The sequence below is a fragment of the Albidovulum sediminis genome (assembly GCF_025380365.1).
GTDB lineage: Bacteria > Pseudomonadota > Alphaproteobacteria > Rhodobacterales > Rhodobacteraceae > Albidovulum > Albidovulum sediminis.
In genome coordinates, this window is record NZ_JAOCQF010000002.1 from 71,979 (window position 1) to 128,431 (window position 56,453).

51 protein-coding genes (2 of these 51 cut by a window edge) are annotated in these 56,453 nt (G+C 68.0%); 33 read left to right on the forward strand and 18 right to left on the reverse strand.

The window, feature by feature from the left end:
• Nucleotides 1–2,624 carry the 3' portion of a DUF4159 domain-containing protein gene (locus N5I32_RS12040; protein ID WP_261496124.1) on the forward strand. 130 nt of this gene lie to the left of the window's left edge, so 2,624 of the gene's 2,754 nt are visible here — the last part of the coding sequence; its start codon lies beyond the left edge, outside the window; its stop codon occupies nt 2,622–2,624.
• Nucleotides 2,621–4,702: a hypothetical protein gene (locus N5I32_RS12045; RefSeq protein ID WP_261496125.1), complete on the forward strand. Its 2,082-nt coding sequence runs from the start codon at nt 2,621–2,623 to the stop codon at nt 4,700–4,702. Before N5I32_RS12040 ends, N5I32_RS12045 begins: the two co-directional genes overlap by 4 nt.
• A gap of 10 nt (nt 4,703–4,712) precedes the next feature.
• On the opposite strand, the gene N5I32_RS12050 is transcribed toward N5I32_RS12045, so the two are convergent.
• Both N5I32_RS12050 and N5I32_RS12055 read right to left on the reverse strand, forming a co-directional pair.
• Nucleotides 4,713–5,072, reverse strand: a complete 360-nt coding sequence (locus N5I32_RS12050) for a hypothetical protein (RefSeq protein ID WP_261496126.1) — start codon at nt 5,070–5,072, stop codon at nt 4,713–4,715.
• Between the two features lie 36 nt (nt 5,073–5,108).
• The gene (locus tag N5I32_RS12055) at nt 5,109–5,810 is read right to left on the reverse strand and encodes a DUF599 domain-containing protein (protein WP_261496127.1); all 702 of its coding nucleotides are present in this window, start codon (nt 5,808–5,810) and stop codon (nt 5,109–5,111) included.
• A gap of 85 nt (nt 5,811–5,895) precedes the next feature.
• On the opposite strand from N5I32_RS12055, the gene N5I32_RS12060 reads away from it, so the two are divergent.
• From N5I32_RS12060 to N5I32_RS12080, 5 genes are all read left to right on the forward strand, one after another.
• Nucleotides 5,896–7,329, forward strand: a complete 1,434-nt coding sequence (locus N5I32_RS12060) for an FAD-linked oxidase C-terminal domain-containing protein (protein WP_261496128.1) — start codon at nt 5,896–5,898, stop codon at nt 7,327–7,329.
• A 70-nt stretch (nt 7,330–7,399) separates the two neighbouring features.
• On the forward strand, nt 7,400–8,515 hold the full coding sequence (locus tag N5I32_RS12065; protein WP_261496129.1) for an FAD-binding protein: 1,116 nt from the start codon (nt 7,400–7,402) through the stop codon (nt 8,513–8,515).
• A complete protein-coding gene (glcF, locus tag N5I32_RS12070; protein WP_261496130.1) occupies nt 8,515–9,798 on the forward strand; it encodes a glycolate oxidase subunit GlcF in 1,284 nt (427 codons plus the stop codon). The genes N5I32_RS12065 and glcF overlap by 1 nt, the downstream gene beginning before the upstream one ends.
• Nucleotides 9,799–9,875: 77 nt before the next feature.
• Nucleotides 9,876–10,661 (forward strand): trypsin-like serine peptidase, encoded by a 786-nt coding sequence (locus tag N5I32_RS12075; protein ID WP_261496131.1) that lies wholly within the window; start codon nt 9,876–9,878, stop codon nt 10,659–10,661.
• 128 nt (nt 10,662–10,789) lie between these two features.
• Complete coding sequence (locus tag N5I32_RS12080; RefSeq protein ID WP_261496132.1) at nt 10,790–11,254, forward strand: Hsp20 family protein; 465 nt, start codon at nt 10,790–10,792, stop codon at nt 11,252–11,254.
• A 150-nt stretch (nt 11,255–11,404) separates the two neighbouring features.
• Here the strand turns inward: N5I32_RS12080 and N5I32_RS12085 are convergent, their stop codons facing one another.
• From N5I32_RS12085 to N5I32_RS12095, 3 genes are all read right to left on the reverse strand, one after another.
• On the reverse strand, nt 11,405–13,489 hold the full coding sequence (locus N5I32_RS12085) for a vWA domain-containing protein (RefSeq protein WP_261496133.1): 2,085 nt from the start codon (nt 13,487–13,489) through the stop codon (nt 11,405–11,407).
• On the reverse strand, nt 13,486–14,025 hold the full coding sequence (locus N5I32_RS12090; RefSeq protein WP_261496673.1) for an RNA polymerase sigma factor: 540 nt from the start codon (nt 14,023–14,025) through the stop codon (nt 13,486–13,488). The genes N5I32_RS12085 and N5I32_RS12090 overlap by 4 nt, the downstream gene beginning before the upstream one ends.
• Nucleotides 14,026–14,138: 113 nt before the next feature.
• Entirely contained in the window at nt 14,139–14,465 is a 327-nt protein-coding gene (locus tag N5I32_RS12095; protein WP_261496134.1) for a hypothetical protein, read from the reverse strand.
• A gap of 68 nt (nt 14,466–14,533) precedes the next feature.
• Between N5I32_RS12095 and N5I32_RS12100 the strand changes: the two genes are divergently transcribed.
• Nucleotides 14,534–15,271, forward strand: a complete 738-nt coding sequence (locus tag N5I32_RS12100) for a helix-turn-helix transcriptional regulator (protein ID WP_261496135.1) — start codon at nt 14,534–14,536, stop codon at nt 15,269–15,271.
• Between the two features lie 69 nt (nt 15,272–15,340).
• Here N5I32_RS12100 and N5I32_RS12105 read toward each other — a convergent pair whose 3' ends face one another.
• Entirely contained in the window at nt 15,341–15,823 is a 483-nt protein-coding gene (locus N5I32_RS12105; RefSeq protein WP_261496136.1) for a peptidoglycan-binding domain-containing protein, read from the reverse strand.
• 206 nt (nt 15,824–16,029) lie between these two features.
• A complete protein-coding gene (locus tag N5I32_RS12110) occupies nt 16,030–17,508 on the reverse strand; it encodes an NAD-dependent succinate-semialdehyde dehydrogenase (RefSeq protein ID WP_261496137.1) in 1,479 nt (492 codons plus the stop codon).
• An 80-nt stretch (nt 17,509–17,588) separates the two neighbouring features.
• Here N5I32_RS12110 and N5I32_RS12115 point away from each other — a divergent pair, with 80 nt between their 5' ends.
• The gene (locus N5I32_RS12115) at nt 17,589–18,377 is read left to right on the forward strand and encodes a hormone-sensitive lipase (RefSeq protein WP_261496138.1); all 789 of its coding nucleotides are present in this window, start codon (nt 17,589–17,591) and stop codon (nt 18,375–18,377) included.
• Here the strand turns inward: N5I32_RS12115 and N5I32_RS12120 are convergent, their stop codons facing one another.
• The 7 genes from N5I32_RS12120 to N5I32_RS12150 all read right to left on the reverse strand — a co-directional run bounded on the left by N5I32_RS12120 (nt 18,378) and on the right by N5I32_RS12150 (nt 25,643).
• Complete coding sequence (locus tag N5I32_RS12120) at nt 18,378–18,932, reverse strand: hypothetical protein (RefSeq protein WP_261496139.1); 555 nt, start codon at nt 18,930–18,932, stop codon at nt 18,378–18,380.
• A 38-nt stretch (nt 18,933–18,970) separates the two neighbouring features.
• Nucleotides 18,971–19,984, reverse strand: coding sequence for a P1 family peptidase (locus tag N5I32_RS12125; RefSeq protein ID WP_261496140.1), 1,014 nt, complete (start codon nt 19,982–19,984; stop codon nt 18,971–18,973).
• Nucleotides 19,985–20,047: 63 nt separating this feature from the next.
• Nucleotides 20,048–20,788 (reverse strand): SDR family oxidoreductase, encoded by a 741-nt coding sequence (locus tag N5I32_RS12130; protein ID WP_261496141.1) that lies wholly within the window; start codon nt 20,786–20,788, stop codon nt 20,048–20,050.
• Between the two features lie 44 nt (nt 20,789–20,832).
• Nucleotides 20,833–22,281, reverse strand: coding sequence for an aldehyde dehydrogenase family protein (locus N5I32_RS12135; protein WP_261496142.1), 1,449 nt, complete (start codon nt 22,279–22,281; stop codon nt 20,833–20,835).
• The gene (locus tag N5I32_RS12140) at nt 22,271–23,890 is read right to left on the reverse strand and encodes an ABC transporter ATP-binding protein (RefSeq protein WP_261496143.1); all 1,620 of its coding nucleotides are present in this window, start codon (nt 23,888–23,890) and stop codon (nt 22,271–22,273) included. Before N5I32_RS12140 ends, N5I32_RS12135 begins: the two co-directional genes overlap by 11 nt.
• Nucleotides 23,887–24,699 (reverse strand): ABC transporter permease, encoded by an 813-nt coding sequence (locus tag N5I32_RS12145; RefSeq protein ID WP_261496144.1) that lies wholly within the window; start codon nt 24,697–24,699, stop codon nt 23,887–23,889. Before N5I32_RS12145 ends, N5I32_RS12140 begins: the two co-directional genes overlap by 4 nt.
• Nucleotides 24,696–25,643 carry an ABC transporter permease gene (locus N5I32_RS12150; RefSeq protein WP_261496145.1) on the reverse strand — a complete coding sequence of 316 codons (948 nt, stop codon included), beginning with the start codon at nt 25,641–25,643 and terminating at the stop codon, nt 24,696–24,698. The genes N5I32_RS12145 and N5I32_RS12150 overlap by 4 nt, the downstream gene beginning before the upstream one ends.
• Before the next feature lie 283 nt (nt 25,644–25,926).
• On the opposite strand from N5I32_RS12150, the gene N5I32_RS12155 reads away from it, so the two are divergent.
• The 3 genes from N5I32_RS12155 to N5I32_RS12165 all read left to right on the forward strand — a co-directional run bounded on the left by N5I32_RS12155 (nt 25,927) and on the right by N5I32_RS12165 (nt 30,291).
• Entirely contained in the window at nt 25,927–27,132 is a 1,206-nt protein-coding gene (locus N5I32_RS12155) for an aminopeptidase P family protein (RefSeq protein ID WP_261496146.1), read from the forward strand.
• Nucleotides 27,133–27,240: 108 nt separating this feature from the next.
• On the forward strand, nt 27,241–29,415 hold the full coding sequence (locus N5I32_RS12160) for an esterase-like activity of phytase family protein (RefSeq protein WP_439648194.1): 2,175 nt from the start codon (nt 27,241–27,243) through the stop codon (nt 29,413–29,415).
• 81 nt (nt 29,416–29,496) lie between these two features.
• Nucleotides 29,497–30,291, forward strand: coding sequence for a L,D-transpeptidase (locus N5I32_RS12165; protein WP_261496148.1), 795 nt, complete (start codon nt 29,497–29,499; stop codon nt 30,289–30,291).
• A gap of 6 nt (nt 30,292–30,297) precedes the next feature.
• Here N5I32_RS12165 and N5I32_RS12170 read toward each other — a convergent pair whose 3' ends face one another.
• Nucleotides 30,298–30,639 carry a cupin domain-containing protein gene (locus N5I32_RS12170; RefSeq protein ID WP_261496149.1) on the reverse strand — a complete coding sequence of 114 codons (342 nt, stop codon included), beginning with the start codon at nt 30,637–30,639 and terminating at the stop codon, nt 30,298–30,300.
• Between the two features lie 56 nt (nt 30,640–30,695).
• Nucleotides 30,696–32,165 carry an ABC transporter substrate-binding protein gene (locus tag N5I32_RS12175; RefSeq protein ID WP_261496150.1) on the reverse strand — a complete coding sequence of 490 codons (1,470 nt, stop codon included), beginning with the start codon at nt 32,163–32,165 and terminating at the stop codon, nt 30,696–30,698.
• 173 nt (nt 32,166–32,338) lie between these two features.
• Between N5I32_RS12175 and panB the strand changes: the two genes are divergently transcribed.
• Nucleotides 32,339–33,163, forward strand: coding sequence for a 3-methyl-2-oxobutanoate hydroxymethyltransferase (gene panB, locus N5I32_RS12180; RefSeq protein WP_261496151.1), 825 nt, complete (start codon nt 32,339–32,341; stop codon nt 33,161–33,163).
• On the forward strand, nt 33,160–33,999 hold the full coding sequence (panC, locus tag N5I32_RS12185; RefSeq protein WP_261496152.1) for a pantoate--beta-alanine ligase: 840 nt from the start codon (nt 33,160–33,162) through the stop codon (nt 33,997–33,999). The genes panB and panC overlap by 4 nt, the downstream gene beginning before the upstream one ends.
• Before the next feature lie 67 nt (nt 34,000–34,066).
• Here panC and N5I32_RS12190 read toward each other — a convergent pair whose 3' ends face one another.
• A complete protein-coding gene (locus N5I32_RS12190) occupies nt 34,067–35,365 on the reverse strand; it encodes an acetylornithine deacetylase/succinyl-diaminopimelate desuccinylase family protein (RefSeq protein ID WP_261496153.1) in 1,299 nt (432 codons plus the stop codon).
• 154 nt (nt 35,366–35,519) lie between these two features.
• Between N5I32_RS12190 and N5I32_RS12195 the strand changes: the two genes are divergently transcribed.
• From N5I32_RS12195 to N5I32_RS12265, 15 genes are all read left to right on the forward strand, one after another.
• Nucleotides 35,520–36,596, forward strand: a complete 1,077-nt coding sequence (locus N5I32_RS12195) for a coiled-coil domain-containing protein (RefSeq protein WP_261496154.1) — start codon at nt 35,520–35,522, stop codon at nt 36,594–36,596.
• On the forward strand, nt 36,597–37,724 hold the full coding sequence (locus N5I32_RS12200; protein WP_261496155.1) for a hypothetical protein: 1,128 nt from the start codon (nt 36,597–36,599) through the stop codon (nt 37,722–37,724). It abuts the gene before it with no gap.
• 77 nt (nt 37,725–37,801) lie between these two features.
• Nucleotides 37,802–39,742, forward strand: coding sequence for an AAA family ATPase (locus N5I32_RS12205; RefSeq protein WP_261496156.1), 1,941 nt, complete (start codon nt 37,802–37,804; stop codon nt 39,740–39,742).
• Nucleotides 39,742–40,359, forward strand: a complete 618-nt coding sequence (locus N5I32_RS12210) for a hypothetical protein (RefSeq protein WP_261496157.1) — start codon at nt 39,742–39,744, stop codon at nt 40,357–40,359. The genes N5I32_RS12205 and N5I32_RS12210 overlap by 1 nt, the downstream gene beginning before the upstream one ends.
• On the forward strand, nt 40,356–41,702 hold the full coding sequence (locus N5I32_RS12215; protein ID WP_261496158.1) for a DUF6638 family protein: 1,347 nt from the start codon (nt 40,356–40,358) through the stop codon (nt 41,700–41,702). The genes N5I32_RS12210 and N5I32_RS12215 overlap by 4 nt, the downstream gene beginning before the upstream one ends.
• Nucleotides 41,699–41,974 carry a hypothetical protein gene (locus N5I32_RS12220; protein ID WP_261496159.1) on the forward strand — a complete coding sequence of 92 codons (276 nt, stop codon included), beginning with the start codon at nt 41,699–41,701 and terminating at the stop codon, nt 41,972–41,974. Before N5I32_RS12215 ends, N5I32_RS12220 begins: the two co-directional genes overlap by 4 nt.
• A gap of 7 nt (nt 41,975–41,981) precedes the next feature.
• A complete protein-coding gene (locus tag N5I32_RS12225; RefSeq protein ID WP_261496160.1) occupies nt 41,982–42,656 on the forward strand; it encodes a DUF1523 family protein in 675 nt (224 codons plus the stop codon).
• Nucleotides 42,657–42,757: 101 nt separating this feature from the next.
• Nucleotides 42,758–43,732 carry a deoxyribose-phosphate aldolase gene (deoC, locus tag N5I32_RS12230; RefSeq protein ID WP_261496161.1) on the forward strand — a complete coding sequence of 325 codons (975 nt, stop codon included), beginning with the start codon at nt 42,758–42,760 and terminating at the stop codon, nt 43,730–43,732.
• A 49-nt stretch (nt 43,733–43,781) separates the two neighbouring features.
• Nucleotides 43,782–46,136 carry an aldehyde dehydrogenase family protein gene (locus N5I32_RS12235; protein WP_261496162.1) on the forward strand — a complete coding sequence of 785 codons (2,355 nt, stop codon included), beginning with the start codon at nt 43,782–43,784 and terminating at the stop codon, nt 46,134–46,136.
• Nucleotides 46,137–46,201: 65 nt separating this feature from the next.
• A complete protein-coding gene (locus tag N5I32_RS12240; protein WP_261496163.1) occupies nt 46,202–47,572 on the forward strand; it encodes a hypothetical protein in 1,371 nt (456 codons plus the stop codon).
• A 95-nt stretch (nt 47,573–47,667) separates the two neighbouring features.
• Nucleotides 47,668–48,963: an ABC transporter substrate-binding protein gene (locus N5I32_RS12245; RefSeq protein ID WP_439648195.1), complete on the forward strand. Its 1,296-nt coding sequence runs from the start codon at nt 47,668–47,670 to the stop codon at nt 48,961–48,963.
• Between the two features lie 61 nt (nt 48,964–49,024).
• Nucleotides 49,025–49,906, forward strand: coding sequence for a branched-chain amino acid ABC transporter permease (locus N5I32_RS12250; protein ID WP_261496164.1), 882 nt, complete (start codon nt 49,025–49,027; stop codon nt 49,904–49,906).
• The gene (locus N5I32_RS12255; RefSeq protein ID WP_261496165.1) at nt 49,903–50,847 is read left to right on the forward strand and encodes a branched-chain amino acid ABC transporter permease; all 945 of its coding nucleotides are present in this window, start codon (nt 49,903–49,905) and stop codon (nt 50,845–50,847) included. Before N5I32_RS12250 ends, N5I32_RS12255 begins: the two co-directional genes overlap by 4 nt.
• A complete protein-coding gene (locus N5I32_RS12260; protein WP_261496675.1) occupies nt 50,844–51,542 on the forward strand; it encodes an ABC transporter ATP-binding protein in 699 nt (232 codons plus the stop codon). The genes N5I32_RS12255 and N5I32_RS12260 overlap by 4 nt, the downstream gene beginning before the upstream one ends.
• Complete coding sequence (locus N5I32_RS12265) at nt 51,543–52,238, forward strand: ABC transporter ATP-binding protein (RefSeq protein ID WP_261496166.1); 696 nt, start codon at nt 51,543–51,545, stop codon at nt 52,236–52,238.
• Here the strand turns inward: N5I32_RS12265 and uraH are convergent, their stop codons facing one another.
• Complete coding sequence (gene uraH, locus N5I32_RS12270; RefSeq protein WP_261496167.1) at nt 52,239–52,598, reverse strand: hydroxyisourate hydrolase; 360 nt, start codon at nt 52,596–52,598, stop codon at nt 52,239–52,241.
• A 154-nt stretch (nt 52,599–52,752) separates the two neighbouring features.
• Here uraH and puuE point away from each other — a divergent pair, with 154 nt between their 5' ends.
• The 4 genes from puuE to N5I32_RS12290 all read left to right on the forward strand — a co-directional run.
• Complete coding sequence (gene puuE / locus N5I32_RS12275; protein WP_261496168.1) at nt 52,753–54,168, forward strand: allantoinase PuuE; 1,416 nt, start codon at nt 52,753–52,755, stop codon at nt 54,166–54,168.
• Entirely contained in the window at nt 54,165–55,031 is an 867-nt protein-coding gene (locus N5I32_RS12280; RefSeq protein WP_439648196.1) for a bifunctional allantoicase/(S)-ureidoglycine aminohydrolase, read from the forward strand. The genes puuE and N5I32_RS12280 overlap by 4 nt, the downstream gene beginning before the upstream one ends.
• Nucleotides 55,032–55,116: 85 nt before the next feature.
• On the forward strand, nt 55,117–55,596 hold the full coding sequence (locus tag N5I32_RS12285; protein WP_261496169.1) for an ureidoglycolate lyase: 480 nt from the start codon (nt 55,117–55,119) through the stop codon (nt 55,594–55,596).
• A gap of 115 nt (nt 55,597–55,711) precedes the next feature.
• Nucleotides 55,712–56,453: the start of a nucleobase:cation symporter-2 family protein gene (locus tag N5I32_RS12290; protein WP_261496170.1), read on the forward strand. 743 nt of this gene lie beyond the right edge of the window; 742 of the gene's 1,485 nt are visible here — the first part of the coding sequence; the start codon lies at nt 55,712–55,714; its stop codon lies beyond the right edge, outside the window.

The window sequence follows — 56,453 nt, forward strand, 5'->3', positions numbered from 1 at the left end:
CTCTTCTGCTCGGCCTCAGGGACGAGGACAACGAGACGGACCGGACGCCCTGGTGGCTTCTCCTGTTGCGGATGCTGGCGGTCGCGGCCCTCATCCTCGGATTCGCGGGGCCGGTGCTGAACCCCGAGATGCGAGAGCCTGGCTCGGGCCCGCTTCTGATCCTCGCCGACGGAAGCTGGGCCGAGGCGCGCGACTGGCCGCGCCGGCAGGAGCGGATTGCGGCGGCGCTGACCGAGGCAGCCCGCGCCGGACGCCCGGTGGCGCTGGCATCCGTAGCCGGCGGGACTGAAGAAATCTTGTTCCGGCCCGCGAACCTGCAGGCAGAGACCCTGCCGGGATTCGCCCCCGTCCCGTGGGAGCCGGATCGGGCCGCGCACGCAGCACTTGCCACTGCCCTGCCGGACGGCGGCTTCGACACGCTGTGGCTGTCGGATGGGCTGGCCCGCGAGGGGCGCGAGGATCTGCTGGCATCCCTCCGCACGCACGGGCGCGTCACCGTGTTCGAGACCGCGCGCGAGGTGTTCGGGCTGAAGCCTGCGGTCTACGGGGATGGCAAGGTGACGCTTGGCCTGCTGCGTGCCCATTCCGGTGGCGAAGCAACGGTCGAGGTCGTGGGCCTCGGCCTCGATCCGGCGGGGATCGAGCGGGAACTGGCCCGCCTGCCCGTGACCTTCGCGACCGGCGCGGCGGCGGCCGAGGCTGTCTTCGACTTGCCCGCTGAACTGCGCAACCGCATCGCGCGGTTCGAGATTCTGGGCCAGAAGACCGCCGGCGCGGTCGCCCTGACCGATGACGCCATCCGCCGGCGCGAGGTTGCCCTGGTCGAAGGCGGCGCCGCGCGCGAGGGGTTGGAGCTTCTCTCGCCCGGCCACTACCTGCGGCAGGCTCTGGCGCCAACCGCCGATGTCATCGACGGAACGCTCGAAGACATGATCCTCGCCGATCCCGATGTCATCATCCTGGCAGACGTGGCCCGGATCGCGGCGTCGGAGGCGCTGCTGGACTGGGTCGAAAAGGGCGGGCTTCTGGTGCGTTTTGCCGGGCCCCACATGGCGGCGCAGGATTGGGGCGAGGGCGACGACCCGCTGTTGCCGGTTCGCCTGCGCAGCGGCGGGCGCAGCGTCGGCGGGGCCTTGAGCTGGGGCGAGCCCAAGACGCTGGCCCCGTTCGAGGACAGCTCTCCGTTCGCCGGGCTTGCGGTGCCCGACGAAGTGCGCGTGACGACGCAGGTGATGGCGGAACCGGGGCCCGATCTCGTCGCCCATACGGTCGCGGCGCTGGCGGACGGCACGCCCCTGGTCACCCGCAAGGACCTGGGCGAAGGCAGCGTGGTGCTGTTCCACGTCACGGCAAATGCGGAATGGTCGGGCCTGCCGCTCTCGGGGCTCTTCGTGCAGATGCTCGAACGGTTGGCGGTGTCGACGCGCCAGACCGCGCCGGGGGCGGAGGAATTGCGCGGTACGGTCTGGACGGCCGAGCGTGTCCTTGACGCCTTCGGGACGCTTCAGGACGCCGGCGACCAGCCCGGTATCGCCGGCGAGCGGATGGCGGACGCCCAGCCGGGCGCGGACCTGCGGCCGGGTCTTTACGCGTCGGGCGAGCGGACGCTGGCGATCAACGCGGTATCGTCCGACCGCGCCTTCGCCCCCGCGATCTGGCCAGAGGGGGTGGCGGTCGAGGGCCTGACCGAGGCGCGCGAAAGGCCGTTGGCGGGCTGGCTGCTGGCGGCGGGGCTTGCGTTCCTGCTGGCCGATGTGCTGGCGGCGCTGGCGCTCTCGGGCCGCCTTTCGGGGGGGCGGGCCGGGCTGGCCGCTATCCTGCTGGCGACGGCGCTTCAGCCCGTGGCGCCGGCGCACGCCGAGATGACTGAGGACGACCTGATCCGCGCGGCCGGCAATGTCGTTCTGGCCTATGTCCGGTCGGGCGATGCCGAGGTGGACCGGGTTTCCGAGGCGGGCCTGCGCGGGTTGTCGGACGTGTTGTTCTACCGCACCGCGGTGGAGCCGAGCGCGCCGATGGGCGTGGATCTCGAATCCGACGAACTGTCGGTCTACACCCTGCTTTACTGGCCGGTCACGGCCGCGGCGCCCACGCCCTCGCCCTCAGCCTACATGCGGCTGAACCGGTATCTGAGGTCGGGCGGCATGATCCTGTTCGACACCCGCGACGCGGACATCGCGGGCTTCGGCAGCGCGACACCCGAGGGGCGCAGGCTCCAGTCGCTTGCCGCGCCGCTGGAGATCCCGCCGCTGGAACCGATCCCGCCCGACCATGTGCTGACGCGGGCGTTCTACCTGCTGCAGGATTTCCCCGGCCGCTTCTCCGGCCCGACCGTCTGGGTCGAGGCCGCGCCGCCCGATGCGGAACTGGCCGAGGGGATGCCGTTTCGCAACCTCAACGACGGCGTGACGCCGGTGATCATCGGCGGCAACGACTGGGCCGCGGCCTGGGCGGTCGACGATGCCGGCTGGCCGATGTTCCCGGTCGGGCGCGGCCTGAACGGCGAACGCCAGCGCGAGATTGCCTACCGGTTCGGCGTCAACGTGGTGATGCATGTGCTGACCGGCAACTACAAGTCCGACCAGGTGCATGTGCCGGCCCTTCTGGAAAGGCTCGGGCAATGACCGGGGCCAGCGTGATCTTCTCGCCGCTCCTGCCTTGGCCCGCAATCTGGGCCGCGGCGGCCCTGGCCCTTGCCTTCGCGGCGCTTGCGCTCTGGCGCGGGCTGGCGGGTTGGTGGCTTCGCGCGCTGGCGGCGGCTGCGCTGATCGCGGCGCTGACCCAGCCCGCGTTTCAGCGCGAGGACCGCAAGCCGCTGTCCGACATCGTCGTTCTGGTCGTCGACCGCAGCGCAAGCCAGGGCCTGCCGGGCCGGGCCGAACAGACCGAGGCCGCCGTCGCGCGGGTGAGGGCAGAGGTGGCCGCCCTGCCCAACACCGAATTGCGCGTGGTGGACCTGGGCGACGGCCCGGACGACACCGGCACGCGCGCCATGACCGCGCTGGCACAGGCACTGGCAGAGGAGCCGCGCGCGCGCGTCGCCGGGGCGATCCTGATCACCGACGGGCAGGTGCACGACATCGAGGCCGCGCCGGCACTGCCCGCGCCGCTCAACGTGCTGCTGACCGGCCGGGCCGGGGACTGGGACCGTCGCGTCGGTGTCCTGTCGGCCCCCGCGTTCGGCATCATCGGCGAGGAACTGGCGATCCGGTTGAAGATCGAGGACCAGGGCAACGTGCCCGCCGCCGAAGCGGACGGCCTTGTTCAGCTTCTGGTGACGGTGGATGGCGCGGAGCCGCAGGCGGTCCTTGTCCCGGTGAATACCGAGATAGAGTTGCCCCTGACGATCGATCATGGCGGGCGGAACGTGGTTCAGTTCGAGGTGGCGACGGCCGAAGGGGAACTGACCGACCGCAACAACATGGCGGTGGTCGAGATCAACGGCGTGCGCGACCGTCTCCGGGTGCTGCTGGTGTCTGGCGAACCGCATGCGGGCGAGCGGACCTGGCGCAACCTGCTGAAATCCGACAGCGCGGTGGACCTGGTCCATTTCACCATCCTGCGCCCGCCCGACAAGCAGGACGGGGTGCCGGTCAGCGAACTGTCGCTGATCGCCTTTCCGACGCGGGAACTTTTCGTCGAGAAGATCAACGAATTCGACCTGATCATCTTCGACCGCTATCGCCTGCGCGGCATCCTGCCAGCGTCCTATTTCGACAATATCCGCGACTACGTCCTCAATGGCGGGGCGGTCCTTGTTGCCGCCGGGCCAGACTTCGCGTCGGCCGAAAGCATCTACTATTCCAGCCTGGCGGAGATCCTGCCCGCCGCCCCGACCGGTCGTGTCATCGACGGCGGGTACAAGCCCGTGCTGTCCGACATTGGCCGCCGCCACCCGGTGACCGAGGGGCTTGAGGGCTTTGCCCCCGGCCCGGCCGGCGAAGACGGAAGCCCCGGCTGGGGGCGCTGGCTCCGGATCGTGGAACTCGAGGAGCCGGGCGGGCAGGTGGTGATGCAAGGGGCGGACGGACGCCCGCTTCTGGTGCTGGACCGCGTGGGCGAGGGTCGCATCGCGCTTGTCGCGTCGGATCAGGCCTGGCTCTGGAGCCGGGGCTTCGAGGGCGGGGGTCCGCAGCTTGAGCTTCTGCGCCGGTTGGCGCACTGGATGATGAAGGAACCCGAACTTGAGGAAGAGGCGCTTCTGGCCGAGGCGCGGGGGTCGGACCTGGCGATCACCCGCCGCTCGCTGGCCGAGGGCGCGCGCGAGGTGACGGTGACCAGCCCGGACGGCGCGACCACGGTGCTGCCGCTTGCGGAAACCGAACCCGGCCGGTTCACCACCACCTGGTCCGCGCCCGGCATGGGGCTTTACCGGCTGAGCGACGGCGACCTGACGCGCGTCGTGGTGCTTGGCCCCTCCGCCCCGCGGGAATTCGAGGAGACGATCGCAACCGACGCAAGGCTCGCCCCGGTCGTCGAGCCGGCGAACGGCGGCTTCCTGCGGCTGGAGGACGGTGCGCCCGATATCCGGCAGGTGCGCGCCGGACGCCCGGCCGCGGGGCGCGGCTGGATCGGCATTACCCCGCGCGAGGCATTCGTGACCCAGGACATCCGCATCCTGCCCCTGTTGCCCGCCTGGGCTCTTCTGCTGTTGACCGCGGGACTTGCGGTCGCCGCCTGGTTGCGCGAGGGGCGGCGTTAGGCGTCGCGCGCTAGTTCGTCAGGTCCAGGCGGAAGGGCCGGGGCGACCAGCCGTCGAGATTGCAGCGCGAACGGATCATCACATGGTCAAGCCCCGCGGGTATCGCCACAGCGTCCAGCGACCGGGTGAAAGGCTGTTCGTCCACATGCGGATGGACAAGCCCGCGTGAGGCGATGACGGTTCCATCGTCCGTCTCGACCTGCCAGGAATCGGCATAGTGGCCCCACCCGGTATCGGGGTGCGAGAGCGTCACGGAAATCGACCAGACCTCGCCCGACCGGACAGCCTGGGCCGCGACGACCGCGGGCGCATCGGCCAGGGCCGGGGACGCGGGCAGAAGGCAAAAGGCGATGATCCGGAAACGCGACATCCGACCATGGTGCCACGGTTCCGGTTCACGCGCTCATCACATCGGCGTGCCTCGCATCAAGGCCTGCCGCGAGTGCGAGGCGAATTCGCGCCGCCAGAGGACCGAGGCGGTCAGGAACGCGGCCCCGACCAGGGCCCAGGCGCCCAGAAGCCAGGCCAGCGCGCCAAGCGCGAAGTAGATCGACCGCATGCCCCGGTTGAAGTTCTTGGCGGCTGAGATGTTGACCTCGGCCGCCTGTTCGATCCTGAGCGCGGCATCGGGATGGCCGGCATCGTTCGGCACGGCCGCCATGATGATCGCGCAGTAGCCGAACAGGCGATGCGACCAGACGAACTTGAGAAAGCTGTTGGTCAGGAACAGGAGAACGAACAGGATCTTCACCTCCCACACAATCGCGGGTGCGCGGGTCAGGGTCAGATCCTGCGCAAGGCCCAGTAGGCGTTCGGTATTGCCAATCAGCGCCAGACCGCCACCGATGGCGATCATGCAGGCCGAGGCGAAGAAACTGGTGCCCTGGCGCAGGTTCGCCATGATCGCGGCATCGAACATGCGTGCATCGCGGGCGACGAACTGGCGCATCCATTCGCGCCGGAACCCCACCATAAGCACGGCGACCGACGGCCTCTGCGGGTTCGGGTTCTCGATGCGCCATCCGACCGCGAGCCAGATCGCAAGGAACAGGCCGACGGCGACGAAGTCGACGGTGCCGAAATGCGAGAGACTCGACTGCAGGTTCATGGGCTTGGAGAGTAGCTTGACCAGACTTCGCTTGCCAGACCGCAAAATTGGTAATATTACTTTACCGGATAAGCCGGAGTTTGCGATGCATCTGCCCCCGCCCGATCCCCGTGTCCTGTCGAAGAAGGCCCATGTCGTGGCGCGCCTGCGCGCGGTTCTGGCCGAAGACGCCGTGATCGACGACCCCGCCGAGACGCGGGCCTACGAATGCGACGGGCTTTCGGCCTATCGCTGCCCGCCGCTGGCTGTGGTGCTGCCGGGGACGACCGCGGAGGTCTCGGCCGCGCTCAGGATCTGCCACGAGGAGGGGGTTCCGGTCGTGCCGCGCGGGTCGGGCACCTCGCTGGCCGGGGGCGCGCTGCCGACCGCGGATTGCGTCGTCCTCGGCATCGCGCGGATGAACCGGGTGCTTGAGACCGACCTTGCGAACCGCTGCATCCGGGTCGAGGCCGGGCGGACCAACCTTTCGGTGACCGGCGCGGTCGAGGCGGAGGGCTTCTTCTACGCCCCCGACCCGTCAAGCCAGCTGGCCTGCGCCATCGCGGGCAACATCGCGATGAACTCTGGCGGGGCGCATTGCCTGAAATATGGGGTCACGACCAACAACCTTCTGGGCGTCACGCTGGTTCTCATGGACGGAACCGTGGTCGAGCTTGGCGGCGCCCACATGGACGCGGGCGGGCTGGACCTGCTGGGCGTCGTCTGCGGGTCCGAGGGGCAGCTTGGCGTGGTGACCGAGGCGACATTGCGCATCCTGCCGAAACCTGAAGGCGCGCGCCCGGTGCTGATCGCCTTTTCCTCGAACGAGGTGGCAGGCGCCTGCGTGGCCGACATCATCAAGGCGGGCGTGCTGCCGGTCGCGATTGAATTCATGGATCGCCCCTGCATCCGCGCCTGCGAGGATTTCGCCCACGCGGGCTATCCGGATTGCGAGGCGCTTCTGATCGTCGAGGTCGAGGGCAGCCCGTCGGAGATCGACGAGCAACTGGGCCTGATCCGCCAGATCGCGATGCGGCACGCGCCGCAGGAGTTTCGCGAAAGCGGGTCGGAGGCGGAAAGCGCGAAGATTTGGCTGGGGCGCAAGTCGGCCTTCGGGGCGATGGGGCAGATCAACGACTACATGTGCCTGGATGGAACGATCCCGGTTTCGGCCCTGCCGGAAGTGCTTCGCCGCATCGGCGAGATGAGCCGGGAGTTCGGGCTTGACGTCGCCAACGTCTTCCACGCGGGCGACGGCAACATGCATCCGCTGATCCTCTACGATGCGAACAAGCCGGGCGACCTCGACCGCTGCGAGGCCTTCGGTGCGGCCATCCTGAAGCTTTGCGTCGAGGTCGGCGGCTGCCTGACGGGGGAACATGGGGTGGGCATCGAGAAGCGCGACCTGATGGCGGTGCAGTTCGCGCCCGAGGACATGGAGGCGCAGATGCGGGTCAAGGATGTCTTCGATCCCGGCTGGCTGCTCAACCCCGCCAAGGTGTTTCCGCTGTCGGTCAGCGCCGGGCGGCGCGCGGCCTGAACGGGCGGGCGGCGAGGGTTTTCCACTCCCACGCCCCGAAGACTGTTTCCGCAACGAAGAAGGGTGCGACGTGAGGGTATCAGACGAGGCGGAACTGGCAGAAGCGGTGCGTGCCGCCCACGGGGCGCTTGTGGTGCGGGGCGGGGGCACGCGCGACGTCGGCCGTCCCGTGTCTGGCGACGTGATCGACGTCTCCGGTCTGGCGGGGATCAGGCTTTACGAGCCCGGCGCGCTGACGCTCGTGGCCGGGGCGGGCACGCCCCTGGCCGAGGTCGAGGCGACGCTGGCCGCCGAAGGGCAGCGGCTGGCGTTCGAGCCCGCCGACTGGCGCGGGCTTCTGGGCACCGCCGGCGCGCCGACGCTGGGCGGCATGGTGGCCGCGAACGTCTCCGGCCCGCGCCGGGTGCAGGCCGGCGCCTGCCGCGACGCGCTTCTGGGGGTGCGGTTCGTCGACGGGACCGGCGCCGTCGTCAAGAACGGCGGCCGGGTGATGAAGAATGTCACCGGCTATGACCTCTCGCGGCTGCTGGCGGGTTCCTGGGGGACGCTCGGCATCCTGACCGAGATCGGCCTGAAGGTCCTGCCCGCGCCGGAATCCGCGGCGACGCTGGTGATCGAGGGGCTCGACGACCGGCGGGCGTTGCAGGCGATGACGGCCGCGCTGCAATCCCCCTTCGACGTCAGCGGGGCGGCCCACGGTGCGATGGGAACGCTGATCCGGGTCGAGGGGTTTGCGCAGTCGGTGGCCTATCGCGCCGACCGGCTCGCGAAGGTGCTGGCACCCTTCGGAGCCGTCGGGGTGGAGCGCGATCCCGCGCGCATCGCGGCGCTCTGGGCGGCGGTGCGCGATCTGGCGCCGTTCCACGGCACGGCGGGCGATGTCTGGCGCTTTTCGGTCAAGCCTTCCGACGCGCCGGGGCTGGTCGATGACCTGCGCCGCAGGGGGCTGGTGGAGCAGGTGCTCTACGACTGGGGCGGGGGGCTTGTCTGGGTCGAGACAGCGCCGGGCGTGCACCTGCGCCCGGAAGGGCTGAGGGGGCACGCGACGCTGATGCGGGCCTCGGCGGAGACGCGGTCGCGGGTCGCGCCGTTCCAGCCGGAACCCGCCCCGGTGGCCGCGATCACCGCCGGGCTGCGGTCCCGGTTCGATCCCAGGGGCATTCTCAATCCGGGGCGGATGGGCTGATGCAGACGAATTTCACCGAAGACCAGCTGCGCGACCCCGGCATCCAGCGCGCGAACCAGATCCTCCGATCCTGCGTGCATTGCGGGTTCTGCACCGCGACCTGTCCCACCTACCAGGTGCTGGGCGACGAACTGGACAGCCCGCGGGGCCGCATCTACCTGATCAAGGACATGCTGGAGAGCGGGCGGCCCGCCGATGCGAAGACCGTCCGGCACATCGACCGTTGCCTGTCCTGCCTGGCCTGCATGACGACCTGCCCCTCGGGCGTGCACTACATGCACCTGATCGACCACGCCCGCGCGCATGTCGAGGCGACCTATCGCCGGCCCTGGCGCGATCGTGCGCTGCGCTGGGTGCTGGCCAAGGTGATCCCCAATCCGACGGTGTTCCGCCTGTCGCTTCTGGGGGCGAAGATGGCGCGGCCCTTCGCCCGGTTCCTGCCGGATGCGCGGCTGAGGGCGATGGTCGCGATGGCGCCGAAGGTGATCCCGCCGGTCAGCCGCAACGACGATCCGCAGGTCTTTGCGCCAGCGGGCGAACGGCGGATGCGCGTTGCGCTGATGACCGGTTGCGCGCAGAAGGCGCTCAACACCGACATCAACGACGCCACGATCCGGCTGCTTCGCCGTCTGGGCTGCGAGGTGGTGGTGGTGAAGGGGGCAGGGTGCTGCGGCGCGCTGACCCACCACATGGGCCGCACGGACGACAGCCACGCCTCGGCCGAGGCCAACATCCGCGCCTGGATGGAGGAGAAGCGTTCCGGCGGGCTGGATGCGATCGTGATCAACACCAGCGGTTGCGGCACGACGATCAAGGACTACGGCCACATGTTCCGCACCACCCCCCTTGCGGCTGAGGCGGCGGAGGTCGCGGGGCTTGCCTGCGACATCACCGAACTGCTGGTCCGGCTGGCGCCCGCTGCCGCGGCGCCGAAACCGCTGCGCGTGGCCTATCACGCGGCCTGTTCGCTCCAGCACGGGCAGAAGATAAAGACGGCGCCGAAGGATCTGCTCAAGGAGGCGGGTTTCGAGGTGGTGGAGCCGCAGGACGCGCATCTCTGTTGCGGTTCGGCGGGCACCTACAACCTGCTCCAGCCGGAGATTTCGGCGGAGTTGAAGCGGCGCAAGGTCGCGACGCTGGAGGCGAAGGCGCCCGAGGTGATCGCGGCGGGCAACATCGGCTGCATGATGCAGATCGGATCGGGCACGCGGGTGCCTGTCGTCCACACCGTCGAACTCATCGACTGGGCGACCGGGGGACCACGGCCGCGCGCGCTGGGCTGAGGGCTTGCGCTGAACTCATGCGGCCATAATCTTGCCCGAACTGCCGGCCAGTATGCGGGAAGGAACGGGATGGCTGCATGCGCCGCGTGATCTGGACATTGCTTCTGGTACTTCTGCCCCTGGCTGCGCGGGCGGAGGACGCAGCGCTGCGGGCGCTTACCACGCTCGATTCCGTGCGCGGCTGGGAGGCGGTCGGACGGATCGAGATCGGCCACGGGCGCGGCTTCTGCACCGGGACGCTGATCGAGCCCGACCTTGTCCTGACCGCGGCGCACTGCCTGTTCAGCCCCGACACGAAGGCGCTGATGCCGCCCGAGGCGTTCGAGTTCCGCGCGGGATGGCAGACGGGGCATGCCGCCGCGGTGAGGACGGCGCGACGGGTCATGCCGCATCCCGATTACAGGTTCGGGGCGGAAGACTGGGTGTCGCGGGTGTCGGCCGATGTCGCACTGATCGAGCTGGACCTGCCGATTCGGGCGCCCACGGCCAACCCTCTGCCCACGGGCACGAGCCCGCGGCGCGGCGACCGGGTCGCGGTCCTGTCCTACGCGCGCGAACGGGCCGAGACGCCTTCCTTCCAGTCGGAATGCCGGACCCGGGACCGCGCCGAGGGCGTGGTGATCCTGTCCTGCGCGGTCGATTTCGGCGCCTCGGGGTCACCCGTCCTCAGCCTGACGGAAGGTACGCCGCGCATCGTCTCGGTCCTGTCGGGAATGGCGAAGACCGAGGACGGCACCGTGGCGCTGGGCATGTATCTCGACCAGCGGCTTGCAGAGTTGCGCGCGGTCTTCGACCAGACCGGCACGAAGGGCCTGCCGGCGTTCACCAAGGGCACCGCAGGGGCGAAGTTCATCAGCCCCTGACGGGCATGCGGGGTCTTGAAAGGCCGATTTCCGTTCCCCAGATCAATCGGACCGGGGTGCCATGACGGGCTCCGGCAAGGTGCCTTTCCATGTCGGAAGGCTTCAACATCGCTCGATGGAGGATGAACATGCGTACCTATGACTTTGCCCCGCTCTACCGCGCGACCGTCGGCTTTGACCGCGTCGCGGACCTGATGGACCGGGTGCTGTCCACCGATGTGGGCCAGCAGACCTATCCCCCCTACAACATCGAAAAGACGGACGAGAACGCCTATCGCATCTCGATCGCCGTCGCCGGCTTCTCGGCGGACGAGCTGAATGTCGAGGTGAAGGACGGCGCGCTGACCGTTTCCGCCCGCAAGACCGAGGATGAGGCCGGGCGAAAGTACCTTTATCGCGGCATCGCCACGCGGGCGTTCGAACGGCGCTTTGCGCTTGCCGATCACGTGCGCGTCACCGGCGCGAGCCATGTCGACGGCATGCTGCACATCGACCTCGCGCGCGAGGTGCCCGAGGCGCTGAAACCCCGCCGGATCGAGATCGCCCGCGGCGATACGGTCGAGGCAAGGGCGGTCGAGACGGTTACGGCCTGACCGGCCGCCGACCGCCGAATGCGAAGACGGAAGGGCGCGCGCAGGCGCGCCCTTTCCTTTCCCAGGGGCGCAAGACAGGTGGCGCGCCCGCTGCCGTCGCAACGGGCGCTCCGCGGCCTCAGGCGGGAGTGATGCAGGCAAGGAAGACGTTCAGCGCGACAGGCTTTCGGCCAACCGCATGAGACGCACCGCCTCGGCGCGGTAGCCGAACGGGTCATCGCCCCTGGCGTCGTTTGCAAGCGCCACCACGTCGTCCCAGCCCCAGTTCCCCAGGTAGGTCGAGCCGGTCAGAAGCTGGCCCATGCCCGCGATCGCGGCGGCGAAACGGGCGTCGTCATCGGCCTCGCCGGCGATGGCCGATACCGGGGTCTCGACGAGGCGCGAGGTGCTCTCTCCCGGCGCCTTGTAGCGCAGCTTGAGCCAGGCCAGGTCGTCGGTCGGCTGTGGCAGCAGCGATCTTTGCCCGGTGCCGTAGCGCAGGGGATCGTTGAGTACGGCGGGCGAGCCGACCGGCGTCACCTCGTAAAGCGCGGTAACCTGATGGCCCGCCCCGATTTCCCCCGCGTCGACCCGGTCGTTGTTGAAATCCTCCCGCGCGAGGGCGCGCGTTTCGTACCCGATCAGGCGATATTCCGCGACCATCGCCGGGTTGAACTCGATCTGGATCTTGACGTCGTCGGCAATCGGAAAAAGCGCGCCGGACAGCTGGTCGACCAGCACCTTCTGCGCCTCCGACAGGGTGTCGATATAGGCCGCCGTGCCGTTGCCATTCTGGGCAAGCGCCTGCATCGTCGCGTCGTCGAGATTGCCGCGCCCGAAGCCGAGGATGGAAAGGTAGGCGCCGCTGTCGCGCTTGTTCGCGACGAAGGCCTTCAGATCTTCGGGATCGGCGATGCCGACATTGAAATCACCGTCCGTCGCCAGAAGGATGCGGGAGATGCGGCCGTCCCCTCCCATCTCCTCGGCCACCCGGTAGGCAAGTGCGAGCCCCTCGGCGCCTGCGGTCGAGCCACCTGCGTCTAGGCGGTCGAGGGCCGCGAGGATTGCCCCGTGGTCGGTTGCGGGGGTGGGGGGCAGGACCGTTCCGGCGGACCCGGCGTAGGTCACGAGCGCGATCCGATCCTCGGGGCGCAGTTCCGGGAGCATCAGGCGGAAGGACTGCTTCAGGAGCGGCAGCTTGTTGGCGTCCTGCATCGAGCCGGAGGTGTCGATCAGGAAGACGAGGTTCAGCGGCGGGCGGGCATCAAGCGCGGGTTGCGCGCCCTGAATACCGATCCGCAGAAGCTGCGTGTTTTCGTTCCAGGGTGTCCGGAAGAGGTTAACGGCGGCGCGGAAGGGGGCGGCCCCCGGCTTGGGCGCGGGGTAGTCGTAGGGGAAGTAATTCACCATCTCCTCGATGCGCACGGCATCGGCCGGGGGCAGCGTCCCGTTGGCAAGCGACGAACGGAGGATCGACCAGGAGGCGGTGTCGGAGTCGATGGAGAAGGTCGATACGGGATCTTCCGCGGCGATCTTCACCGCGCTCGCGGTGGCGTTCGCGAAGGCCTCGGTATTCGCCTCGGGCAGGGGGGCAAAGGCGTCGGGCGCGGGTTGCAGGATCGTCGACGGTGCGGGCGCCGGGGGTGTGCGCAAGGACTCCGTTCCCGTTGCCCGGAGTTTCTGGAGCGGGGCGGGCCCGGTCGCGGCCTCACCCAAGGGCGCGGCATCGGCAAGGGCCGCTGCGGATTCGGCCTCTTCCCGGGCGGCTGGGGCGAGGCGCGCCCGCTCCTGCGCGGCGACGCCGGGCTCGGGCCCGGTTGCGGCGCTGTCCTCTGCGGCCAGGGGCGCGGCGGGGGGCGCCGCGATCTCGGCGGGCGCCGTCGTGGTCAGTGCGGGGGCGGTCGGCGTGGCGGTGGTTCCGGCCGGAGTTTCGGACGCAGGCACGGCCACGCCACCCGGGCGCGGCAGTCCGTTCTTGAGTGCCGGGTAAACGGAAAGGGCGACGGCGATCACGGCGAAGGAGGCCGTCATAGCCAAGGCCGGGCGGGTTGTCAGCTTCTGGATCATCTCGCGTGCTCCTGTCAGAAAGCCCGCCCTGGCTGGGCGGTCCGACTTGGGACGCACGGTTTCAGCGGTTCCTTGGCTCCGGTCGAAACTTTCCATCGCCCTGGCAAGGGCTGCCGCCCTGGTCGCAGGATCGGGCGCCTGGGGAAGCGCCTCAAGGCCCGCGCGAAGCCGTTGCAGGTCATCGGTCATAGCATTCCCTCCGCCCGCGCAAGCTGCCGCAGGCGCTTCTTCACCTCGCTCATGCGCCAGGCGATGGTTCCTTCCGAGACGCCGAGCACCTCGGCGGCCTCCTTCTGGCTCAGGCCCTCGCCAAGTGTCAGTGCGACCGTGTCCCGCAGTTCCGGCGCCAGTTGTCGCATCGTGGCGGCAAGCCAGTCCTGCGCTTCCGCCTCTTCGGCCATTCCGGCGCGGCGGTTGATCTCCCAGTCGCCCCAGCCGTCGGTGGCCTTCGTCCGCGTGGCGGCCCGGCGCCGGCGGTCGTGGGCGGCGTTGACCGTGACCCGGTAGAGCCAGGTCGTGAACCGCGCCTCCTGCCGGTAGCTCCGCAGCTTGGCGGGAAGTGCGCAGCAGATGTCCTGCGCCAGATCCTCGGCCTCGGCGCGCAGGCCGGTCAGGCGGAAGGCCAGCCCGAATACCATGTCGTAATGCCGGGAGAGGAGGGCCGCGAAAGCCTCGCGGTCTCCGTTCGCGGCGGCAATCGCCAGGGCCTCGTCCGGGGTTTGCATGCGCATGACGGAACTATGACGCAGGCGCGCCGTCAATCCTTGGCATGGCCGCGCGATTTCTTCGGCCCCCGGCCGGGTCGCATCATGCGCGCTGGCCGGGGGCCTTGAACGTCCTACTCGGAAGGATATGCGGCAAGAAGGTGGTAGTGGCTGATCCCGCCGGTCGGGTCGCCGTCGCCCATCTCCATCACCCCGAAATAGGCTCGGCAGGCTTCGGAGGTCATCGCCGTCTGCATCACGGCCTCTGCCGCCGCCGCGTTGCGCCAGTGGACGAGGTCGAGATAGCTGCGGTCGTCAAGCCTCAGCAACTCGCGCCGCAGAAAGCCGCTCTGCCCATCCAGGAAGTCCCGCTGGAATACGGCGGACGCGGTAAGAAGGTCGGCCTCGCTCATCCCTTCGCGCAGCAGGATGCGGGCGGTTTCAACGATTGTTTCGGACATGTTTGCTCCTTTCGTCCCGATGCCGCAGGGATATGGAAATAGATGACATCTTGCGGCATATTTCAGGCATGTCCCGCGCCGGCACCCTGACCCGTCTCGAGCGTCTCGACCTTCTTGCCAGCCGGCTGAAGGCGCAGGAGCCTATGACGGTCGCCGCGATCGCTGAGGAGTTCGGCCTCAGCCGGCGGACGCTGTTCCGCGACCTCGCGATCCTGCGCGATCGCGGGCTGCCGATCGAGGCCGACCGGGGCCGCGGTGGCGGCATCCGGCTGCACCGGACCTGGGGAATCGGGCGCCTGACCCTGTCCTACCGGGAGGCGGTGGAGCTTCTGGTGAGCGTCGCCGTGGCGGAGCGGATGGAAGCGCCCTGGCTGATCGCCAACCTGGCACCCATCCGCCGGAAGCTTGCCGCGTCCTTTTCCCCGGCACTGCGCGACCGCATCGACGGGCTGGCGCAGCGGATCCGCGTTGGCGGCGCGGCCTCGCCCGCCGTCTTGCAGGGGTTTTCCAGACCCGAGGAGAAAAGCGCCGAGGCGCTCTGCCGTGCCTTTCTGGAAATGCGCCTGCTGGGCTTCGACTACACCGACACCGAAGGGTCCGAAAGCCGGCGGCGGGTCGAGCCGCATCACCTGATGCTCAACTATCCGGTTTGGTATCTGGTGGCCTGGGATACCGGCCGGGGTGCGGTCCGCAGTTTCCGGCTGGACCGCATGCGCCGCGCTCAGGTCAAGCCGGAGGAGTTTCGCGCCCGGCCTGCCGCGGTGTTCGCCGACGCCTTCGCGGGGATTGCCGCGGTCGCGTCATGAACCGCCGCGCGGTTCCTGCATGGTCGCGCGGGGCCGGCGTGCCTGCGCCGCACCGGCCCCGGCGACGGATCAGTAGAGCAGGCTGTCGTAGACTTCGAACGCGCCGTTCATCGAGGACAATTTCGCGGTGCCCAGCGTGGCGCCCGCATAACCGGAAACGGCCTGCTGCGTCTGCGGGCCGAAGCTGCCGTCGACCGCGCCGCGATAGTAGCCGTAGGCCCTGAGTTTCGACTGAATCTGGCGCCGCTCGGTTGCGGAGTAGCTGTTGAAGGCGCGCGCGGCCGAGGAGGAGTAGGAGGTCGTCGGCTGTGTCGGCTGGTAGTAGGTCGGCTGCTGATAGGTGGGCGCCTGATAGGTGGGGGTGCGATAGGCCTGCTGGGCCTGCGCCTCGCGGTTCTTCAGGTAGATCGACCCGAGCAGAAGGGCGGCCCCCGCGCCAAGCAGGAAGTTCTTCTCGTTCTTGCCAAGCGCGTGCACCGGCGTGGCGGAGGTGGCGGCGAGCGACAGGGCAGCGGTTGCGGCGATGGCGGCGGTGCGCAGGTTGAACTTCATGGCCTTTCCTTTCGTTGCGTTCGTGGCGCGCTTTCCCAGGTGGCTGCGCCGTGGATGTTCGATGCAGCCAACCTGTGCCCCGGCGCCATGAAAGGCAAAATCGGCGGAATGTTATCGGATTACGGCCGCCGTTCTAAAGCACAAAGCATTGATGCAAAAGGAAACGGGGGCCGTCTGGCCCCCGTTCGTCGCTGTCGTCGGATCGATCAGACCGACAGGCAGATGTACTTCATTTCCAGATAGTCCTCGACCCCGTGGTGGCTGCCTTCCCGGCCGAGGCCCGATTGCTTGACCCCGCCGAAGGGCGCGACCTCGGTCGAGATCAGGCCGGTGTTGACGCCGACCATGCCGTATTCCAGCGCTTCCTGGACGCGGGTGATCCGGCCGATGTCGCGGGCATAGAAGTAGGAGGCCAGCCCGAAGATCGTGTCGTTGGCCAGCCGGATCACCTCTTCCTCGGTCTCGAAGCGGAAAAGCGGGGCGAGGGGGCCGAAGGTTTCTTCGGTCGAAACCTTCATGTCCGGCGTGATGCCGGTGACCACGGTCGGTTCGAAGAACGTCCCGCCAAGGGCATGGCGCTTGCCACCCGTCACGATCCGTCCGCCGCCCGCCAGCGCGTCTGCGATATGCTCCTCGACCTTCTCGACCGCCTTTTCGTTGATCAGGGGGCCGGTGGTCACGCCATCCGCCAGGCCGTCGCCGACATTGAGCTTCTTCACCGCCGCCGCCAGTTTTTCGGCAAAGGCGTCATAGACGCCCGCCTGCACATAGATGCGGTTGGCGCAGACGCAGGTCTGGCCGTTGTTGCGGAACTTGGAGATCATCGCGCCCTCGACCGCCTTGTCGAGATCGGCGTCGTCGAAGACGATGAAGGGCGCGTTCCCGCCAAGCTCCATCGAGCATTTCATGACCTGGTCGGCCGCCTGCTTCAGCAGGATGCGCCCCACTTCGGTCGAGCCGGTGAAGGTCAGCTTGCGCACCGCGTGATTCTCGCAGAACTCCTTGCCAATGTCCGAGGACCGGCTGGAGGTGATGACCGAGAAGACACCGGCCGGCACGCCCGCGCGTTCGGCCAGAAGCGCCATGGCCAGCGCCGACAGCGGCGTTTCCGCGGCGGGCCGCGCAACGAAACCGCAGCCAACGGCAAGCGCCGGGGCGACCTTGCGCGCGATCATCGCGTTGGGGAAGTTCCACGGCGTGATCGAGGCGGCAACCCCGATCGGCTGCTTGATCACGGTGATGCGCTTGTCGCGCTGGTGGCCGGGGATCGTCTCGCCATAGACGCGCTTGGCCTCTTCGGCGAACCATTCGACGAAGGAGGCGCCATAGAGGATCTCGCCCTTGGCCTCGGCCAGCGGCTTGCCCATTTCCGCGGTCAGGATGGCGCCCAGGTCGTCGGCATTGGCAACCATCAGGTCGTACCACTTGCGCAGGACGGCCGCGCGTTCCTTGCCGGTGCGGGTCGCCCATTCGTGCCGCGCCGCATCGGCGGCGGCGATCGCGCGGGCGGTTTCGGCGCGCGACAGGTCCGGAACGGTGCAGATCACATCGCCGCGCGCCGGGTTGGTGACCGCGAAAGTCTTGCCGTCGTCCGCGTCAATCCATTGGCCGGCGACGAAGGCTTTGGTAACCAGAAGCGACGGGTCCTTGAGACGCGCGCGAAGATCGGTGGCGGAATCGAGCATGGCAGCCCCCTCATGTTGCATTTGATCAAATGCACCGGCATGGCGGTTCTGTCCAGCGGTGCAAAGAACGGGTGACGGCGATGAGATATGACGATGCGTTCGCAAATGCAAAATATATTATCAACGGTGCTCAGTTTCCTCATCGCTGGGCCGAGGCTGCGGCGGCCTTCCGCGCCGAACGGGGCGACCGGGCCCGGCTTGGCCTGCCCTACGGCAGCGCCGGGGACGAATGGTTCGACCTCTTCCTGCCCGACACGGAGCCGGTGGGGCTCCTGGTCTTCATCCACGGCGGCTATTGGCGCGCCTTCGGCCCGCGCGACTTTTCCCACCTGGCGGCCGGTGCGGTCGCCCTCGGCTGGGCCTGCGCCCTGCCGGCCTACACGCTCGCGCCAAGGGCTCGAATCAGCGACATCGCCCGCCAGATGACGCGCGCCCTGCCCGTGATGGCCGCCGCCGTCGCCGGTCCCGTGGTGCTGACCGGCCATTCGGCGGGCGGGCACCTGTCGGCGCGGCTGGGCAATGCCGATGTGGAGCTGCCCGGCGATCTGGGCAGCCGCATCCGCCGGATCGTCCCGATATCGCCGCTCTCGGTCCTGCGGCCGCTGATGGAAACGGCGATGAACGCGGACCTGCGGCTCGACCCGGCCGAGGCGCGCGCCGAAAGTCCCGCGTTCCTGCCGCGCCGGCCCGGCTTCGACGCCCACGTCTGGGTCGGCGGCGCGGAACGGCCCGCGTTCCTCGATCAGGCCCGCCGGCTGGGCAATGCCTGGGCCTGCCCGGTGACGATCGACGCGGGCCGCCACCATTTCGACGTGATCGAAGGGCTCGAGGCGCCCGATACGCCGCTCCTGCGGGCCCTTCTGGCGTGACTATCGCCCGAAGTCGGCCAGCGCCGCGAAGTCCATCGACTTTAGAAAGTCGAGCATCGTGGAAAGTTCCCCGCCCGAGGCCTGCACAAGGACACGGTTGCCGATCAGCGCGGTCAGTTCGCCGTTCTGGTTCATGAACTTCTCGCGCCCGACACGCTCGATCTTGGCTCCCATGACCGCGGCATTGGGGATCATTCCCGCCAGCGCCGTCACCATCGGGTTGTCCATCATCAGGCGCAGGGTGAATTCGTCCGTCCCGGTGTTGTAGGTCGCTTCCGCTCCGACGCCTCCACCCATCATCGCCAGCCCGGTGTTCATTTCCTCGTTGATGGTGCGGGTCCAGCCTTCCGGAGCTTCGGGAAGGAAGGCGCGAAGCGATTCGGTCTTCTGCGACAGGAGCAGTTGCTGCGCATACGCCAGCTCCTCAAGCGCGTATTGCACGTCGCCGCCCTGATAGGCCGAGATCGCGGAGTTCAGCGTGTCGACCACCTCGTCAGCGGCGGCCGGCACGGCGCAGAGCAGCGTCGTTGCGAATGCGGCTATCGGTTTCATCATCCTGGTCCTCCTGGTCCTCCTGGTTGTCGTGATTGTCGTCACCGGTCCTCCGCCCCGCCGGGCGCGCCGAACCGCTCCCGCCACGCGGGCAGAAGGTCGCCCGGGCGTGGCTCGGCCAGATAGATCGCCCGTGCGATGGCGCGGGACAGGCAGACGGCCGCCGCATGCCCCAGGCGGAAGGGGCCGACAACCGGATCGGACAGGGGGTGCAGCCCGGTCGCCGCGGCAAAGACCAGATCGCCGTCCAAGGGCGTGTGCGAGGGGACGATGGCGCGCGCCATGCCGTCATGCGCCGCCACCGCCATCCGCTGCGCCTCGGCCCGGGTCAGGCGGGCATCGGTCGCGACGATGGCGATGGTCGTCGCCGCCCCCGGTCGCTTGTCGGGCAGGGGTTCGTCGCCTGGATCGGACAGTCTGCCAGGGCCAAGACCGCCGAACTCCGCCTGCATTTCCCAGGGCGCCGCCCAGAACTCCGGCCCGTCGCCCACGGTGACCGAACCGAGCGCGTTGACCGCGACCAGCGCGCCCACGGTCGTCCCGTCGTCCAGAACGACGGAGGCCGATCCAAGACCTCCCTTCAGGCCCTTCACCGTCGCCCCGGTGCCCGCACCGGCGGTCCCCAGTGCGAAATCGTGCGCCGCCGCTCCCAGCGCGCGGACCCCGAGCGCCCGATAGGGATTGTCGCACCAGCCCTTGTCGCCCCCGTTCAAGAGGTCGAACAGGATTGCCGCGGGCACGATCGGAACCTTCTGTCCTCCCACGTCGAACCCCCGGCCCGCCGCGCGCAGGGCGTCCGCCACCCCCGACGCGGCATCGAGCCCCAGCGCCGAGCCGCCCGACAGGACCAGCGCATCGACCTCTTGCACCAGCCGGTCCGGCGCCAGCAGATCGGTCTCCCGCGTTCCCGGTGCCCCGCCCATGACATGGACCGCCGCAACGAACGGCCGCTCGCCCACCAGAACGGTCACGCCGGTCCGGACCGCATGGTCCTCGGCATTGCCGACCAAAAGCCCGGCGACATCCGTGATCAGGTTTGCAGGCCCGGGCCGCATCGCTTCCCCTTCTTCTTTTCCCAAGTATCCCGGGGGTCCGGGGGCAGCGCCCCCGGCCCGCTCTCAGATGCAGCGCCCGCCATCCACCTCAAGCGCCACACCCGTGATCATCGCGGCTTCGTCCGAACACAAGAACACCGCCGCATGGCCCATATCTTCGGGCGTCGAGAAGCGCCCGATCGGAATCGTGGACAGGAACTTCGCCCGCATCTCCGGCGTGTCCTCTCCCATGAAGCTCTTCAGGAGCGGTGTTTCCCCCGCCACCGGACAGATCGCGTTGACGCGGACGCCCTTCGGCGCCAGTTCCACCGCCATCGTTTTCGTCGCGGTGATCATCCACCCTTTCGAGGCGTTGTACCAGTTCAGCCGCGGCCGCGGGCTCAGCCCCGCCGTGGAGGCGACATTGAGGATGGCGCCCGACCCGCGCCGCGCCATCGCCGGGACGAAGGTGCGCGCGGTCAGGTAGACGGACTTGCAGTTGACGGCGAAGACGCGGTCGAAATCGGCCTCGCTCACCTCTTCCAGGGGGGCGGGCAGGTGGGTGACGCCAGCATTGTTGACCAGGATGTCAGGCGTACCGAATGTCGCGACCGCATCCTCGGCAAGGGCGGCGACGCTGCCTGAGTCTGCGACGTCGACGCAGTACGCGCGCCCGCCGATCTCCGCCGCCACCGCCTCCGCTGCCGCGAGATTGATGTCGGCGACAAGCACGCGCGCGCCCTCGGCGGCGAATCGGCGCGCGATGCCCGCGCCGAACCCCGATCCCGCGCCGGTCACGATCGCCATCTTTCCCTCAAGCCGCACGCTGGCCCTCCCTTGCTGTCCTGCCCTCCGCTCAGCCATGTCGCTCAACCATGTCGGGCGGCCACGGTCTTGAGCGTGGAGAACCCGTACAGCGCCTCGAAGCCCTTTTCGCGACCGTGGCCGGATTTTCCCCTGCCGCCGAACGGCAGTTCAACCCCGCCGCCCGCGCCGTAGTTGTTGAGGAAGACCTGCCCCGCGCGAAGCCGTTTCGCAAGCCGCATCTGCCGGGCGCCGTCCGCCGTCCAGACCGCGGCGACAAGGCCGTAGTCGGTGCCGTTGGCGATGGCCACCGCCTCGTCCTCGTCCTCGAAGGGCAGGACGACCTGCGCGGGTCCGAAGATCTCCTCCCGGGCAAGGCGGTGGTCGGGGGAAATGCCCTCGATCAGCAGGGGCGCGACGTAGTGGCCACCGGCCGGAAGATCGCCCGGCAGGGGCGCACGGGCGGCGATCCGCGCGGGATCGGCCAGCGCCAGGTAGCCCTCAACCACCGCCTTCTGCCGCGCCGAGATGAGCGGGCCGAGGTCGCGGTCCGCAAGCGCCGGCCCGACAGAAAGCGCGCGGTATCGTTCGGCCATGCGCGCAACCACTTCGGCGTAGCGCGGCCGTTCGACCAGGATGCGCGAGGCCGCCGAACAGGTCTGGCCCGCGTTCTGGATGCCCGCGTTCACGAGAAAGGGCAGCGCCTCGTCGAGATCGGCATCGGCAAAGACGATCTGCGGCGACTTCCCCCCGAGTTCGAGCGTCACCGGGACAATGTTGCGCGCGGCCGCCGCCTGCACCAGCGCGCCGGTGCCGACCGATCCGGTGAAGCTGAGGTGATGGACGCCGGGATGGGCGGCAAGGGCCGCGCCCGCCTCCTCGCCCAGGCCGGTGACGACATTGAGCGCGCCGGGTGGCAGGCCCGCCTCGACCGCGATCCGCGCGAAGGCGAGCGCGGTGAGCGAGGCTTCCTCCGCCGGCTTGAGGACGCAGGCATTGCCCATGGCAAGCGCCGCGCCGACCGAACGGCCGACGATCTGCATCGGATAGTTCCAGGGCACCACATGGCCGGTGACGCCGTGCGGCTCTCGCAGGGTGTAGACGGTGTAGCCGTCGAGATAGGGGATGGTGTCGCCCATCACCTTGTCCGCGGCCCCGCCGTAGAACTCCATGTAGCGGGCAAGTGACAGCGCGTCGGCGCGCGCCTGTTTCAGGGGCTTGCCGACGTCGGTAGCCTCGAGAATCGCGAGATCCTCGACGCGTTCGAGGATCCGTCGTCCGATGCGTGACAGCACGCGACCACGCTCGGCCGCCGGCATGCGGCCCCAGTCGCCCCCCCGCGCGGTTTCGGCGGCGGCGACGGCCGCGTCGATGTCGGCGGTGCTGCCGCGGGCGATGGCCCCGATCTCGGACCCCGTCGAGGGGTCCTCGACCGGCAGCGTCCCGGACGCCGGGCGCCATACCCCGCCGATCAGCATCTGTGACGGATCGAACCAGAGGTGGTCAGGGGGCATGGGCAGGCTCCTTCCAGTCGGCGGGAATCGTCGGCGTCGACGCGGCGAGACGTTGCGTGCAGGGGTGGGCGGGCCGGGCCAGGACCTGCCCGGTCGGCCCTTCCTCGACGATGCGGCCCGCCTGCATGACGAGAACGCGGTCGGTCACGGCACGCACGACCGACAGATCGTGGCTGATGAACAGATAGGCCATGCCGTGATCCTGCCGAAGCCGGGCCAGAAGGTCGAGCACCTGCGCGCGCACCCGCACGTCGAGCGCCGAGACCGCTTCGTCGAGGATGATGAGGTCGGGGCGGATGATCAGCGCACGCGCGATCGCGATCCGCTGGCGCTGGCCGCCGGAAAATTCGTGGATGAACCGGTGCCGGTCCGCAGGGTCCAGCCCGACCTCCTGCAGGGCGGCGGCGATGCGGGCGTCGGCGTCGCGCGGCCGGCCGGTCAGATGGAACGGCTCGCCCACCAGGCGGTCGACACGATGGCGCGGGTTGAAGCTTCCGTAGGGGTCCTGGAACACCACCTGCACCCGGGCGCGCAGGGTGGGCGACATGGTGCGCCCCGCGGTGACATCGGACCCGCCAAGGCGGATGGTGCCGCCCTGCAGCGGATCAAGCCCCAGGATGGCACGCGTCAGCGTCGACTTGCCGCAACCGGATTCGCCGACAAGGCCCACGCTTTCGCCCGGGGCAATGTCGAAGCTGACCCCGTTGACGGCGCGCAGGCGCGGGTGGGGGGCGAAGGGTGCGCTCCGGGGCAGCAGGTATTCGCGCACAGCGCCTCGCACCGAAAGGATCGGTTCGGCTGCGGCCGCCGTGCCGGCGGGCGCGGGCCGGACGGGCCGAACGGGCCGGTGGTCGGAGGCCGCAAGCAGGCTGCGGGTGTAGTCCTGCCGCGGCGCGCGGAACAGCGCCTCGGTCGCGCCGGTTTCCACGATCCGCCCCTTCTGCATCACCGCCAGCCGCCGCGCCTGCCCCGCGATCACGGCAAGGTCGTGGGTGATGAGCAGGAGCGCCAGTCCCTCCTCCCGGACAAGACCGGCGAGCAGGTCGAGGATCTGCGCCTGCGTCGTCACGTCGAGCGCGGTCGTCGGCTCATCGGCGATCAGGAGGCGGGGGCGCAGCGCGATGGCCATCGCGATCGCCACCCGCTGGCGTTGCCCGCCGGACAGTTCGTGCGGGTAGAGACCGGGCGAAAAGCGATCCGCAGGCAGGCCCACGCGGGCCAGCCTGTCGCGCGCCACCGCCTGCGCCTGCCCGCGCGGGGCCGCGCGATGGACCAGCAGGGTTTCGGCCACCTGGTCGCCGATCGTCTTCATCGGGTTGAGCGCCGTCATCGGCTCCTGGAAGATCATGCCGATGTCGCGCCCCCGGATCCGGGTCAGGTCGCGTTCGGACAGGGACAGAAGGTCGCGCCCGGCAAGGTTCACCTGTCCGCGGGGATGGGCGCCCACTGGCAGCAGACCCATGATCGCCAGCGCCGTCATCGACTTGCCAGACCCGCTTTCGCCGACCAGGCCGAAGACCTCGCCCGGCGCGATGTCGAACGAGATCCCGTCCAGAACGGGCGTCTGGCCAAGGGCAAGCGACAGGTCGCGAACGGCGAGCAGGGTCATGCGCGCGGCCTCAGGCGTGGGTCGAGAAGGTCGCGCAGCCCGTCGCCCAGAAGGTTGAGTCCGAAGACGGTAAACACGATGGCAAGCCCCGGAAAGAGCGCGACATGCGGCGCAAGCGTCACCATCGTCTGCGCCTCGGCCAGCATCCGGCCCCAGCTTGGCGTGGGCGGTTGCGCGCCAAGGCCGACGTAGGACAGCCCCGCCTCGGCCAGGATGCCGAGCGAGAACTGGATCGTCCCCTGCACGATCAGCAGGTTCGCGATGTTGGGCAGGACATGCTCGACCGAGATGCGCGCGGCCCCCTTTCCCGCGACCTCGGCCGCGCGGATGAAGTCGAGCGTCCAGAGGCCGAGCGCGCCACCCCGCGTCACCCGCGCGAAGACCGGGATGTTGAAGATGCCGATGGCGAGGATCGCGTTGACGGCCGAGGGGCCGAAGACCGCGGTGATCAGGATCGCGATGACGAGGGAGGGAAAGGCAAAGACGAGGTCGTTGCAGCGCATCACCACCTCGTCGACCCAGCCGCCCCGGCGCGCGGCGGCCAGAAGGCCGAGCGGCACGCCAAGGCCCATGCCGATGCCCACCGCGACAAGCGCCACCGCGATCGAGGTGCGCGCGCCCGCCATCAGCATCGACGCGATGTCGCGTCCGAAGTGATCAGTGCCCAGCCAGTGCGCGGCAGAGGGGGGCTTCAGCCTGTCGGCGATGGACAGGGCGGTGACGTCGTAGGGCGTCCAGACCAGCGACACCGCCGCCGCGAGAGCAGCCGCAAGGGCCAGGCCAAGGCCGAGGGAGAGCGATGGCCTCATGCGCGGCGCCTCAGCCGGGGGTCGATGGCGGCGTAGGCCAGATCGACGGCGAAGGTCACGACGATCACGGCGAAGACCAGGATCATCACGACCGATTCCACCACGATCAGGTCACGCTGGGTGATCGCCTGGAAGATCAGTCGGCCAAGGCCGGGCAGGTAGAAGACATTCTCGATGATGATGGCGCCGGCCAGCAGGAAGGAAAACTGCATACCGAGAATGGTCATCACCGGAATCATCGCGTTCCTGAGCGCGTGGCGCAGCATTGTCTGGCCCCGCGTCAGCCCCTTGGCGCGGGCGGTGCGGATGAAATCCTGCCCCTCGGTCTCGATCAGGGCGGACCGCAGCACGCGGGCAAGGATCGCGGCCTGCGGCAGCGCGAGAGCGATGGCCGGCAGGGTGAGCGCGGCAACGCCCGGCGCGATGCCCCCTTCCCATCCCGGAAAGCCGCCCGCCGGGAAGATCTGCCAGTGGAGCGCGAAGACGAGGACCAGCAGCATCGCGAACCAGAAGTTAGGCAGCGCGATCCCCAGTTGCGTCGCCCCCATCACGGTGGCATCCGCGATCCGGCCGCGCCGCGCGGCGGCCAGAAGTCCGGCGGGAAAGGCGACAAGGGCGGTCAGGGCAAGGGCGTAGGCCGCCAGCGGCAACGACACCGTGAGCCGCTGCGCGACAAGGTCCGACACCGGCACCTTGTAGGTGTAGGACAGGCCGAAATCGCCGCGCGCCATGCCCGCGATCCAGGAAAGGTAGCGTTCGGGCGGCGCGGCATCGAGGCCAAGCTGCGTGCGCAGCGCGGCGACGGTTTCCGCGCTCGCTTTCAGGCCCAGCATGTAGGAGGCGGGATCGCCGGGCACGATCTCGATCACGGCGAAGATCACGAGGCTGGCCGCGACAAGGCTCAGCACCAGGGATACCAGTCGTCCGAGAAGATAGCGGCGCATCGCGGATCCTTTCCGCCGCGAAGGCTAGGCGCAAGCGGCGCGCCGGTCCAGCGACCACATGCGCCGGAATCGACCTGCGACCCGGTCGCTTGCGGCAGGATATGTCGCTTTTCGACGCGCGAACCGGGCAGGGTGGCGTTATTGCAGCGGCAGGCCGTGGCGATGGCGTCGCCACAGGGGGCATCCCCGACGCTTGCGGAGAATTCCGCCCAAGTCCTGTACGCCGGGACCTTTCGAGGGTCCGCGCGTCAGTTTCGGACCCCTTCAAGTGAGGTCTGAACCGATGACGGAACGTCCGCAGCAATACCGTTTCCACCAGGGCGAGAAGATCCTGCCCTTTGCCGCCTCGGAATACGAGGCGCGCCTGGCCGGCCTGCGCCGCAGCATGGCCGAACTGGGCGTCGATGCCTGCGTGCTCACCTCCATGCACAACATTTCCTACTACTCCGGCTTCCTCTACTGCTCGTTCGGGAGGCCCTATGGCCTGGTGGTGACGGCGACGCAGGACGTGACCATCAGCGCGGGGATCGACGCGGCGCAGCCCTGGCGGCGCTGCCATGGCGACAACATCACCTATACCGACTGGCAGCGCGACAACTACTGGCGCGCGATCCTGTCGGTGACGGGGCCGGGCAAGGTCATCGGCTATGAGGCCGACCACCTGACGCTTCTGCAGTCCGACAAGCTGAAAGCCTTCCTGTCGCCGTCGAAGACGCTCGACATCGCGCCGGCGACGATGAAGCAGCGGATGATGAAGTCGCCCGCCGAAATCGCGCTGATCCGCGCCGGTGCCAACACCGCCGACGTCGGCGGCTATGCCATCCGCGAGGCGGTGGCGGTGGGCGCGCGCGAGATCGACGTGGCGATGGCCGGCCGCGACGCGATGGAGCGCGAGATTGCCCGGCGTTTCCCGGATGCCGAATACCGCGACACCTGGGTGTGGTTCCAGTCGGGGATCAACACCGACGGCGCCCACAACCCGGTCACCGCGCGCCGGCTGGAAGTGGGCGACATCCTGTCGCTCAACACCTTCCCGATGATCTCGGGCTACTACACCGCGCTGGAACGCACGATGTTCGTGCGCGAGGTCGACGCCGCGTCCCTGAAGATCTGGGAAGCCAACGTGGCCGCGCACGAATACGGCATGAGCCTTCTGAAGCCGGGCGTGTCCTGCGCCGAGGTCACCGCGAAGATCAACGACTTCTTCGAGGAGCGCCAATTGCTCCAGTACCGGACCTTCGGCTACGGCCATTCGTTCGGCGTGCTGTCGCACTACTACGGCCGCGAGGCGGGGCTGGAACTGCGCGAGGATATCGACACGGTCCTGGAACCGGGCATGGTCATCTCGATGGAGCCGATGCTGACGATCCCCGAAGGCCAGCCCGGCGCCGGCGGATACCGTGAGCACGACATCCTCCTCATCACCGAGGACGGGAACGAGGACATCACCCACTATCCCTACGGGCCGGGTTTCAACGTCATCGGCTGATCCCGCAAGTTGCAGCCTGAAGTCGTGGCAAAACCTTCGCAACGGGTTCACACGACTGTCGCACGAAAAGTCCATCCCCTGCACGATATCTGCAACCGGGGATGGACCATGCACACAACTTCACGCCTTTTCGTTTCCAGCCTTGCGCTTTGCGCGGCAATGCCTGCTGAGGCCGAGATGGCCTTCAATCGCATCGCGACCTTCGCGACGCCCCGCAACATGGCGGCGGGAGAGGACACCAGCCGCGCAAGTTCGGCCGAGATCATCACCGCGACCGAAGACGGGATGACACTTCTCTACACCGACAGCCCGCTGGGCGTGGTGGGGGCGGTCGACATCACCGACCCGCAGGCGCCGCGGCCGCTTGGCAACATCGCAATGGGGGGGGAGCCGACGACCGCCGTCGTCATCGGCGCCCGCGCCTTCGCCGCCGTCAACACCTCCGCCAGCTACGCCGAACCGTCGGGCAAGCTGGTGACCATCGACATCGCCGCGCAGACGGTCCTTTCGGAATGCGACCTTGGCGGCCAGCCCGATTCGGTCGCGCGCGCGAAGGACGGGTCCTTCCTTGCCATCGCCATCGAGAACGAGCGCGACGAAGACCTGAATGACGGCCAGATCCCGCAGATGCCCGCCGGCTTTGTGGTCAAGCTGCCGGTCAAGGACGGTATGGCCGATTGCGCGGCGATGCAGAGGATCGAGATGACCGGCTTGGCCGCGATCGCGCCTGAGGACCCGGAGCCGGAGTTCGTCGATATCAACGATGCGGGCGAGATCGTGGTCACGCTTCAGGAAAACAACCACATCGTCATCATCGGCGCGGATGGCACGGTCACGGGCCACTTTTCGGCAGGCGCCGTGACGCTCGAGGGCATCGACCTGACCGACGAACGCGGCGCGATCCGGTTCAGCGAAACGCAGGCCGACCGCAAGCGCGAACCGGACGGTATCAAGTGGTTGGGAACCGATCGCCTCGTCACCGCCAACGAGGGCGATTACGAAGGCGGTTCCCGCGGCTGGACCATCTTCAAACGCGACGGATCGGTCGTCTACGAGAGCGGGGCCGACTTCGAACATGCCGTCGCGCAGATCGGCCACTATCCCGACCGGCGATCCGACGCGAAGGGGATCGAGCCGGAATCGATCGAGGTCGCGACCTTTGGCGACAGGCCCATGGTCTTCGTCGCGGCCGAGCGTGCGTCGGTCGTCGGCGTTTACGATGTCACTGATCCCTCTGCTCCGGTGCTGACGCAGATCCTGCCCTCGGGCGTAAGCCCGGAAGGCATGGTCGCGATCCCCGCGCGCAACCTGCTTGCCTCGGCCAACGAGGTGGACCTGGTGGAAGATGGCGGCGTGCGGGCGCATGTGATGGTCTATGAGCTTCAGGATGCGCCGGCCGCCTATCCGATGATCACCTCGCAGGGCGCGGACGAGCTGATCGGCTGGGGTGCCCTGTCCGGACTTGTCGCCGATGCCGACAGGCCAGGGCTTCTTTACGCGGTCAACGACAGCTTCTTCGGCTATCAGCCGACGATCTTCACCATCGACGCGACGCAGAAACCGGCGCGGATCGTTGCCGCCCTGCCGGTGACCCGCGGCGGCATGCCGGCGCAGAAGCTCGACATGGAGGGGATCACGCTGGACGGAAAGGGCGGGTTCTGGGTCGCCTCAGAAGGCCGCTCGGATCAACTTGTTCCGCACGCGCTTTACAGCGTGAACGCCAGGGGCGAGGTCCGGAAGGAAATTGCCCTGCCGGCAGCACTTGCCGCCAGCGAAATCCGCTTCGGCTTCGAGGGGATCACCCGGGTCGGTGACATGCTGTGGATGGCGGTGCAGCGCGAATGGAAGGACGATGTCGCGGGCGAGGTGAAGCTCATCGCCTACAACACCGCCGAGGATGCCTGGACGGCCGTCCGCTATCCGCTGGACGCGAAGGGCGAGGGCTGGATCGGCCTGTCGGAGATCACCGCGCATGGCGACTGGTTCTACATCGTCGAACGCGACAACCAGATCGGCGGGACGGCAAAGGTCAAGCGGCTTTACCGCGTGCCGGCGGCGCAGATGATCGGCGCGCCGGTGGGGGGCGACCTGCCGCTGGTGCAGAAGGAACTGGTCCGCGATCTCCTGCCCGATCTTGCGGCGCTGAACGGCTATGCCGCCGAGAAGATCGAGGGCCTTGCCATCGACGCGGCGGGCGAGGGCTGGGTGGTCACCGACAATGACGGCGTCGATGACAGTTCTGGCGAAACCCTGTTCTGGTCGATCGGGAAACTCGCCGAATAGCACGAAACCCGGAAAGGCGCTTTCGCATCGGGGAAGAATCTTGCTAGGGATGCGCTGAACAGAAACTTGCGCGGACCGATTATGCCAGTTCTTGCCCCGATGCCCTCGCGGCGTTCCTTCCTTGCCCTGACCGGATCCGCGGCCCTTGCCGCCTGTGCGCCAAGGCCCGAGGACAACCCCGACGACCCGGTCAGCCGCTACGGCTTCACCCCGGTCGAAGGGTATGAGGCGATGGACGATGGCGGCTATCACCTGCCGCCGGTTCCGCCGCAGTACCTTGAATGGCCGAACCGCCGGCAGCTTGTCTTCTACGAGGGGGAGCGGGCGGCGGGCGACATCGAGATCGACCCCCATGCCAAGTTCCTCTACTACATCCTGCCGGACGGCACCGCTTGGCGTTACCCGATCGCGGTGGGGCGCGCCGGGCTTGCGCTTCGCGGCCGCACCACCATCCGGCAGAAGAAGGAATGGCCCGGCTGGACGCCGACGAAGAACATGCTGCGCACCCAGCCCGAGGTCTACGGCCCCTTCGCCCGCGGCGTGCCGGGCGGCATCGCCAGCCCGCTTGGCGCACGGGCGCTCTATCTCTACCGGGGCGGCAAGGACAGTTATTTCCGCATCCACGGGACCAACGACCTGGGTTCGATCGGCAATTCGGGCTCGGCCGGCTGCATCCGGCTTTTCAACCACGACATCATCGACCTAGCCGCCCGCGTCAGTATCCCGACCGAGGTCTATGTGCGCACCGAGGAAGATTCGCTGCGCCTGCTGGGGCCGGAAATGACCCCGCGCGGCGTCGAACTGCCGCCGAGGATCGTCTCTCCCGAGACGATCTATGGCGCGACGGAGGTTGCGGTCGAGGATCCTGGCGTCTGACCGGGGTCAGAGCCGGATGACGTATTCCTTGCGGATCGTCTCCATCACCTCCCAGGTGCCGGAAAATCCCGGGCGCAGGATGAAGCTGTCACCGGCCTGAAGCGGGTATTCGGTGCCGTCGTCCGAAGTGATCACGCAGCGCCCTTCGAGGATGTGGATGTATTCCCATTCCTCGTAGGAAATCCGCCACTTGCCGGGCGTGGCCTGCCAGATGCCGCAGTAAAGCCCGTCGCGGTCCTCGAGGTTCCAGGTGGTGAACTCCGGGTCACCCGCGATCACCTTGTCGGGCGCGGGGCGTTCGTGTTCGGGTTCGACCGCATCGGCGGTCAGGCGCAGGAAGTCTTTCATCATTTCTCCGTTCCGGGCGGGCCCGTGCTGACAGGCCCGCTTCTGGCGCATTGCGGTTACTCTGTCCAGCGGACCGCCGTCAGGTCGTTGGCCTGGGTCGGCGCGTTTTCCCAAAGGCCCTCAATCCGCGCGTCCGCGACCCCGGTCTTGGCCAACTGGAAAAGGAAGGCGTTGACGTAATCCTTCGCGATCATCTCCTGCGCCTGCTTCAGGATGGCGGAGCGTTCGGCCGGGTCGGTGGCAAGCGACAGCCCGTCCATCAGCGCGACGAACTCTGCCTTGCCGTACTGGAAATAGTAGTCCGGCCGGGCGTAGATGTTGATGTCCATGGGCTCGGTATGGCTGACGATGGTCAGGTCGAAATCCTTGCCCTTGAAGACCTGTTCCAGCCACTGCGCCCATTCGAGGTTGGTGATCTCGGTCCGGATGCCGACGGCGGCCAGTTGCGCGGCGATGATCTCGCCACCCCGGCGGGCATAGGTGGGGGGTGGCAGCGCCAGCCGCAGTTTCAGGTCGGATACGCCCGCCTCGGCCAAGAGCGCCTTCGACTTCTCCGGATCGAAGGCCGAAATGCCGGTCAGGTCGGTATAGTCGGGGTTGTGCGGCGCAAAGTGGGTGCCGATGGGCGTGCCGTAGCCGAACATGGCGCCGTCGATGATGTCCTGGCGGTTTATGGCGTGGGCGATGGCCTCCCGCACCAGGACGTTGTCGAGCGGGGGTTGCCGGTTGTTCATCGCCAGAATGGTTTCGCCCTCGGTCGAGCCGACGATGACCCGGAAGCGCGGGTCGGCGGCCAGTTGCGGCAAGGTTTCCGGCGCGGGGAAGTTCGGGAAGGCGTCCACGTCCCCCGCCATCATCGCGGCGAAGGCGGCGGTCGGGTCGGAAATGAAGCGGAAGGTGGCCTTCGAGAGCGCGGCGGGTTCACCCCAGTAATCGGCGTTGCGCTCGATCTCCACCCGGTCGCCCTGGGTCCAGCCGACAAACCGGAACGGCCCGGTTCCGACCGGGGCCGTCGCCGCGTCCGCGATGCTTTCTGGCGCGACGATCACCGCGTCACCCCATGCCATGTTGAAGGGAAAGTTTCCGTCGGGATTGGCAAGCGTGACCTTCACGGTCAGCGGGTCGACGACCTCCACCGTCTCGATCCCCGCGAAGAGCGCCTTCTGCGCGTTGGCGCTGTCCGCAGCCCGCGCGCGGTCGAGCGAGAACCTCACGTCCTCGGCGTCCATCGCGGTGCCGTCATGGAAGGTCACGCCCTCGTGCAGGTGAAAGACGTAGGTCTTCGCGCCGTCCTCGACACCCCAGCTTTTGGCAAGCGCGGGCAGGATCGCGCCGTCCGGGCCGAAGCGGGTCAGGCCCTCGAAGATGTTGGCATAGACGATCTCGTCGATGGCCGCCGCAGCGCCCGCGGTCGGATCGAGGTTCGGCGGTTCCAGCACCATGCCGAGGGTGATCGTGTCCTCTGCGGCGAAGGCCGTGGTCGCGATCAGCGCCAGGAGCGCGGCAAGACTCAGGCGGTTCAGCATCTCATGTCCCTCCCTCAGGCGGCGCGCGCGGGCAGGCGCCGCGCCAATGATTGTCGGGCAATGCGGCCGCGATCAAGTCCCGTGCGATGAAGCCCCGTCCGGGGCAAGGAAGGACTCGCCTGCATGCTGCGGCGCAGCTAAAGTGCTGCGGCAGGTGCTAGGGGAGGATGGCGATGAGCGCGACCGCAGACGACAGGCGCCCGGCGCCGCCAGACATCCGCGCGCGCAAGGGCGGCGTGCCGCTCGTGGCGCTGACGGCCTACACCACGCCGATGGCGCGGCTGGTGGACGCGCATTGCGACATCGCGCTGGTGGGCGACAGCGTCGGCATGGTGCTGCACGGGCTGCCCTCGACGCTGGGCGTGACGATGGAGATGATGATCCTGCACGGGCAGGCTGTCGCACGAGGCCTCACGCGCGCGCTTCTGGTCATCGACATGCCCTTCGGCAGCTACGAGGAGGACCCGGCGCAGGCGTTCCGCAATGCCGCGCGGCTGATGGCGGAGACGGGGGCCGCGGCGGTGAAGTTGGAAGGCGGCGCGCACATGGCCGGGACCGTTGCCTTCCTGACCGCGCGCGGCGTGCCGGTCATGGGCCATGTCGGGCTGACGCCACAGGCGGTCCACCAGCTTGGCGGCTACCGGGTGCAGGGGCGGGGCCAGGACGCCGACCGCGTGCGGCGCGACGCTGCTGCGGTCGCCGAGGCAGGCGCCTTCGCCGTCGTGCTCGAAAAGGTGCCCGATGCGCTCGCGCGCGAGATCACCGAGGGCCTGCCGGTGCCCACGATCGGGATCGGCGCCTCGGCCGCCTGCGATGGCCAGGTGCTGGTGGTCGACGACATGCTGGGCATGTTCACCGGGTTCCGCCCGAAATTCGTGCGCCGCTACGGTGAACTTGGCGCCGAGGCGGACCGGGCGATCGCTGCCTATGCGGCCGATGTCCGCGCCCGCCGGTTCCCGGCGCCGGAGCATGTCTTTGCCGCGGAGGCCGGCAAGTGACCGAGGTGATCCGGAGCGCGGCGGCGCTGCGCGAGAAGGTGACGACCTGGAAGCGGTCGGGCATGCTGGTCGGCGTGGTGCCGACGATGGGCGCGTTGCACGACGGGCATCTGAGCCTGGCGCGGGCCGCGCGGGGCCAGTCGGACCGGGTGATCGTGACCATCTTCGTCAACCCGATGCAGTTCAACAACCCCGAGGACCTGAAGAAATATCCCCGCGACGAGGCCCGCGACCTCGCCCTACTCAAGGCGGATGGCGTCGATGTCCTCTTCGCGCCGGGACCGGAGGAGGTCTATCCGCGGGGCTTTGCCTCCACCGTGTCGGTCACCGGCGTCTCCGCGCCGATGGAGGGCGCCTTTCGTCCCGGCCATTTCGATGGCGTGGCGACGGTGGTGACCAAGCTTTTCGGAATGACCCAGGCGGGCCGGGCCTTCTTCGGCGAAAAGGACTGGCAGCAGTTGCAGGTGGTCCGGCGGCTGGTCACCGACCTTAACATCCCGATCCGCGTGATCGGCTGCCCGACGATCCGGGAGGAGGACGGGCTGGCGATGTCGTCGCGCAACGTGCGGCTGACGGAGCAGGAGCGCAGCGTCGCGCCGGCGCTTCACCGCGCGATGCAGGCGGCGGCGGAGGCGATCCGCGCCGGGGCGCCGGTTGCCGCGGCGCTGGCGGAAGCGCGGGACGCGGTCCTGCGGGCGGGATTCGCGGAGATCGAGTACCTCGATTTCCGCGATGCCGAGACGCTGGAGCCGCTGGACCGGCCGGGGCCGCCGGCACGGCTGCTCGCGGCGGCGATGCTGGGCGCGGTTCGGCTGATCGACAATATCGCGGTCTGACACGGGGTCCGGGCCTGGGTGGGGGCGCTGCCCCCACACCCCCGGGATACTTGGAAAAAGAAGAAGATCAGGGGCCGAGAAGGTCGGCGAGCACGAGCGCCATGACCTTGGCGCTGTCGGCCATGTCGTCGATTCCCACCCATTCGTCGGGCTGGTGCGCGAGGTCGAGGATGCCGGGCCCGTAGGCGATGCAGTTCTTCAGCCGGCCGATGCGGTCGATGTGCTTCTGGTCATAGGTGCCCGGAGAGACGACATAGCCCGGCGCGCGCCCCAGAACCCGTTCGATCGCGGCGGCGGTGGAGCGGACCACGGGTGCGTCGCGGGCGGTCATCACCGGCTGCACCTCGAAGAGGTCGCGAATCTCGTAGTCGAAGGAGGGGCGCCGGGCCTTGATCCGGTCGAGCATCGCGGCGATCTCGTGCTTGACCTCCGCCAGATCCTCCTCGATCAGGAAGCGGCGGTCGATGGTGATGCGGCAGCGGTCGGGGACGCAGGGGGCGGGCAGGCCGGTATACCCGTCTTCCGGTTCCCGCGCGCCGCCGTGGATCGCGTTGATGTTGAGCGTCGACTGCCGGGCGCCTTCCGGGATCACCGGCATGGCGGTGCGCCGGGTGGCGAGCAACGGGAAGAGCACCGCCTCCATCTCGGCCAGGACCGCGCCCATGTGGCGCACCGCGCAATCTCCGAGGAAGGGCATGGAGCCATGGGCGATGCGGCCCTTCGTCTCGATCTCGGCCCACCAGACGCCGCGATGGCCAAGGCAGATGCGGTCCTTGTGCAGGGGTTCCGGGATGATGACGTGCTGGACGCGGGCGGGGTCGAAGCGGCCCTGCTGAGCCAGATAGGCGACACCGCCGAAGCCGCCCGATTCCTCGTCGGCCGTGGCCGATATCTCGATGGCGCCGCGGAAGTCCGGGCAGGCGGCGACGAAGGCCTCGGCGGCGATGATGGAGGCGGCGAGCCCGCCCTTCATGTCGCAGGCGCCGCGGCCGTAGATGCGGTCGCCCTCGACGGTGGCGGCGAACGGGTCGCGGGTCCAGCCGTGGCCGACCTCGACCACGTCGTGATGCGAGTTGAAGTGGACGCAGTCGCCCGCGCCAGATCCCTCGCGGCGGGCGACGAGGTTCCATCGCGGGTGGGCGTCGGAATCGCCGGGTGCGCCCTCGGCGCGGATCAGTTCGACCGAAAAGCCTGACCGCGCGAGGCGCGCGGCGAGGTAGTCGCAGATCTCGCGATAGTTGCGCCCCGGCGGGTTGAGCGTCGGGATGCGGATCAGGTCGCGCGCCAGGTCCACGAGTTCGTGGCGGCGGGCGGTGATTTCCCGGGCGATCCGGTCCTCCAGGGCGTCGGTGGGGGCGTCGGTCATCCCCGAACGCTAGCGCCGTGCCGGGGGCGCCGCAAGCCGGGCGCGATTTATGGCGTGACGGGGGGGACGGGTTCTGGAATATTCCCCCGGCAAAGGCCTTTTCCGCGGGCCGGTGCGGTGCATATTGTAATAGGGATTAACATCGGAGGAGCAGATGGCCGATTTCGACGCCCAGATCCGCGAAAGCCAGAAGCAGGTCCAGGATGCGCAGGCCCGGATCGCGGAGTTGACGACACGGATCGACAGCGCGCGGGCACGGCTGAAGACGGGCGACGACATCTCGATCGACATCGAGAATGCGACGCTTGACGACGTGCACAAGCATGCCGAGATCATGAACGCCAACATCGCCGAACTGATCATGGGACTTGACGATGTGACGGCCGGATTTTCCCGCGATTTCGACGAGATGCGCAACAAGACGGGCTGGGAAAGCTTCGTCGGCATGTTCTCCAAGGGCAAGTCCGAGGCGATGCGGCAGGAGCGGCTGCGCGGCGCTTCGATCGACGACAAGCTGCAGGACCTGATCGCCAAGTCCGACACGATCGTGCGGTTGCTTGAGGGGCAGCTGGCGGTCCTCAACGACCACAAGGGCCGGGTCGAGACGAACCTCACGGAGACGCTTTCGGACCGCGAGGTCACCGTGGCCGACCTGGAGCGGCTGCGCGCCGACATCCTGGCGATGGACCCGAAGATCATCGAGATCGAGAACCGGATCGCGGTCGAGCAGGACGCGGCGACGCGCACGAGGCTGGAAAGCGAGCTTGCCGAACTGAATACCCGCTACAACGCGATGGTGCAGGACGAGCAGGTAAAGCTCGCGAAGTCGCAGACGCTGGAACGCTATATCGAGAAGGGCAAGACCTGGGTCGACAGCCTGCAGAACCAGGCGGCGACGCAGATGGTGCTGATCAACAAGCTGCAGACCGACACCCGCCAGCGGGTCGTCCTATACGACGCGCTGACCAAGAGCCTCAAGACCGCGCAGCAGCAGGACGTGGCCCACCGCATCAACGAGATCGGGGTGAAGACCGACCAGGAGGCGCAGGCGGCCATGGCCGGGATCGGATCGGCCACCAACCAGCGCATGGCCGAGATGATGGAGGCGCACGAGGACCAGATGGTCTTTGCCCGAAAGGTGCTGGCCGAGAAGGCGAAAGCCGACGAACGTTTTGCACGGCGGTTCCAGGCCATTGTCGAGAAGCACGACAAGAACCTTTATGGTGGGTAAGTGCCCGACCTTGACCTGACCACGGACCACAAGGCGCTCGACGACGATCTGGCCGCGCGACGCTACTTCGCGAAGTTCGAGCGCATCACCGGCCTGCTGGCCGGTGTCGCGGAGGCGATGGAGAAAGACCGTGCGTTGTCGGCGCTGGAAAGCGATGCGACCCAGGCGCATGTCCGGGCGATCGCGGCGACGTTCCGGGCGCTCAGCCTGAAGTACCTCGTGTCGGGCCGGATCGAGGGGATCGGCCAGCGGCACCTGACGATCGACCTGCATGAAAGCGGCTTCCCGATCTTTCAGGAGATCGTGACCATGGCCAATGACGCGGCGCAGGCGGCCAAGCACTTGGCGGGCATGCCCGATGCGGCGCGCCTGAAGGACGAGATGGTGCGCCAGATCGTGGGCGAGCGGGTGGTGCCGACGCGGCTGCAATACGCGATGTCGCAGCGGCTTTACTACGAGGCGCTGGTGCGGGGCGGGCTTTTCTTCGCGCAGATGCATCCGGAGGCGCAGTTCATCGCCGAGGCGCCGGGCGGGCGGCGGCGGTTCCTGATTCATTGGGGTGTCTACGACAGCCAGTTGAACGTGCCCGTCCTCTACCTGCTCGACGCCGAGGATTCGGGCAGGAAGGCGCTGCCGCTCGACGAGGGGCGCTGGCCCGAGGTGCAGGCACACCTGCTGGCGCAGTCCGTCGGCGGGCTCAAGCTCCTGACGATTGCTAAGGGGTTCGACGCGGATTTCGCGGACCTGCACCCCAAACGGCTGCGCCGGATCCATCTTGGGCCGATGTATTCCTCGGCCTTCACCTTGCAGACCGGCCCGATCCGCGAGGTGCTGGAGGAGGCGCGGTCGCCCACGGGCGAGGACTGGGCGCTGGCCTGGACCGTCGAGGAACTGGAAAGCGAGCGGGTCGAGGTCGAGAAGGGCTGGTTCTCGTCGAGCGAGCGGCAGATCTTCCGCCTCGACCCCTTGGCCGGGCTTGGTCCCGATACGGGCGCCACGCGGATCACCCGGTCGATGATCCTGCCGCAGCGGCCGTTCCAGGTTCTGGCCGAGAAGGATCCCGAGGGATTCCGCGCGGTCCGCAAGTTCGTCGTCGGCAGGGAAGGCCGGGTGCTGGTCTATGGCTGAAGCGTGCCGGGGGGCTTTCTGCCCCCCGGACCCCCCGAGGATACTTGGGAAAAGAAGAAAGGGTTCGAGGGTTATCGATGACGGCGCCGCTGAACGAGATGGAACTGAAGGAAGCCGAGATCCGGGCGCATTATGCGTCTGCGACCGAGATGCTGATGGGCATAGACCACGCGCCGCGCATCGGCACGCCCCGGCTTTCGCTCCCCGCCGCGGAGAAGTCGCCCGAGGTCGCCTCCATGCAGCGCCGCTTCCGTTCCACCACACCGGGGCTGGTGACGCGGTCGACGGCGCGGACCGAAGGGATTCGGCTGCTGGACCGGATCGCGGATACCGACGGAGACGATCCGCTGACCTCGGCCACGCAGGCGGCGGTGGCGCACGGGCTGCGGCGGGCGCTGGCCATCGCGCTGGCGGTCGGCGAGCATTTCGCCGGCCAGACCGCGCTGGTCGAGTTGAAGAAGGCCAACCTCGAGAACCGCTTGCCGCGGGAACGCGCGACCGAGTTTTCCGAACTGCTCTCGGCCGAGGCGCTGGCCGTGCTCTACACCTTCGGCAATGCGCTCGCCTATCTCCTGGCTGCGCAGGCGAGCGAGCAGGCGGTGGAGGTGGGTGCGGTCGAGGAGGTGCTGACCGACAACGCGCCGCTTGCCCTCCACGGCGCGCTCTGGGAACTGGACCAGAAGATCGGGCTGCACGCAACGACCGAGGCGCTTCTGGTCGCCACGGTGCTGGGTTTTGCCGAGCAGCTGATGGCGAAGGTGCGCGCCCGGGCGGAGGGCGCGCCGCGGCTGGCCACCTTCACCGGCGCCAACTATCGCGTCAAGGCCGACGATTTCCCGATCTCGGGGTTTGAGCCGGCCCGCAAGGCGCGCGGGTCGACGCTTGTGATGACCTTCAGAAAACCGAACGAGGTCGTCGGCAACCACATCGCCAAGTATCAGGCGATGCGGCTCGCGAAGATGCTGATGGCCTACGACTTCGAGAAGCGGCTGAACCCCTTCGCCGAGATGGGCGGCTTCATCTTCACCTTCATGGGCGACGGCAAGCCGGGGACCGGCAAGACGACGCTGATCCAGATGATGGCAGGGCTTCTGAACGACTACTGCCAGGTGGCGAAGTATCCGTTCCGCTACCAGAACCTGTCGATCGACAATGTGGATTCGTATCAGGGCAAGTCGGGGCAGAACGCGAAGGCTTTCATCACCAACGTGATGGACCCCGCGGTCATCGGATTCGGCACCATTGACGACATCGACCAGGTGGCGGGCAAGCGCGGCGACCGCCAGTCGAGCGCGGGCCAGCAGGAGATCACGGCGGTGCTGATGGAGGCCTTTGCAGGCGCCAATACGGTCGTGCGGGGCAACTGCACCTTCGGCATGTTCTCCAACTACCCCGAGAACGTGGACGACGCGCTGCGGCAGCGGGCCGGGGCGCGGTTTCTGGTCGACGGGCCGCAGACGCGGGAGGATTACATCGACATCCTGGCGCTGCTCCTGGGCAAGAACCACGCGATCCCGCTGGGGAACCACGAGCTTTACGCCGCGCAGGAGATCAAGCGGGCGGTGGCGGAGAGCTTCGAGAAACATGCGCGCCCGGCCGAGGACGGGCTGGTGCAGGTGTTCGAGGCGGTCCGGGCGCGGATCGGCGAACTGGACACGATCGCCAAGCTGGGCGCCTACCTCAAGGCGATCCAGGAGGCGGACGAGCGTTTCACCGGCCGCGCGATCAAGAACATCACCGACGCGGTGAAGGTCCGCGCGATGGACTTCGAACTGCCCGACGAATGGATGGAGCAGCCGGAGCTGTTCCTGTTCAAGGGCTATGACGAGAAGCGCGCGATGATCACCGAACTGCGCCGGCCGATCACCGTCGAGATGGTGGTGCAGGAGATCAACCGCTACGCCGACAGCGAGTTCCGCTATGCCGACAAGTCTGACGAGGTGGCCATCGAGGGGGCCGTCAGGGACATGCGGCGGATGGAGGAGGCCAAGCGGCGGTATCTGGAGGGGAAGGGGTGATGGGCCCGGAGTCTTGGAGTGCGCTGGCGAACTGGGTGATGGCTGGCGCAGCGGTCTTGGCGGCGTGCGCCGCACGGTCAGGTTTGAACTCGTGGAAGAACCAAAACATTTGGACTGCTGACGCCGAGTTAGCTCGTCGTATCTTGATCGCGCTGTATCGGTTTCGTGACTCACTCTATGCAGTAAGACATCCTGCTATGTTTGCTGGTGAAATGCGCTTGGATGCCGAACAGGAATCAAAGCTTTCGGAAGTGGAGCAGCGTCAGGAAAGTGTGAGAAGTGCCTATTCAAGGCGGTGGTCGCGCCATCAGGAGCAAGCAATCGAGCTATCATCCCTGATGATCGAAGCGGATGCGGTGTGGGGTGAAGAACTTTCCAAAAAAGTATCTGAACTGAGGAAGCTTGAGCGCGAACTCTGGGCCTACATCAATCTTTACCTCGATGCGCACTACAGCAGAGACACCGAGCTGGCTCGCGAGTATCGCAAGATCCTCAAAGGGGAGCGGAATATCCTCTACGACATGTTGAAAGAGGACGACGTGTTTCGGATGGATTTCGTGAAGGCGCTAGCGCCAGTGGAGCGCTACCTGCGAGGCAAGTTGGGGCGAGGCAGATGAACCGCCTCATCACCCGCGGCCTGATGTTCGGCAACCTGATCCCGGTGGACAGCCCCGCCCTTGTCGAACGCTACAACCGGGCGCTGAAGGCGCTGACGGGGAAGACCACCGCGCTGGCCGACTTCCACATCGACCTGTCGGGGTATTCGCCGGAAATCGGCGACGAGCTGGGCGATGACCTCTACCTCAACCGGAACGGCTGCAACCGGCAGTTCATCCTGCTGACCACCGACCAGAAGACCGCGCCGCTCCTGAACGCGAAGTTCTCCACCTCGCGCGGGATCCTCACCCGCTTCATCGAGGAGAACGAGGCGGAGCTGTTCACGCTGACCGCGCGGGACGCGGTGGCCGGCGAACTGGAAAACACCGTCTTCGACCTGACCGAGCCGAAGCGGCTGTTCGACATCCGCCGCGTCACGGTCGTCGCCGACACCACCGGCAACCATATCGCCGAGGGGCGCAGGCTTTCCCAGCTTGTCGAACGGTTCCGGACCGAGGAGGACGGCTGGTGGGACGATGTGCTGATCGCCGAGATGATCGGCCTGGCGGCAAAGACCGGCGATGTGACGAAGAATCCGGTGGCGCTGAAATCCACGGTGTTCGAGCAGGGCAATTTCTGGACTGCGCATTTCGGCGGCGTCTACCTGTTCCGGGACATGGAGCATCCAGCCGCCATCTCGGTCGGCCCGAAGGAGAAGCTGGGGCCCCTGCCGGTCAAGCATGTCTTCGACCTCGAGGATCGCAACCAGGTCGCCCAGTTCCTTGAGCTGAACAACCTGGTGGAGCCCATCGTGAACGCGCGCGGCCTCGACGCCGGGGCGGTGCTGCGCCAGAAGATGGACTTCATCCTGGTCGATGCCGCCGCCCGGCTTGGCCTCGACACCGGCGCGGGCACAAGGCGCGACCTGCGCCAGATTGCCGGCACGTTGGGCAACCGCCTGCCGGAGGAGTTCGAGGGGCTTGCCGCCCTTCTGCGCTGGGTCGAGACCGGGGGCCGGTGGCCGCGCATCACCTCGGCCCATCCGGCGTATTTCTACACGCTCCGGTCCCGGCCCCATAAAGACCGCGACCTTGTGAACATGCTCCTGTCGGAGCTTTCGCCACTGGACGTTCGCCAGCTTTTCATCTGCCACAAGGAACTGTTCTACGACATCTACCGGGCCTGGCCGGACGCGAAGAAGGACTTCGTCGCCGACTTCCTGGCGCGCGAATACCAGATGGACAAGAACGGCACCCGCCGCGCGCTGTTCGGGGACGAACCGCCGATGACGCCCGGACCCTGGGATCGTGATATCGTCGGGACCGTGGGCCCGTGGGGCGCGGTCAGGAGGGAGCGAAGATGATCGGTTTTGTCCGCCTCGCCATATTCGGCTTCATCGGCATGACCATCGCCTATCTCCTCCTGTCGGTCTATTCCCGCTCGGTCGAGCGCGAGCGGCTGGAGAAGGAATGGGACGGCGACCCCGCGAACGGGGATGACCCGGACGCGCGCGATGCCTATATCGAGACGGGCCTGGCCGACTATCGCCGGAGCCTGCGCCGGAAGCTGATCTGGCTTGTCTACGTCATCCCGACCCTTGTCGTGCTGACGCTGCTTTACCTGAACGATACGTGAGGCGACGATGAGATACGCGAAATGGACCATCCTCACTTTGCTGGCGCTGACCGTCTTCGGCTTTTTCCACTACACGCTGCCACAGCACGACATCGTGCGGATCGTGAACACGTATCAGGAACGGCAGGACCTGGACGACTGGACGCGGATCTTCTGGGCCAGCCCGGACGATCAGGCCACCGGCCTGATCAATCGCGACGTGCAGTTCATCCAGGCTGTGGACGCGGACGGCAAGCCGCATGTCTACCGCAATGAGGATACGGGCTGGTCCTGGCCGCCCTATTTCAAGTTCGACACCGCCAACCTCCAGACCCAGGCCGAGGATCTGAAATCCACCGCCGAGGCGCCGAAATGGGTTTCCGTCACCCACTACGGCTGGCGCATCGTCTATCTCTCGACCTTCCCGAACGCGATTTCTGTCAGGCCGGTGGAAGGGCCGGACGCCACCATCATTCCCTGGGTCAACATCGTTATCCTGACATTCCTTGCGGTTATCCTGTTCATGCTCCGCCGCATGTGGCTCCAGTTCCGCGAACGCATGATCGACCCGATGGTCGAGGACGCGGAGGAAGCCTGGGACAGCGTCGATGCCCGCGCCGATCAGGCGGCGGCGAAGGCCCGCGGGCTCTGGGGCCGGTTCCGGGCTTGGCTCGACACCTGGAAGGGGAGACCGCGGCGTTAAAATCCTGACCGTGTGGTCAAATTCCTTCGTTGCGAAGGGGCGCGACATTCGCTAGCGTCCCGCGGTATGATCGCCGTGACAACGCAGCCAGAGGTGCGCCCATGACGGCCGAACGGGCCCAGCCCCTGTCGCACAACCAGCGCAATCCGGGCGTTCCCCTGACGCTCGACTGGTTCGACCACATCGCGGTGAACACTCCGGCCGCCGAACGCCGTGCGGCGACGTTGACGACGCGACGGACGGTGAAGAAGGAATGGCAGGCGGCCTGGCTCGTGAATGCAATCCGCTGCATGGACCTGACCACGCTCGCGGGCGACGATACACCGGACCGGGTGCGCCGGCTGTGCGCAAAGGCGCGCCAGCCCGTGGCCGATCACATCATGGCGGGCCTTGGCCTTGACCGGCTGACGACGGGTGCGGTCTGCGTCTATCCCACGATGGTCTCCCCCGCGGTCAAGGCGCTGGCGGGCAGCGGCATTCCAGTCGCCTCGGTCGCGACCGGCTTTCCGGCGGGGCTGATGCCCCTGAACCTGCGCCTGGCAGAGATCCTCTATGCCGTCGATCAGGGGGCGGAGGAAATCGACATCGTCATCACCCGCGCCCATGTCCTCGACGCCAACTGGTCAGCACTCTACGACGAGATCGCCGCCATGCGTGAGGCCTGCGGGCCCGCCCACCTGAAGGCGATCCTCGCCACGGGCGACCTGAAGACGCTGCGCAATGTCTACAAGGCGTCGATGGTCGCCATGCAGGCCGGCGCGGACTTCATCAAGACCTCGACCGGGAAGGAGGGCGTGAACGCCACGCTGCCCGTTTCGCTCGTCATGGCGCGGGCGCTGCGCGACTACGGCGCGCGCACGGGCTTTCGCGTGGGGTTCAAGCCCGCGGGAGGCATGAAGACGGCGAAGGACGCCCTCGCCTGGCAGATATTGATGAAAGAGGAACTGGGCAACGACTGGCTGCGCCCCGATCTCTTCCGTCTCGGCGCGTCCTCGATGCTTGCCGATATCGAACGCCAACTGGAACATCACCTGACCGGGCGCTACGCGGCCTCGTCCCGCCATGCGCTGGCATGAGCGGGGTGGAACCGACCTTCAGACCCGGAACAACAGACAGAGCGAGCCGATGCCCAGCGTGACGGAAATTCTTGAGAGCATGGACTACGGACCGGCCCCGGAAGCCACGGGCGAGGTGACGAAGTGGCTATCCACACGCGGAAGCTTCGGCCACTTCATCGGCGGCCGCTTCACCGCGCCGGGGCAGACCTTCGATGTCAGGAACCCCGCCACCGGCGATCTGCTGGCGAAGGTGACGCAAGGCACGGCCGCCGATGTCGCCGCCGCGGTCAAGGCTGCCCGTTCCGCCCTGTCCCGCTGGTCCAGGCTTTCGGGGCATGAGCGCGCGCGGCATCTCTATGCGCTGGCCCGCCACATCCAGAAGCGCGAGCGCTTCCTTGCGGTGCTGGAAACGCTCGACAACGGCAAGCCGATCCGCGAGACGCGCGACATCGACGTGCCGCTGGCTGCGCGCCATTTCTACCACCACGCCGGCTGGGCCGAGGTGCTGGCAGACGAGTTTCCCGGCCGCGGCCCGGTGGGGGTCTGCGGGCAGATCATCCCGTGGAACTTCCCGCTCCTGATGCTGGCCTGGAAGATCGCGCCCGCGCTGGCGGCGGGCAACACCGTCGTCCTGAAACCCGCCGAATACACCCCCCTGACCGCGCTCGCCTTCGCAGAGATTTGCGCCGAGGTCGGGCTGCCGAAAGGGGTCGTCAACATCGTCACCGGCGACGGAGCGACCGGGGCGGCGCTGGTCGCGGCCGAGGTTGACAAGATCGCCTTCACCGGCTCCACCGAGGTCGGGCGGGCGATCCGCAGGGCCACGGCGGGCACGGGCAGGAAGCTGACGCTGGAACTTGGCGGCAAGTCGCCCTTCGTCGTCTTCGCCGATGCCGATATCGACGCCGCGGTCGAGGGCGTGGTGGACGCGATCTGGTTCAACCAGGGCCAGGTCTGCTGCGCCGGGTCGCGCATCCTGGTGCAGGAGGGGATCGCGCGCGACTTCACCGAACGGCTGGCTGTGCGGATGGGCAAGCTGCGCGTGGGTGATCCGCTCGACAAGTCGACCGACATGGGCGCGATCGTCGACCCGGTCCAGCTTGCCCGCATCCGCGATCTGGTCGCGCAGGGCGAGGCGGAAGGCGCGGTGCTGCATCAGGCGCCCTGCCGGTTGCCGGACAGGGGCAGTTTCTATGCGCCGGGATTCCTGACCAACGTGGCGCCGGCCAACATCCTCTCCGAGGTCGAGATCTTCGGCCCGGTCGCCACGCTGACCACATTCCGCACCCCGGACGAGGCGGTGGAACTGGCCAACAACACCCGATACGGCCTTGCCGCCTCGATCTGGTCGGAGAACATCAACCTGGCTCTCGACGTGGCCTCGAAGGTCAAGGCGGGGGTGGTCTGGATCAACGCCACCAACGTCTTTGATGCGGGCGCCGGCTTCGGCGGCTACCGCGAAAGCGGCTTCGGCCGCGAGGGCGGGCGCGAGGGGATGGGCGAATACCTTACAGAGGTTCCGGTGAAGGCGAAGGCGGAACCGGCCCCGGTCGCCCCCGACGCGGCACCCGTGCCGGAGGCCCCGGCCGGGGCGGACCCGATCGACCGGACGGCAAAGCTCTACATCGGCGGCGCGCAGAAGCGCCCGGACGGCGGCCATTCCTACGCCGTGCGCGGCAAAGGCGGGGTCATCGGGCTTGCCGGACTTGGCAACCGCAAGGATATCCGCAACGCGGTCGAGGCCGCGCACAAGGCCTCCGGCTGGGGCAAGGCCACCGGCCACAACCGCGCGCAGGTGCTTTACTACCTGGCCGAAAACCTGTCCGCGCGGGACGCGGAATTCGCCCGGCGCCTTGCCTCCGCGCGGGTTCCGAAACCGCAGGAGGAGGTCGCGACGGCTATCCGCCGCGCCTTCTGGTATGCGGCACAGGCCGACAAGTTCGACGGCGCGGTGCATGCGACGAAGTCGGCCCATGTGACGCTCGCCATGCCCGAACCCTTCGGGGTTATGGGCCTGGCCTGCCCGACTGACGCGCCGCTTCTGGGGTTCCTCAGCCTCGTGCTTCCGGCCATCGCCATGGGCAACCGCGTGGTCGCGATCCCCTCGCAGAACATGCCGCTCGCCGCCACCGATCTTTACCAGGTGTTCGACACCTCGGACTTGCCCGGCGGCGTCGTCAACATCGTGACCGGGCCGCGCGACGAGCTTGCAAAGACGCTCGCCGGCCACGACGACGTGGCGGCGATGTGGTACTGCGGCAGCGCTGCCGGCGCGGCCATGGTCGAGGCGGAATGCGCGGGCAACCTCAAGGCGACCTGGATCGTCAGGAACCGCGACTGGCTTTCGGCCGAGGGGCAGGGGCGTGGTTTTCTGGATCACGCCACGCAGATCAAGAACATCTGGGTGCCCTACGGCGAATGAGCGCCCGTTGCCTGCCGGTCCCGTTTCGGCCACTCTCGCGCCGAATGGGGGTGCCGATGCATCGCATGGCCGTCACGATCCTTTCCGCGCTGCTCCTGCCTGGGGCGGCTTTTGCCCACGCGACGCAGCGGGCGGTGCTGCACACGCTGCCAACAACGCCCTATCTTGTTGCCGCTGGTGCTGCGGTCGCGCTGTCCGCGCTGATCGTGACCTTCGCTGCCCGCGTGCCGGCGCCGCGGTCCGTCCGGCTGATCTCGCGCCCCGTGGTGCCGCGCGACCTTGGCAGCTGGTTTTCTGCGCTCCTTCTCGGCCTGCTGGTCTGCGTGGGCTTCTTCGGCAACCGCGACCCCTTTGGCAACCTGCTGACGCTCACCGTCTGGATCGTCCTTTGGGTCGCCCTCACGCTGGCGGTTGCGGTCTTCGGCAACCTCTGGCGCGGCCTCGATCCCTGGACGGGGCCGGTGCGCGCGGCGCGGCGCGCGCTGGGGCGCAGGGGAGGTATCGGCCTGTCGCGGCTTGGCCACTGGTCCGCGGTCGCGGGATACATGGGGTTCGCCTGGTTCGAGATCGTCTCGCTCGCCCCCGCAGATCCCGCCGTGCTGGCGCGCGCCGTCCTTCTCTACTGGGTCACGATCTTCGTGCTTGCCGTGGCCGAGGGGGAGGACTGGCTGGAGAAGGGCGAGTTCCTGACGGTCTACTTCGGCTTCGTTGCGAAGATCGCGCCGCTCTGGGCCGAGCGTGACAACGGCCGGCTGACCTTTCGCCTCGGCTGGCCGGGCGCGCAGATCGTCGGCATGGCGCCATTGACCCTTTCGCAGGCCGCCTTTGTCACCGCGGTCCTCGCCTCGGTCAGCTTCGACGGGCTGCATGAGACGTTCTGGTGGCTGGCGCTGATCGGGATCAACCCGCTCGACGTGCCGGGGCGGTCCGCGGTGATAGGGGTGAACACGCTGGGCCTTCTGGCCACCTGGGCGGTCATGTCGGGACTGATCGCCGCCGCGATCCGCGCGGAACTGGCGCTGTCCGGCCGGGTCGCGCTGTCCTTCGGCCGCGCGGCCGGGCCCACCGTGCTGTCCTTCCTGCCGATCGCCACGGGATACCACGTCGCGCATTACCTTGTCGCGTTGCTCTCATCCGGCCAGTATGTGCTGGTAGCCCTGAACGACCCTTTCCACCGCGACTGGGCGCTGCTCGGGTTGCCCGAGCACTGGGTCGGCTTCGGGTTCCTCGTGCGCGAGGACTCCGTCCGTCTGATCTGGCAGGCGCACTGGGCGATCATCCTGTCGGCGCATCTGCTGGCCGTGCTGCTGGCCGCCCACATCGCGCGCGCCGCCGGATTGCAGACGCGGCGCATCGCGCAGCTTCCTGTCGCCGCACTCATGGTGCTTTACACGGTGTTCGGCCTCTGGCTCCTGTCCACCCCGGCCGCGGGCTGAAAAAACCCTTGGACTTTTCATTTGCATACGCACAATCTGAACCGAAGGCGCGGGCGCGGAAAGCCGCGCGCCAGACCCAGCAGCGGAGATGACACATGACATCCAGACTGATCGGAAAATCCCAGAGCCGTCGTTCTGTCCTGACGGGCATGGCGGCAGGTGCGGGCGCGCTCGCGCTGCCCTCGTTCTTCCCCGGCTACACGCATGCGCAAAGCAGCGAGCCTATCCGGCTGGGCTTCCAGCTTCACCGTACCGGCATCGGCGCCTCCTATGGCCGCTGGTACGAACGCACCGCCACCGCGGCGCTCAAGGTGCTGAACGAGGCCGGCGGCATCAACGGCCGCCCGGTCGAGATCATTTTCGAGGATGACGGCACCGACCCCGCCCGCGGGGCCGAGGTCTTTGGCAAGCTGGCCACGCAGTCGAACTGCGATCTGGTCTTCGGCGCGCTCTTTTCCCACGTCGTGATCGGCACGGCGCCGCGCGCGGCGGAACTGAAGGTGCCCTATCTCGTGTGTTCCGAGGGGCATCACGTCGCCTCGGGCATGCTGAACCGCTGGACGCTGCAACCCGGCATCACCGATGTGAAAAGCCAGGTGCAGGGCATGGCGCCCTGGGTCGCGGGCAACCTTGGCAAGAAGGTCACGATGATCTTCCCCGACTTCGCTTTCGGCCACGACCACCGCGACTACTTCACCGCCGCCATCGCCGCGCAGGGGGGCGAGGTGATCGCCCAGATCGCGATTCCCCCGACCGAAACCTCGTTCACCCGCTACTTCCCGCAGATCCCGGCCGAGACCGAGGTGATCTATCACGTCATGGTGGGCCCCGCCGTCCTGACCTTCGTCAAGGAACTGGGCGAATTCTACGGCTCGGGCGCGCGGCCGCAGCTTTTCGGCTTCATCGATTCGCTCGAAGCGGTCGACATCGCCTCTCCCGGCCTCGAGTTCCTGGAAGGGTCGCATTTCTGGGAAGGCCACCCGCGTGTCAAGCAGGCCGACGCCTCGGAGCACGAGGTGTTCTACCGCGCCGCGGTGGGGGTTGACGACAACGGCGCCTCGGTCACCGACCCGGCGGACGTGGCGACCTATGCCCACATGTTTTCCACCTGGGAAACGCTTTTCGTCATCAAGGCGGGGATGGAGGCGGCCGGCTATCAGGGCCCGGCAGACCGTCAGAAGCTGGTCGAGGCGATCGAGGCGATGACCGAGTTCGCCGAAAGCCGCGAACATCCGCAGGGGGCCAAGACCTTCAACGGCAAGACCCACCAGGCCTTCGGGTTGCAGTCGATCACGCAGGTTCAGGGTGGCAAGCTGATCCGCGTGCACCAGACCTCGCTCGAGGACGGGTACTATCCGGACGAGGTCGACTATACCTCGCAGTCCTTCTGACCGCTGTCGAACCGGGCGGGGGCGTGCCGCGCCCCTGCCGCACTGACGTCAGAGGATCTGCGTGAGCTTCGGACCCTTCCTGCTTCTGGCCCTGATGGAGGGCATGGTGACCTCGGCGGTGCTCGCGCTTGCCGCGGTCGGGCTCAGCCTCGTCTTCGGCATCATGCGCGTGGTCAACGTCGCGCATGGCGAGTTTTTCATGCTGGGCGCGGTTTCGGCCTGGTTCGTTTCGCAATGGGTGCCGGGTCCGCCTGCCGTGGCCTTCGTCGCGGCGCTGATCCTGTGCCCGCTGTTCGTCGCCGCCATCGCGGCGCTGGCGGACATGGTGGTGCTGAAGCGCCTGAACTACCAGCCCGAGGCGACGATCGTCGCCACCATCGGCCTTCTCTATATCCTTCAGCAGGCGGCGTTGTCGTTCTACGGTCCCGATGCGCGCCCGGTGCCGGCGCCCTTCAACTTCCGCGTCCAGCTGCCATGGTTCGGCTATTCCGGCTACAAGATCGCGGTCGTCGCGGCCTCGGCCCTGGTGCTTCTGGGGGTCTGGCGGCTTCTGGCGAAAAGCCGCGTCGGCCTGATCATGCGGGCGACGCAGTATGACCGCGAGACCGCCCGCGCCTTTGGCATCAACGTGGACCGCGTCTATGCCGGCGTCTTCGCGCTGGGCGGCGGGCTGGCCGCGCTGGCGGCGGTGCTGATCGTACCAATCCAGCAGGCGCACTACCTGATGGGGACCGACCCGCTGCTCCTCTCTTTCATCGTCGTGATCATCGGCGGGCTGGGCAGCCTGCGCGGCACGGTCATCGCCGCCCTTCTGATCGGGCTGTCGGACGGGGTCATCTCCACCTTCTTCGCGCCGACCCTGGCCAAGATCGTGGCGACGCTTCTGGTCGCCCTCGTCCTCGTCTTCCGCCCGCAGGGTCTGTTCGGGAGGCGCGCGCTGTGACCGTCGCCACCCGGATCTGGGCCGTTCACCTTGCCGTGCTCGCGCTCCTCCTGGCGGGCGGATTCCTGTTGCCGGCCTACCACCAGACCAACGTCGCCAAGGTGATGGTGCTGGCCACCTACGCGATGGGCTACAACATCGCCTTCGGCTACACCGGCCTGCTGAGCCTTGGCCACGCGCTTTTCTTCGGCGCGGGGCTTTATGGCGCGGGCATGCTGGTGCAGCACGCGGGCGTCGGCGCCGGTCCCGCAGCATTGGCGGGGATTGTCGCGGGTGGTCTTGCGGCGGCGGTGGTCGGGCTCCTCGCGCTCAGGACGCAGGGTGTTGCCTTCATGATCGTCACGCTGATGTTCGCGCAGGCGGGTTACCTGACCATCCTCTACAACACGGCCTGGACACGCGGCGACGAGGGCATCGTCATCGCGCGGGAGGCGCGGGTGCTGATGGGGTTCGACCTGTCGGCCGACCTGCCGCGCTACTTCGTGGGCCTGGGCCTTTTCGCGGCCGGGCTGGTGCTGAAACTGTGGCTCGTCCGCTCGCCCACCGGTCGCGTGATGGTGGCACTGCGCGAGAACGAGGAGCGCAGCCGGATGCTCGGCTACGACCCCTATGCCCGCAAGCTGGCCGCGCTGGTGATCTCCGGCCTTTACGCGGGCGCGGCGGGGGCGGCCTACGGGCTGCTGTTCGGCTATGTGGGCGCCAGCCTCGCCTCGACCCAGTATTCGATCCTGCCGCTGCTCTGGGTCCTGCTGGGCGGCGCGGGCACCGTCCTTGGCCCGCTGGTCGGTGCGCTTCTCATGTTCTACCTCATCGACTATTCGAGCGCGTTCACCACGGCCAGCCTTCTGGTCGTCGGCGCGGCGCTTGTCCTTCTTGTCCTCTTCGCGCCGAAAGGCATCCTTGGCACGCTTCGCGACAGGTGGCTGAAATGGCTGCCGTGACGCTGCTCGAGGCGCGGGGCCTGACTCGCCACTTCGGCGGGCTGAAGGCCGTCGACGGGGTGGATTTCGACCTGGCCGAGGGGGAGATCCACGCGCTCATCGGCCCGAACGGTGCGGGCAAGACCACCTTCGTCAGCCTTCTGTGCGGTCGCGTCCCGGTGCAGGCCGGCACCATCCGCTTTGCCGGCGCCGACATCACCCGGCTGCCCGCGCACAAACGGGTCGGGCGCGGCATCGCCTACACCTTCCAGATCACCCAGATTTTCGCCAACCTGACCGTCTTCGACAACGTGGCGCTGGCCGTGCAGCGCCGGGGCGGGCCGCTGGACGCGGACACCCGCGCGGCGCTGGAGCGTGTGGGCCTTGCCGACCGCGCGGACCAGATCGCGGGAACCCTCAGCTATGGCCACCAGCGCGTGCTCGAGATCGCGATGGGGCTGGCGTTGAAGCCGCGCCTCCTCATCCTCGACGAGCCGACGCAGGGCCTGGCCAATGCCGAGATCGACACGTTCAAGGCGCTGGTGCGCCAGGTCGTGCCCGAAACCACGGTGCTTCTGATCGAACACAACATGGACGTGGTCATGGACCTGGCGGAGCGCATCACAGTCCTGAACTTCGGCGAGGTTCTGGCGACCGGAACCCCCGCGGCGATCCGGGCCAACCCGGCGGTGCAGGCCGCCTATCTGGGGGGCTGAATGCTGACGCTTTCGGGCATCGACGCAGGCTATGGCGCGGTTCAGGTCCTGCGCGCGCTGACGATCGAGGCGCGCACCGGCGAGGTGCTGTGCGTCATGGGCCGCAATGGTGCTGGCAAGTCCACCATGCTGAAGACAATCATGGGCCTTGTCCCCGCCACGGCTGGCTCCATCGTGCTCGACGGGCTCGACGTTACCGGCCTTCCCGCGCACGAGGTGCCGCGCCACGGCATCGGCTATGTCCCGCAGGGCCGCAGGCTGTTCGCCGAACTGACGGTCGCCGAGAATATCGAGATCGGCCTGATGACCCGCCGACGCGGCCAGCGCACGCGCGAAGAGGTGCTGACCCTCTTCCCGCGCCTGCGCGAACGCCTGAACCAGGTGTCGGGCACGCTTTCGGGCGGGGAACAGCAGATGCTGGCCATCGCCCGCGCGCTTTGCCTCGAACCCAAGGTGCTGCTTCTCGACGAACCGACCGAGGGGCTGCAACCCTCGATGATCGCGCTGATCCGCGACACGGTGGTGGCGCTGAAGGCAACCGGCGTGGCCACCATCCTCGTCGAACAGAGGGTCGACGCGGTTCTGTCGGTCGCCGATCGCGTGGCCTTCATGACCGGCGGCACGGTGGCCGAAACGGTCGATGCCGCGGGGCTGACGCCCGCTGCACCGCAATTCGCCGCCTATGTGGGCGTCTGATCAGCTGCCGCGATAGGTCGAATAGCCGAAAGGCGACAGCAGGAGCGGCACGTGATAGTGCGCCTCCGCGTCCGAGATGCCGAAGCGGATCGGGATGACGTCCAGAAATCGCGGCGCCTCGGGCGGGGCGCCGGTTGCGTCCAGATAGGCCCCGGCGTGAAAGACAAGCTCATAGCCGCCGGTGGCAAAGGCCCCCTTCGGCAGGATCGGCGCATCGGTCCGCCCGTCCGCGTTCGTGCGCATCCGAGCCAGCGAAACCCGTTCACCGCCGTCCAGCCGGAAGAGTTCGATCTCCAGCCCCGCCGCCGGCACGCCCCGCGCGGTATCCAGCACATGCGTCGTCAGATAGCCCTCGGCCATGATCCGCCCTCCATTCCGGTCGCGTGCATCATGCGATGGACGACACCGAAATGCGACCGCCCCGGATTCCGAAAGCTCTTTCGGGATTTTTTTGATAATCTTCCCTCGCGCCCGGGCTTATGCCTAGGGCGTCCCGAACTGCCGGAGCCAAGCGATGAACCGATATCCCCGCGACATGTCCGGCTACGGACCCGATGCGCCGGACGCCGGCTGGCCGGGCGGCGCGAAGGTCGCCGTCAGCTTGGTGCTGAACTACGAGGAAGGCGGCGAGAACAACATCCTGCACGGCGATGCCGGGTCCGAGGCGTTCCTGTCCGACATCGCAGGCGCCCAACCCTGGCCCGGCCAGCGGCACTGGAACATGGAATCGATCTACGAATACGGTGCCCGCGCCGGGTTCTGGCGGCTCCACCGGCTGTTCACCGAGATGGACGTCCCCGTCACCATCTACGGTGTCGCGACCGCGCTTGCGCGATCCCCCGAACAGGTCGCTGCGATGAAGGCGGCGGGATGGGAAATCGCGTCCCACGGGCTGAAGTGGGTCGAACATCGCGACATGCCCGAGGAGGAGGAGCGGCGCCAGATCGCCGAGGCGATCCGCCTGCACACAGAGGTCACGGGCAGCCGCCCGACCGGCTGGTACACCGGGCGCTGCTCGCTCAACACCGTGCGGCTGACGGCCGAACAGGGGTTCGACTGGATATCCGACACCTACGACGACGACCTGCCCTACTGGATCGAGGCCGGCGAACGGGATCAGCTTGTCATTCCCTACACGCTCGAAGCCAACGACATGCGCTTTGCCACCGCGCCGGGCTACATCGAGGGCGAGCAGTTCTACACCTACCTCAAGGACGCCTTCGACGAGCTTTACCGCGAGGGCGAAGCAGGCCGCGCGAAGATGATGAGCGTCGGGCTCCACTGCCGCCTGATCGGACGGCCCGGCAAGATCGCGGGCCTGCGCCGGTTCCTGGCCTACGCGAAGCGCCACGACGGCGTCTGGTTCCCCCGCCGGCTCGACATCGCGCGGCACTGGGCGGCCACCCATCCGCCCCGCCGCTTCGACCGGCCAAGCCGGATGGACAGGGCCGCCTTCGTCGCCCGCTTCGGCGGCGTCTTCGAACACTCCCCCTGGATCGCGGACCGCGCCTGGGAGCTGGAGCTTGGCCCTGCCCACGACACCGCGACTGGGCTCCACAACGCGCTGGCCCGCGTGTTCCGCTCCGCCTCGCGCACGGAACGCCTGGGCGTGCTGACCGCGCACCCCGACCTTGCCGGAAAACTCGCGCAGGCGCGGCGCCTGACCGCCGAGTCGACGCACGAACAGGCCACCGCCGGGCTTGACGCGCTGACCGACGACGAACGCGCGGCTTTCACCGAACTGAACACCGCCTATGTCGCGCGCCACGGCTTCCCGTTCATCATCGCCGTGCGCGACAACACCAAGGCCTCGATCCTCGCGGCCTTCCGCCGCCGCATCGCCAACGACACCGACACCGAGTTCGACGAGGCCTGCCAGCAGGTCGAACGCATCGCCGAAATTCGCCTCCGGGACATGCTGCCCAGATGAAGGACCTCGACCCGATGACCCGTGCCCCCAGCACCTACCATGCCCCAGAAGGCGGTCTGCCGCCGCAAACCTCGCTCATGACCGGCCGCGCCGTCTTCACCGAGGCCTACTGCGTCATCCCGAAGGGCTGCTTTTCCGACATCGTTACCAGCCTGCTGCCGGGCTGGCGCCAGACCCGCATGTGGCTGATCGCCCGCCCGATGACGGGGTTTTCCGAAACCTTCAGCCAGTACGTGATGGAGGTGGGCCCCGGCGGCGGCTCCGACGCGCCCGACAATGAACCCGGCGCCGAAAGCGTTCTCTTCGTCACCAGGGGGGAGGTCTGGCTCTCCCTTGACGGCAAGGAATACGATCTCGAGGCCGGCGGCTACGCCTACATCCCGCCGGGCTCAGTCTGGCGGCTGCACAACGGATCGGACCACACCGCGCATTTCCACTGGATCCGCAAGCTCTACGAACCCGCACCGGGCATCGCCGCGCCGCAGGCCATCGTGACCTCCGACCGCGACCTCACCCCGGTCGCGATGCCGGAAACCGGCGGCCGCTGGGCGACGACCCGCTTCGCCGATCCGGACGACCTCGCCCACGACATGCATGTCAACATCGTCACCTTCCAGCCCGGCGGCCTGATCCCCTTCGAGGAGACGCATGTGATGGAGCACGGGCTCTTCGTGCTTGAGGGCAAGGCGGTCTACCGGCTCAACCGCGACTGGGTCGAGGTCGAGGCGGGCGACTTCATGTGGCTCAGGGCCTACTGCCCGCAGGCCTGCTACGCCGCCGGCCCCGGCCCCTTCCGCTACCTGCTCTACAAGGACGTCAACCGCCACGCCCGGCTTCGCGGCCCCGGGGCTTTCGGACGATGATCCCGCTTCCTTCTTCTTTTTCCAAATATCCCACGGGGGTCCGGGGGTGTGAAACCCCCGGCCTCGCCAACGGCGCGACGCGGCGATGAGGGTGATCCGGCCCGAGCCGCTGACCGCCGCCGCCTTCGCCCCCTTCGGCGACGTGCTCGAGGCCACGGGCGACTTCCGCCTGATCAACGAAGGTCTCTGCCGCCGTCACCATGACCGCGCCCGGCTCGACTTTCACGCCGGCCGCGCCGGCATCTCGATCTTCGATGCGGAGCCGCGCGCACTGCCGTACGACTTCGACCTGGTCGAACGCCACCCGGACGGCTCGCAAGCCTTCCTGCCGATGACCGCGCAGCCCTTCCTCGTCATCGTGGCCCCGGACGAAGGCGGCGTGCCCGGCGATCCGCGCGCCTTCCTGACCGCGCCCGGGCAGGGCATCAACCTGCACCGCGGCACCTGGCACGGGGTTCTGACGCCGCTCGCCGCCCCCGGCCTTTTCGCCGTGGTCGACCGCATCGGCGACGGCCCGAACCTTGAGGAATACCGGTATCCCGCGCCCTGGCGCGTGGCCGGATAAGACCCCGCGCTACCCCCGGGGAGGAACGGGGGAGGTGAGGACAGACTAACCGGACCGCGCCCCCGGGGCGGCGCGGAGACGGCGCGAAGAACATCAGACCCCGAGGAGGACAGTGATGACCGACAAGACCCACCCGGTGGACGAAGTCCTGCCGGCGCCCAAGCTCTTTACGCTCGGGCTGCAACACGTGCTCGTCATGTATGCGGGCGCGATCGCCGTGCCGCTGATCATCGGGCGTGCGCTGAAGCTCGCGCCCGAGGACGTGGCCTTCCTGATCTCGGCCGACCTCTTTGCCTGCGGCCTCGTCACGCTGATCCAGTCGCTGGGTGCCACGCAGTGGTTCGGCATCCGCCTGCCGGTGATGATGGGCGTGACCTTCGCCGCTGTCGGCCCGATGGTGGCCATCGCCAACGCCAACCCGGGGCCGGACGGCGCGCGCCTCATCTTCGGCTCGATCATCGCGGCAGGCATCATCGCGATGCTGATCGCGCCCCTTGTCAGCCGCATGCTGCGCTTCTTTCCGCCGGTCGTGACCGGCACCATCATCCTTGTGATCGGCGTCTCGCTGATGCGGATCGGCATCAACTGGATCTTCGGCAACCCGGTCGGCCCGACCGCGCCGCAGATCGTGGACCCGGCCCACGCCGACTGGCTGAAGGCCGTGACCGACCTGGCCGCGGCCGGCGGCGGCGCCGTCCCGGCAGTTCCCGAGGGGCTGGCCGTGGCCGCGAAGATGAACAATCCCGCCTATGCACCCCTTGGCAACATCGCGATCTCGGCGATCGTCCTGGTCTCGATCATGCTGATCGCCCGCTACGGTCGGGGCTTCGTCGCCAATATCTCGGTGCTTCTGGGGA

Excerpts from the sequence above, each read along its gene's own strand:
- N5I32_RS12045 (WP_261496125.1), top strand. The coding sequence starts at position 2,621 with ATGACCGGGGCCAGCGTGATCTTCTCGCCGCTCCTGCCTTGGCCCGCA.
- N5I32_RS12050 (WP_261496126.1), bottom strand. The coding sequence starts at position 5,072 with ATGTCGCGTTTCCGGATCATCGCCTTTTGCCTTCTGCCCGCGTCCCCG.
- N5I32_RS12055 (WP_261496127.1), bottom strand. The coding sequence starts at position 5,810 with ATGAACCTGCAGTCGAGTCTCTCGCATTTCGGCACCGTCGACTTCGTC.
- N5I32_RS12060 (WP_261496128.1), top strand. The coding sequence starts at position 5,896 with ATGCATCTGCCCCCGCCCGATCCCCGTGTCCTGTCGAAGAAGGCCCAT.
- glcF (WP_261496130.1), top strand. The coding sequence starts at position 8,515 with ATGCAGACGAATTTCACCGAAGACCAGCTGCGCGACCCCGGCATCCAG.
- N5I32_RS12075 (WP_261496131.1), top strand. The coding sequence starts at position 9,876 with ATGCGCCGCGTGATCTGGACATTGCTTCTGGTACTTCTGCCCCTGGCT.
- N5I32_RS12080 (WP_261496132.1), top strand. The coding sequence starts at position 10,790 with ATGCGTACCTATGACTTTGCCCCGCTCTACCGCGCGACCGTCGGCTTT.
- N5I32_RS12085 (WP_261496133.1), bottom strand. The coding sequence starts at position 13,489 with ATGACCGATGACCTGCAACGGCTTCGCGCGGGCCTTGAGGCGCTTCCC.
- N5I32_RS12090 (WP_261496673.1), bottom strand. The coding sequence starts at position 14,025 with ATGCAAACCCCGGACGAGGCCCTGGCGATTGCCGCCGCGAACGGAGAC.
- N5I32_RS12095 (WP_261496134.1), bottom strand. The coding sequence starts at position 14,465 with ATGTCCGAAACAATCGTTGAAACCGCCCGCATCCTGCTGCGCGAAGGG.
- N5I32_RS12100 (WP_261496135.1), top strand. The coding sequence starts at position 14,534 with ATGTCCCGCGCCGGCACCCTGACCCGTCTCGAGCGTCTCGACCTTCTT.
- N5I32_RS12105 (WP_261496136.1), bottom strand. The coding sequence starts at position 15,823 with ATGAAGTTCAACCTGCGCACCGCCGCCATCGCCGCAACCGCTGCCCTG.
- N5I32_RS12110 (WP_261496137.1), bottom strand. The coding sequence starts at position 17,508 with ATGCTCGATTCCGCCACCGATCTTCGCGCGCGTCTCAAGGACCCGTCG.
- N5I32_RS12115 (WP_261496138.1), top strand. The coding sequence starts at position 17,589 with ATGAGATATGACGATGCGTTCGCAAATGCAAAATATATTATCAACGGT.
- N5I32_RS12120 (WP_261496139.1), bottom strand. The coding sequence starts at position 18,932 with ATGATGAAACCGATAGCCGCATTCGCAACGACGCTGCTCTGCGCCGTG.
- N5I32_RS12125 (WP_261496140.1), bottom strand. The coding sequence starts at position 19,984 with ATGCGGCCCGGGCCTGCAAACCTGATCACGGATGTCGCCGGGCTTTTG.
- N5I32_RS12135 (WP_261496142.1), bottom strand. The coding sequence starts at position 22,281 with ATGCCCCCTGACCACCTCTGGTTCGATCCGTCACAGATGCTGATCGGC.
- N5I32_RS12140 (WP_261496143.1), bottom strand. The coding sequence starts at position 23,890 with ATGACCCTGCTCGCCGTTCGCGACCTGTCGCTTGCCCTTGGCCAGACG.
- N5I32_RS12145 (WP_261496144.1), bottom strand. The coding sequence starts at position 24,699 with ATGAGGCCATCGCTCTCCCTCGGCCTTGGCCTGGCCCTTGCGGCTGCT.
- N5I32_RS12150 (WP_261496145.1), bottom strand. The coding sequence starts at position 25,643 with ATGCGCCGCTATCTTCTCGGACGACTGGTATCCCTGGTGCTGAGCCTT.
- N5I32_RS12155 (WP_261496146.1), top strand. The coding sequence starts at position 25,927 with ATGACGGAACGTCCGCAGCAATACCGTTTCCACCAGGGCGAGAAGATC.
- N5I32_RS12160 (WP_439648194.1), top strand. The coding sequence starts at position 27,241 with ATGCACACAACTTCACGCCTTTTCGTTTCCAGCCTTGCGCTTTGCGCG.
- N5I32_RS12165 (WP_261496148.1), top strand. The coding sequence starts at position 29,497 with ATGCCAGTTCTTGCCCCGATGCCCTCGCGGCGTTCCTTCCTTGCCCTG.
- N5I32_RS12170 (WP_261496149.1), bottom strand. The coding sequence starts at position 30,639 with ATGAAAGACTTCCTGCGCCTGACCGCCGATGCGGTCGAACCCGAACAC.
- N5I32_RS12175 (WP_261496150.1), bottom strand. The coding sequence starts at position 32,165 with ATGCTGAACCGCCTGAGTCTTGCCGCGCTCCTGGCGCTGATCGCGACC.
- panB (WP_261496151.1), top strand. The coding sequence starts at position 32,339 with ATGAGCGCGACCGCAGACGACAGGCGCCCGGCGCCGCCAGACATCCGC.
- N5I32_RS12190 (WP_261496153.1), bottom strand. The coding sequence starts at position 35,365 with ATGACCGACGCCCCCACCGACGCCCTGGAGGACCGGATCGCCCGGGAA.
- N5I32_RS12195 (WP_261496154.1), top strand. The coding sequence starts at position 35,520 with ATGGCCGATTTCGACGCCCAGATCCGCGAAAGCCAGAAGCAGGTCCAG.
- N5I32_RS12205 (WP_261496156.1), top strand. The coding sequence starts at position 37,802 with ATGACGGCGCCGCTGAACGAGATGGAACTGAAGGAAGCCGAGATCCGG.
- N5I32_RS12210 (WP_261496157.1), top strand. The coding sequence starts at position 39,742 with ATGGGCCCGGAGTCTTGGAGTGCGCTGGCGAACTGGGTGATGGCTGGC.
- N5I32_RS12215 (WP_261496158.1), top strand. The coding sequence starts at position 40,356 with ATGAACCGCCTCATCACCCGCGGCCTGATGTTCGGCAACCTGATCCCG.
- N5I32_RS12220 (WP_261496159.1), top strand. The coding sequence starts at position 41,699 with ATGATCGGTTTTGTCCGCCTCGCCATATTCGGCTTCATCGGCATGACC.
- N5I32_RS12225 (WP_261496160.1), top strand. The coding sequence starts at position 41,982 with ATGAGATACGCGAAATGGACCATCCTCACTTTGCTGGCGCTGACCGTC.
- deoC (WP_261496161.1), top strand. The coding sequence starts at position 42,758 with ATGACGGCCGAACGGGCCCAGCCCCTGTCGCACAACCAGCGCAATCCG.
- N5I32_RS12235 (WP_261496162.1), top strand. The coding sequence starts at position 43,782 with ATGCCCAGCGTGACGGAAATTCTTGAGAGCATGGACTACGGACCGGCC.
- N5I32_RS12240 (WP_261496163.1), top strand. The coding sequence starts at position 46,202 with ATGGCCGTCACGATCCTTTCCGCGCTGCTCCTGCCTGGGGCGGCTTTT.
- N5I32_RS12245 (WP_439648195.1), top strand. The coding sequence starts at position 47,668 with ATGACATCCAGACTGATCGGAAAATCCCAGAGCCGTCGTTCTGTCCTG.
- N5I32_RS12265 (WP_261496166.1), top strand. The coding sequence starts at position 51,543 with ATGCTGACGCTTTCGGGCATCGACGCAGGCTATGGCGCGGTTCAGGTC.
- uraH (WP_261496167.1), bottom strand. The coding sequence starts at position 52,598 with ATGGCCGAGGGCTATCTGACGACGCATGTGCTGGATACCGCGCGGGGC.
- puuE (WP_261496168.1), top strand. The coding sequence starts at position 52,753 with ATGAACCGATATCCCCGCGACATGTCCGGCTACGGACCCGATGCGCCG.
- N5I32_RS12280 (WP_439648196.1), top strand. The coding sequence starts at position 54,165 with ATGAAGGACCTCGACCCGATGACCCGTGCCCCCAGCACCTACCATGCC.
- N5I32_RS12285 (WP_261496169.1), top strand. The coding sequence starts at position 55,117 with ATGAGGGTGATCCGGCCCGAGCCGCTGACCGCCGCCGCCTTCGCCCCC.